This is a genomic window from Pseudoalteromonas rubra, from assembly GCF_005887115.1.
GTDB lineage: Bacteria > Pseudomonadota > Gammaproteobacteria > Enterobacterales > Alteromonadaceae > Pseudoalteromonas > Pseudoalteromonas rubra_F.
The window spans coordinates 230,686-288,356 of sequence record NZ_PNCJ01000017.1; the positions used below are offsets into that span (position 1 = coordinate 230,686).

Annotated in this window: 46 protein-coding genes and 1 tRNA gene (1 of these 47 running past the window's edge); 43 read left to right on the forward strand and 4 right to left on the reverse strand. The window is 41.8% G+C overall.

The features are described 5' to 3' along the window. The first annotated feature begins 17 nt into the window (after positions 1 to 17). Positions 18 to 1,232, forward strand: a complete 1,215-nt coding sequence (gene ftsZ / locus CWB98_RS13205; RefSeq protein WP_138545297.1) for a cell division protein FtsZ — start codon at positions 18 to 20, stop codon at positions 1,230 to 1,232. 95 nt (positions 1,233 to 1,327) lie between these two features. Then, positions 1,328 to 2,251 (forward strand): UDP-3-O-acyl-N-acetylglucosamine deacetylase, encoded by a 924-nt coding sequence (gene lpxC, locus CWB98_RS13210; protein ID WP_138545298.1) that lies wholly within the window; start codon positions 1,328 to 1,330, stop codon positions 2,249 to 2,251. Between the two features lie 35 nt (positions 2,252 to 2,286). Here the strand turns inward: lpxC and CWB98_RS13215 are convergent, their stop codons facing one another. Further along, complete coding sequence (locus tag CWB98_RS13215) at positions 2,287 to 2,772, reverse strand: DUF721 domain-containing protein (protein WP_138545299.1); 486 nt, start codon at positions 2,770 to 2,772, stop codon at positions 2,287 to 2,289. Positions 2,773 to 3,190: 418 nt separating this feature from the next. On the opposite strand from CWB98_RS13215, the gene secA reads away from it, so the two are divergent. The 5 genes from secA to nagP all read left to right on the forward strand — a co-directional run bounded on the left by secA (position 3,191) and on the right by nagP (position 12,814). After that, entirely contained in the window at positions 3,191 to 5,899 is a 2,709-nt protein-coding gene (gene secA, locus CWB98_RS13220) for a preprotein translocase subunit SecA (protein WP_138545300.1), read from the forward strand. Between the two features lie 76 nt (positions 5,900 to 5,975). After that, positions 5,976 to 6,383, forward strand: a complete 408-nt coding sequence (gene mutT / locus CWB98_RS13225; protein ID WP_138545301.1) for an 8-oxo-dGTP diphosphatase MutT — start codon at positions 5,976 to 5,978, stop codon at positions 6,381 to 6,383. 39 nt (positions 6,384 to 6,422) lie between these two features. After that, positions 6,423 to 8,492, forward strand: coding sequence for a M13 family metallopeptidase (locus CWB98_RS13230; protein ID WP_138545302.1), 2,070 nt, complete (start codon positions 6,423 to 6,425; stop codon positions 8,490 to 8,492). A 175-nt stretch (positions 8,493 to 8,667) separates the two neighbouring features. Next, positions 8,668 to 11,253 (forward strand): family 20 glycosylhydrolase, encoded by a 2,586-nt coding sequence (locus tag CWB98_RS13235; RefSeq protein WP_171045648.1) that lies wholly within the window; start codon positions 8,668 to 8,670, stop codon positions 11,251 to 11,253. Positions 11,254 to 11,512: 259 nt separating this feature from the next. Then, a complete protein-coding gene (gene nagP, locus CWB98_RS13240) occupies positions 11,513 to 12,814 on the forward strand; it encodes an N-acetylglucosamine MFS transporter NagP (protein WP_054014801.1) in 1,302 nt (433 codons plus the stop codon). A gap of 445 nt (positions 12,815 to 13,259) precedes the next feature. On the opposite strand, the gene CWB98_RS13245 is transcribed toward nagP, so the two are convergent. Then, positions 13,260 to 13,335 (reverse strand) — tRNA-His (locus CWB98_RS13245). Between the two features lie 186 nt (positions 13,336 to 13,521). Here CWB98_RS13245 and CWB98_RS13250 point away from each other — a divergent pair. The 13 genes from CWB98_RS13250 to CWB98_RS13305 all read left to right on the forward strand — a co-directional run bounded on the left by CWB98_RS13250 (position 13,522) and on the right by CWB98_RS13305 (position 28,554). Next, on the forward strand, positions 13,522 to 14,337 hold the full coding sequence (locus CWB98_RS13250) for a mechanosensitive ion channel family protein (RefSeq protein ID WP_054014800.1): 816 nt from the start codon (positions 13,522 to 13,524) through the stop codon (positions 14,335 to 14,337). Positions 14,338 to 14,358: 21 nt separating this feature from the next. Continuing rightward, positions 14,359 to 15,159 (forward strand): DUF481 domain-containing protein, encoded by an 801-nt coding sequence (locus CWB98_RS13255; protein ID WP_138545303.1) that lies wholly within the window; start codon positions 14,359 to 14,361, stop codon positions 15,157 to 15,159. 115 nt (positions 15,160 to 15,274) lie between these two features. Next, on the forward strand, positions 15,275 to 17,926 hold the full coding sequence (locus CWB98_RS13260; RefSeq protein WP_138545304.1) for an SLBB domain-containing protein: 2,652 nt from the start codon (positions 15,275 to 15,277) through the stop codon (positions 17,924 to 17,926). Beyond that, positions 17,926 to 19,017 carry a UDP-N-acetylglucosamine--undecaprenyl-phosphate N-acetylglucosaminephosphotransferase gene (wecA, locus tag CWB98_RS13265; RefSeq protein WP_138545305.1) on the forward strand — a complete coding sequence of 364 codons (1,092 nt, stop codon included), beginning with the start codon at positions 17,926 to 17,928 and terminating at the stop codon, positions 19,015 to 19,017. The genes CWB98_RS13260 and wecA overlap by 1 nt, the downstream gene beginning before the upstream one ends. An 89-nt stretch (positions 19,018 to 19,106) precedes the next feature. Next, on the forward strand, positions 19,107 to 20,066 hold the full coding sequence (locus CWB98_RS13270) for a Wzz/FepE/Etk N-terminal domain-containing protein (protein ID WP_138545306.1): 960 nt from the start codon (positions 19,107 to 19,109) through the stop codon (positions 20,064 to 20,066). Between the two features lie 31 nt (positions 20,067 to 20,097). Next, positions 20,098 to 21,381 (forward strand): Vi polysaccharide biosynthesis UDP-N-acetylglucosamine C-6 dehydrogenase TviB, encoded by a 1,284-nt coding sequence (gene tviB, locus CWB98_RS13275; protein ID WP_138545307.1) that lies wholly within the window; start codon positions 20,098 to 20,100, stop codon positions 21,379 to 21,381. Positions 21,382 to 21,635: 254 nt separating this feature from the next. Beyond that, a complete protein-coding gene (locus CWB98_RS24600; protein WP_283241205.1) occupies positions 21,636 to 21,767 on the forward strand; it encodes a hypothetical protein in 132 nt (43 codons plus the stop codon). After that, the gene (locus CWB98_RS13280; RefSeq protein WP_138545308.1) at positions 21,767 to 22,930 is read left to right on the forward strand and encodes a glycosyltransferase; all 1,164 of its coding nucleotides are present in this window, start codon (positions 21,767 to 21,769) and stop codon (positions 22,928 to 22,930) included. The genes CWB98_RS24600 and CWB98_RS13280 overlap by 1 nt, the downstream gene beginning before the upstream one ends. Beyond that, positions 22,927 to 24,378: a lipopolysaccharide biosynthesis protein gene (locus CWB98_RS13285; protein ID WP_138545309.1), complete on the forward strand. Its 1,452-nt coding sequence runs from the start codon at positions 22,927 to 22,929 to the stop codon at positions 24,376 to 24,378. Before CWB98_RS13280 ends, CWB98_RS13285 begins: the two co-directional genes overlap by 4 nt. A gap of 7 nt (positions 24,379 to 24,385) precedes the next feature. Then, entirely contained in the window at positions 24,386 to 25,534 is a 1,149-nt protein-coding gene (locus tag CWB98_RS13290) for a glycosyltransferase family 4 protein (RefSeq protein ID WP_138545310.1), read from the forward strand. Between the two features lie 14 nt (positions 25,535 to 25,548). After that, a complete protein-coding gene (locus CWB98_RS13295) occupies positions 25,549 to 26,838 on the forward strand; it encodes an O-antigen ligase family protein (protein ID WP_138545311.1) in 1,290 nt (429 codons plus the stop codon). Further along, a complete protein-coding gene (locus CWB98_RS13300; RefSeq protein ID WP_171045649.1) occupies positions 26,835 to 27,749 on the forward strand; it encodes a glycosyltransferase family 2 protein in 915 nt (304 codons plus the stop codon). The genes CWB98_RS13295 and CWB98_RS13300 overlap by 4 nt, the downstream gene beginning before the upstream one ends. Positions 27,750 to 27,819: 70 nt before the next feature. Beyond that, positions 27,820 to 28,554: a WecB/TagA/CpsF family glycosyltransferase gene (locus tag CWB98_RS13305; RefSeq protein ID WP_138545313.1), complete on the forward strand. Its 735-nt coding sequence runs from the start codon at positions 27,820 to 27,822 to the stop codon at positions 28,552 to 28,554. 322 nt (positions 28,555 to 28,876) lie between these two features. Here the strand turns inward: CWB98_RS13305 and CWB98_RS13310 are convergent, their stop codons facing one another. Both CWB98_RS13310 and CWB98_RS13315 read right to left on the reverse strand, forming a co-directional pair. After that, positions 28,877 to 30,712: an acyltransferase family protein gene (locus CWB98_RS13310; RefSeq protein WP_138545314.1), complete on the reverse strand. Its 1,836-nt coding sequence runs from the start codon at positions 30,710 to 30,712 to the stop codon at positions 28,877 to 28,879. A 528-nt stretch (positions 30,713 to 31,240) separates the two neighbouring features. Continuing rightward, on the reverse strand, positions 31,241 to 32,407 hold the full coding sequence (locus CWB98_RS13315; RefSeq protein ID WP_138545315.1) for a nucleotide sugar dehydrogenase: 1,167 nt from the start codon (positions 32,405 to 32,407) through the stop codon (positions 31,241 to 31,243). 1,400 nt (positions 32,408 to 33,807) lie between these two features. Between CWB98_RS13315 and CWB98_RS13320 the strand changes: the two genes are divergently transcribed. The 23 genes from CWB98_RS13320 to CWB98_RS13430 all read left to right on the forward strand — a co-directional run. Then, the gene (locus CWB98_RS13320; protein ID WP_138545316.1) at positions 33,808 to 34,929 is read left to right on the forward strand and encodes a polysaccharide export protein; all 1,122 of its coding nucleotides are present in this window, start codon (positions 33,808 to 33,810) and stop codon (positions 34,927 to 34,929) included. An 11-nt stretch (positions 34,930 to 34,940) separates the two neighbouring features. Beyond that, positions 34,941 to 35,375, forward strand: a complete 435-nt coding sequence (locus CWB98_RS13325; protein WP_138545317.1) for a low molecular weight protein-tyrosine-phosphatase — start codon at positions 34,941 to 34,943, stop codon at positions 35,373 to 35,375. A 14-nt stretch (positions 35,376 to 35,389) separates the two neighbouring features. After that, positions 35,390 to 37,627 carry a polysaccharide biosynthesis tyrosine autokinase gene (locus CWB98_RS13330; protein WP_138545318.1) on the forward strand — a complete coding sequence of 746 codons (2,238 nt, stop codon included), beginning with the start codon at positions 35,390 to 35,392 and terminating at the stop codon, positions 37,625 to 37,627. Between the two features lie 23 nt (positions 37,628 to 37,650). After that, positions 37,651 to 38,928: a Vi polysaccharide biosynthesis UDP-N-acetylglucosamine C-6 dehydrogenase TviB gene (gene tviB, locus CWB98_RS13335; RefSeq protein ID WP_138545319.1), complete on the forward strand. Its 1,278-nt coding sequence runs from the start codon at positions 37,651 to 37,653 to the stop codon at positions 38,926 to 38,928. Between the two features lie 14 nt (positions 38,929 to 38,942). After that, on the forward strand, positions 38,943 to 39,899 hold the full coding sequence (locus tag CWB98_RS13340) for a Gfo/Idh/MocA family oxidoreductase (protein ID WP_138545320.1): 957 nt from the start codon (positions 38,943 to 38,945) through the stop codon (positions 39,897 to 39,899). A 3-nt stretch (positions 39,900 to 39,902) separates the two neighbouring features. After that, positions 39,903 to 40,478, forward strand: a complete 576-nt coding sequence (locus CWB98_RS13345) for an acyltransferase (protein WP_138545321.1) — start codon at positions 39,903 to 39,905, stop codon at positions 40,476 to 40,478. A 20-nt stretch (positions 40,479 to 40,498) separates the two neighbouring features. Next, entirely contained in the window at positions 40,499 to 41,563 is a 1,065-nt protein-coding gene (locus CWB98_RS13350) for a DegT/DnrJ/EryC1/StrS family aminotransferase (RefSeq protein ID WP_138545322.1), read from the forward strand. Position 41,564: 1 nt separating this feature from the next. Then, entirely contained in the window at positions 41,565 to 42,806 is a 1,242-nt protein-coding gene (locus tag CWB98_RS13355) for an oligosaccharide flippase family protein (protein ID WP_171045651.1), read from the forward strand. Between the two features lie 22 nt (positions 42,807 to 42,828). Next, positions 42,829 to 43,944: an N-acetyl sugar amidotransferase gene (locus CWB98_RS13360; RefSeq protein ID WP_138545324.1), complete on the forward strand. Its 1,116-nt coding sequence runs from the start codon at positions 42,829 to 42,831 to the stop codon at positions 43,942 to 43,944. Between the two features lie 290 nt (positions 43,945 to 44,234). Beyond that, entirely contained in the window at positions 44,235 to 45,311 is a 1,077-nt protein-coding gene (locus tag CWB98_RS13365) for a hypothetical protein (RefSeq protein ID WP_138545325.1), read from the forward strand. After that, positions 45,304 to 46,434: a glycosyltransferase gene (locus CWB98_RS13370; protein ID WP_171045652.1), complete on the forward strand. Its 1,131-nt coding sequence runs from the start codon at positions 45,304 to 45,306 to the stop codon at positions 46,432 to 46,434. Before CWB98_RS13365 ends, CWB98_RS13370 begins: the two co-directional genes overlap by 8 nt. 3 nt (positions 46,435 to 46,437) lie before the next feature. Beyond that, on the forward strand, positions 46,438 to 47,055 hold the full coding sequence (hisH, locus tag CWB98_RS13375; RefSeq protein WP_138545327.1) for an imidazole glycerol phosphate synthase subunit HisH: 618 nt from the start codon (positions 46,438 to 46,440) through the stop codon (positions 47,053 to 47,055). After that, positions 47,049 to 47,822 carry an AglZ/HisF2 family acetamidino modification protein gene (locus tag CWB98_RS13380; RefSeq protein ID WP_138545328.1) on the forward strand — a complete coding sequence of 258 codons (774 nt, stop codon included), beginning with the start codon at positions 47,049 to 47,051 and terminating at the stop codon, positions 47,820 to 47,822. Before hisH ends, CWB98_RS13380 begins: the two co-directional genes overlap by 7 nt. Beyond that, positions 47,815 to 48,954, forward strand: coding sequence for an N-acetyl sugar amidotransferase (locus CWB98_RS13385; RefSeq protein WP_138545329.1), 1,140 nt, complete (start codon positions 47,815 to 47,817; stop codon positions 48,952 to 48,954). The genes CWB98_RS13380 and CWB98_RS13385 overlap by 8 nt, the downstream gene beginning before the upstream one ends. 18 nt (positions 48,955 to 48,972) lie before the next feature. Then, the gene (locus CWB98_RS13390) at positions 48,973 to 50,079 is read left to right on the forward strand and encodes a glycosyltransferase family 4 protein (RefSeq protein ID WP_138545330.1); all 1,107 of its coding nucleotides are present in this window, start codon (positions 48,973 to 48,975) and stop codon (positions 50,077 to 50,079) included. A gap of 13 nt (positions 50,080 to 50,092) precedes the next feature. After that, complete coding sequence (locus CWB98_RS13395) at positions 50,093 to 50,728, forward strand: PIG-L deacetylase family protein (RefSeq protein WP_138545331.1); 636 nt, start codon at positions 50,093 to 50,095, stop codon at positions 50,726 to 50,728. Between the two features lie 8 nt (positions 50,729 to 50,736). Further along, the gene (locus CWB98_RS13400) at positions 50,737 to 51,594 is read left to right on the forward strand and encodes a UDP-3-O-(3-hydroxymyristoyl)glucosamine N-acyltransferase (RefSeq protein WP_138545332.1); all 858 of its coding nucleotides are present in this window, start codon (positions 50,737 to 50,739) and stop codon (positions 51,592 to 51,594) included. Next, complete coding sequence (locus tag CWB98_RS13405) at positions 51,591 to 52,325, forward strand: 3-oxoacyl-ACP reductase (RefSeq protein WP_138545333.1); 735 nt, start codon at positions 51,591 to 51,593, stop codon at positions 52,323 to 52,325. Before CWB98_RS13400 ends, CWB98_RS13405 begins: the two co-directional genes overlap by 4 nt. Positions 52,326 to 52,333: 8 nt before the next feature. Further along, entirely contained in the window at positions 52,334 to 53,551 is a 1,218-nt protein-coding gene (locus CWB98_RS13410) for a glycosyltransferase family 4 protein (protein WP_138545334.1), read from the forward strand. Next, positions 53,548 to 54,447 (forward strand): NAD-dependent epimerase/dehydratase family protein, encoded by a 900-nt coding sequence (locus CWB98_RS13415; RefSeq protein WP_138545335.1) that lies wholly within the window; start codon positions 53,548 to 53,550, stop codon positions 54,445 to 54,447. Before CWB98_RS13410 ends, CWB98_RS13415 begins: the two co-directional genes overlap by 4 nt. Before the next feature lie 15 nt (positions 54,448 to 54,462). After that, positions 54,463 to 55,011, forward strand: coding sequence for a sugar transferase (locus CWB98_RS13420; RefSeq protein ID WP_138545336.1), 549 nt, complete (start codon positions 54,463 to 54,465; stop codon positions 55,009 to 55,011). A 306-nt stretch (positions 55,012 to 55,317) separates the two neighbouring features. Next, positions 55,318 to 57,267, forward strand: a complete 1,950-nt coding sequence (locus CWB98_RS13425) for a polysaccharide biosynthesis protein (protein ID WP_138545337.1) — start codon at positions 55,318 to 55,320, stop codon at positions 57,265 to 57,267. Between the two features lie 237 nt (positions 57,268 to 57,504). Beyond that, positions 57,505 to 57,671, forward strand: partial view of a YjbH domain-containing protein gene (locus CWB98_RS13430; protein WP_138545338.1) — the 5' end (the start) only. It continues 1,969 nt past the right edge of the window; only the first 167 of its 2,136 coding nucleotides appear in the window; it begins with the start codon at positions 57,505 to 57,507; the stop codon falls past the right edge of the window.

The window sequence follows — 57,671 nt, forward strand, 5'->3', positions numbered from 1 at the left end:
CAAGTCGGAGAGTGAAGATGTTTGATATTATGGAACAACACGGCGAAGAAGCCGTTATTAAAGTCATCGGCGTCGGTGGCGGCGGCGGTAACGCTGTAGAACATATGGTAAAGCAGGAAATTGAAGGTGTTCGCTTCATCGTAGCGAACACCGACGCGCAGGCTCTGCGTAAATCCTCTGCCGATGTGACTGTGCAGCTGGGCACTCAGATCACCCAAGGTTTGGGTGCAGGGGCGAACCCTGAAGTGGGTCGTAGTGCTGCAGAAGAAGATGTCGATGCCATCAAAGCGAGCCTTGAAGGGGCCGACATGGTGTTTATCGCTGCCGGTATGGGGGGCGGAACAGGCACAGGTGCAGCGCCGGTTGTTGCGCGTGTCGCTAAAGAGCTAGGTATCCTGACCGTGGCAGTGGTGACGCGTCCTTTCGATCTGGAAGGTAAGAAGCGCATGGCTGCAGCCGATCAGGGTATTGGCGAGTTGTCAGAAATTGTAGATTCACTCATCACAATTCCTAACAACAAGTTACTTAAAGTTTTAGGTAAAGGCACTACATTATTAGATGCCTTCGCTAAAGCAAACGACGTATTGTACGGCGCGGTACAGGGCATTGCTGAATTGATCACACGTTCTGGTTTGATCAATGTGGACTTTGCGGACGTACGTACTGTTATGTCGGCAATGGGCACGGCCATGATGGGCACAGCGGCGGCCAGTGGTCCAGACCGGGCACAGGAAGCAGCAGAAGCGGCAATTTCCAGCCCATTACTTGAAGATGTTGATTTAACCGGTGCCAAAGGTATTTTGGTTAACATTACGGCTGGCATGGACATCACCATCGAAGAATTTGAGATTGTGGGGAACCATGTAAAAGCATTGGCGTCTGAAAATGCAACTGTGGTGGTTGGTGCTGTTATCGACCCTGAGATGAGCGAAGAGCTGCGCGTGACTGTGGTTGCAACTGGGCTTGGTGGTGAACGCAGGCCTCAATTTGGTATTGTGGATAACGGCCTTAAAAAGGCGGTTGGCTCTGACAGCGAAGGTGGCAAAGGGCAGAATATGTTTGTCCCCAGCTTTACTCAAACCAGCGGTGAAAGTAATGAACCTGAGCAGAGCAGCGGCACAACATCAGAGCCTAAACCGACGAGTACATCGTCATCGTCGAACAGCTCAGGCGGTAAAGAAAAAGGGGATTACTTTGATATCCCTGCGTTTTTACGCAAACAATCTGATTAACGTCAGGTTAAAAAACAAACGATTGGCAGCGACTTCTATCTGTGATAGAATTTGCGGTCTCATTAATCATTAACCAGTCAGAAGCGGACGAACCTATGATAAAACAACGAACGATTGCTGAAGTCGTTAAAGCCACAGGTGTAGGATTACACAAAGGTGAAAAGGTCACGATCACTCTCCGACCTGCGAGCGTAAATACGGGGATCGTATTTCGTCGCGTAGATCTCGACCCGGTTGTCGATTTTGAAACAACCCCCGAAGCTGTGGGCGACACGCAATTGTGCACTTGTTTAACCAATAAAGACGGCGTTCGTCTGTCAACAACGGAGCATTTAATTGCGGCCGTTGCGGCACTGGGTATTGATAACTTAATCGTAGAGCTGGATAGTGCAGAAGTACCGATTATGGACGGTAGTGCATTACCTTTCATTTACTTACTGCAAAAAGGTGGCATTGCAGAGCAGAATCAGGCAAAGCGCTTTATTCGCATCAAAGAAAAAGTGCGCGTAGAAGACGGAGACAAATGGGCTGAAATTGAGCCTTATGACGGCTTCCATATCGACTTTGAAATTGCTTTTGACCATCCGGCGATTAATGCCAGCCGCCAGCGTATTGGCTTGGACATTACCGCACAGAGCTTTACCGAAGAGATCAGTCGTGCGCGTACATTCGGCTTCATGAAAGATATCGAGTATATGCATGCAAACAATCTGGCTCTGGGCGGCAGTATGGACAATGCTGTTGTTTTGGACGAGTTCAAGGTTTTGAACCCGAACGGTTTACGCTATAAAGATGAGTTTGTAAAACACAAGATTTTGGATTGTGTGGGCGACATGTTTATGGCTGGACACAACATTCTGGGTAAGATCACGTGCTTTAAATCAGGTCATGGCCTGAACAATAAGCTACTGCGTGAGATCATGGCGTCAGAGTCTGCTTGGGAATGGGCAACGTTTGATGAGCCTGTGACTATGCCAGCACCAGGTATGGACGTAGATACGTCTTTGGTAACTGCCTGAATCAGTTTGTTAGATGAAAAATGACGCCGAGAGCGTCATTTTTTTTGCCTGCCATGTTTTGCAAGGCGTAAGAGTTTTTCTTTTAAACCGGCTGGGGCATGTTCGGCGAGTGCCATTAAATCGCCAGCCGTTTGCTCGCTCATTTGGCGCCCCGAATAGCTTGTATTGGGCGTCTTAATCTGATTTTGCGGTTTGGTAAGGCGTTGTTGTGCCTCGGGGTTGGTACCAATCTTAACCTGACAACAGTCATGGTAGCCTGCGGCGCGAAAACTACTCAGGATCTCCATTTTCAGGTAATTTAAGCGAGTTGCTAATGTCGCCGAAGCTGCCTCAACATACAAAGTCCCATCCTGATAGTTGGCAACACGGCATTTTTTACTAAGAACAGGGCCCAAGGCGTTTTGCAGAGGTTGCTGCAGTTCAGTGATCCCCTGTGCTTTTTGCATGTAGCCACTTAGTTTATCTGACCAGCCACTGGCCAGTTCGCCAAGCGGCTTGGGGTCAAACCGGTTTTTACTCATAATACCCACCCACAACGGCGACCTTACTGGTGTTTTGCTCTTTCATGTATAAGTATAACGCGTGCATACCATGACAGATAGTGGAAACATGTGCACGAAACAGATTATGCTTGAAATGCGCGTCTATTGCCCCAATGTATAGTGTCAGTACGTCAAAAACCTTGCCTGCTTTCTGTATTTGGAAGTCGATATCACCAGCTGCCATTAAGTGGTTCGGGTGTGTTTCCCTGCCTTGTATGATTAAATAGGAACAGATTACTTTTTGATGGTTTGCAGACGCGCATAGTCTGGTATGATAGGGCACAAATTTAACTCGGCACACAGCAAGGTCCGACTTTGTCGCCAACAGGACGAGCGAGCGTGACAACCGCGTTACCCAAATAGGTGCTCGCAAATAGATGAGTGAAATGGTTTAAACATGATAACGAAAATTTTTACCAAGATTTTTGGTAGCCGCAACGACCGAATGATTAAAAATCTGAGAAAAACGGTCGCCCTGATCAACGCCCTAGAAGAACAATATAAGGCGCTATCAGACGAAGAACTGCAAGCTAAAACCGCGGAATTCAGACAAAGATTTGAGCAAGGCACCAGCCTGGACGATATGCTGCCGGAAGCCTTTGCTACAGTGCGTGAAGCATCGACACGGGTGTTTGGCATGCGCCACTTTGACGTGCAAATGATAGGCGGTATTGTGCTGCATCAGGGGCGTATTTCAGAAATGCGTACCGGTGAAGGTAAAACACTGACCGCGACCTTGCCCGCTTACTTAAATGGTTTGACAGGTAAAGGCGTACACGTCATTACTGTGAATGACTATCTGGCAAAGCGGGATGCTGAGAATAACCGTCCACTGTTTGAATTCTTAGGTCTCACCGTCGGCTGCAATGTGCCAGGTATGATGCCTGCGCAAAAGAAAGAAGCTTATGCAGCTGATATCACTTATGGCACCAACAACGAATTCGGCTTTGACTACCTGCGCGACAATATGGCATTCAGCATTGAAGAGCGTGTTCAGCGCCCATTGCATTATGCTGTTGTGGATGAAGTTGACTCGATCCTGATTGATGAAGCTCGTACGCCTCTGATCATTTCGGGCCCAGCGGAAGACAGTTCTGAGCTTTATACTAAGATCAACACTATAGTACCTGAGCTGATTTTACAGGAAAAAGAAGACGAGGAAGGTGTTGAAGGCGATGGCGACTTCACGCTCGACGAAAAGAGCAAGCAGGTTCACTTAACCGAACGTGGTCAGGTAAAAGTTGAAGAATTGCTGGTTAAAAATGGCCTGATTGAAGAAGGCGATTCACTTTACTCTGCGGGTAACATCACCCTGCTGAGTCATGTTTATGCCGCCCTGCGTGCACACAAGCTATATCAAAAAGACGTCGACTACGTTGTTAAAGACAATGAAGTTATCATTGTTGATGAGCACACGGGTCGTACGATGGAAGGGCGTCGCTGGTCAGAAGGTCTACACCAGGCGGTGGAAGCCAAAGAGAATGTTCGTATCCAAAACGAAAACCAGACGCTGGCTTCCATCACCTTCCAGAACTATTTCCGTTTGTACGACAAACTGGCGGGGATGACAGGTACTGCTGATACCGAAGCGTTTGAATTCCAGTCAATCTACGGACTGGATACCGTGGTTATTCCAACCAACAAGCCGATGATCCGTGACGATCGTGCTGATCTGGTTTATCTGACTCAGGACGAAAAGTTTGAAGCCATTCTGGCCGATATCCGCGACTGTCAGAAACGCGGTCAGCCAGTACTGGTCGGTACCATTTCAATCGAAAGCTCTGAGTATCTGTCACACTTCCTGCGCAAAGAAAAAATTGAGCACAACGTACTGAATGCGAAATTCCACGCTCAGGAAGCGGATATCATTGCGGATGCGGGTTTACCGGGTAAAGTGACGATTGCCACTAACATGGCAGGTCGTGGTACCGACATCATGCTGGGCGGTAACTGGCAGAATGATGTGTCTAAGCTGGACAATCCAAGCGATGCGCAAATTGATGACATTAAAGCACAGTGGCAGAAACGTCACGATGATGTACTCGAAGCGGGTGGTCTGCATATTATCGGCACTGAACGTCATGAATCTCGTCGTATCGATAACCAGCTACGTGGCCGTTCTGGTCGTCAGGGCGATGCCGGTTCGAGCCGTTTCTACCTGTCAATGGATGATGCGTTAATGCGTATCTTTGCTGGCGAACGGATGACCAATATGATGCGTAAACTTGGTATGCAACGTGGCGAAGCCATTGAGCATCCTTGGGTTAACCGTGCCATTGAAAATGCGCAGCGTAAAGTAGAAGCACGTAACTTTGATATTCGTAAGCAGCTGCTTGAGTACGATGATGTAGCCAACGATCAGCGTCGCGTGGTCTATGAACAGCGCAACGAACTGCTGGAAGAAGGCGACATTTCAGAAACAATTTCAGCTATCCGTGGCGATGTGATCAATGTAGCCATTGATCAGTACATTCCGCCGCAGAGCCTGGCCGAAATGTGGGATATCCCAGGTCTGGAAGAGCGTCTGAAGAATGACTTTATGGTTGAGTTGCCAATTGCCAAATGGCTTGAGGAAGACAACAAACTATACGAAGAGCGTTTGCGTGAGCGTATCGGCGAAGAGATTGATGCGGCTTACAAGCAAAAAGAAGAGATGGTGGGGGCTCAGGTACTGCGCCAGTTCGAAAAGGCTGTGATGTTGCAAAGTTTGGATCAGCACTGGAAAGATCATCTTGCTGCAATGGACCACTTACGTCAGGGTATTCACCTGCGTGGTTATGCACAGAAAAATCCTAAGCAGGAATACAAGCGCGAATCGTTTGAGTTGTTCTCTGAAATGCTTGAAAACCTCAAAGTGGACGTGGTTGGCGTACTGAGCAAAGTACAGGTACGCGCTGAAGAAGATGTTGAAAAAGTAGAAGAGCAACATCGTCGCAGCGAGCAGGCTCCGCGCCAGTATCAGCATGAAGAGTCTGCGCCGGTTGGTGGAGAAGCGCCCCAAGGTGCTGCGGTAGCGGCGCGCACTGAGCCTAAAGTTGGCCGTAATGAGCCATGTCCATGTAAATCGGGCAAAAAATACAAGCAGTGTTGCGGTAAGCTATCTTAAGTTTGCAGCGACATTATGAAAAAGCGACCTTGTGTCGCTTTTTTTATCTCAGAAAAACAGATTATTTGAGTTAGATATGACAAAAAAAGTGGTTAATGTAGCTGTGGGTGTCATCATTCGGGATGCGCAGTTTTTTGTATGTAAACGGGCCAAAGAGCAACATCAAGGCGGCTTATGGGAGTTTCCCGGTGGTAAAATTGAAGCGCAGGAAACCGTGACTCAGGCACTGGCCAGAGAACTGAAGGAAGAAATCGATATTGATGTCCACGGTTCTGAACATTTACTGACAATTGAACATGACTATGGCGACAAACAGGTTAAACTGGAAGTGCATAAGGTCGAAGATTTTTCGGGACAAGCGATAGGGCTGGAAGGTCAGCCCAGTCAGTGGGTTAACTGGAGTGAGTTAAAGCAACTGGCTTTTCCCGCAGCTAATGTGGCTATTCTGAACGTATTGGCGCAACAATATGATGGGCATCAGTAGCAGCGGCCGTTGAGTAAAATTACGAGTAAGGATGAAAAAATGAAAAAAATAGCAGTCATTGCCGCCGCGGTTGCACTGGCACTGGGTCTGACAGGGTGTAGCGAGCAGGTGAAAACAGACTCGCAAGCCGAAGTGGAACAAGCACAGAGCACCCTGAATTCAGGGATTGCATTGGGCAATATCGATAGTGCTGTAAGGGCGCAGGATGATTTCTATTACCATGTAAACGGTAAATGGTTAGCTCGCACTGAAATACCAGCAGACAAATCAAATTATGGTTCATTCACTGAGCTGTACGACGCATCACAAAAAGCACTGCGTAAAACCCTCGAGCAGGCTGCCAGTAACGATCAGGCCAAGCCCGGCTCAGACGAGGCCAAACTGGGCGATTTCTATCGCAGTTACACCGATGAATTGGCACGCGAAGAGCTAGGTACTACACCATTGCAATCTTACCTGGCGCCTTTCCAGGCATTACAAAGTAAGTCTGAACTCCCTGCCTTATTTGCTCGCGCCTTGTCTCAGGGGGGCACCACCCCATTGAGCTGGTATGCAAATAATGATGCCAAAAACTCCACCATGAATACGCTTTATTTATGGCAATCGGGTTTGGGGCTGCCGGATCGGGATTTTTACCTTCAGGATACGGAAAAGTTCACCCGAATTCGTGCTGAATATCGTCAGTATATAGAGCGCCTGATGCAGGTGATGGGCTATGAACAACCTCGTGCTGAACAGGCGGCTAAGCATATTATGGCACTTGAAACTGCTTTAGCTGAAATTCAGTGGTCACGAGTTGAAAGTCGCGATGCGGATAAAACCTATAACAAGTTTCAGGTTGATACGCTCAATGCACAGCTACCACATTTTGATATGGCGGCGTATCTGAAAGCATTCGGCTTAACTACCAAAGAGCTGGTCGTGACTCAGCCAAGCTATCTGGAAGGGTTGTCAGAGTTGATTGGCAAAACGGATGTAGCCGCCTGGCGCGATTACCTGACCTTTCACTTCGCCAGCGATTATGCGCAGCTGCTGCACAAGACAGCGGTTGACCTGAAGTTCAACTTCTACGGTAAGACGCTGCGTGGTCTGGAAGAGCAGGCTCCTGTATGGAAAAAGGCGGTGAATGCCAGTAATGATGTGCTGGGAGAGCTGCTGGGTAAGATCTATGTTAAAGAGTACTTTCCGCCAGAAGCCAAAGCGCGCATGGGAGAGCTGGTCGATAACTTAATCAAGGGGTTTGAACAGTCAATCGATGAATTGGAGTGGATGAGCGCAGAAACCAAACAAGCAGCGAAGGTTAAACTCAGTAAGTTTACACCTAAGATTGGTTATCCGGATAAATGGCGAGACTATTCAGGGTTAGAGATCAGTGCTGACGACCTTGTTGGCAACTATGTTCGCTATAATGAGTGGGCCTACCAGGACATGGTCGGCAAAGTTGATAAGCCAGTTGACCGCAGCGAATGGTTTATGACGCCGCAGACCGTCAATGCTTACTACAACCCAGTTAATAACGAAATTGTCTTCCCTGCTGCTATTCTCCAGCCGCCCTTCTTTAACCTGGAAGCCGATGATGCCGTCAACTATGGTGCCATTGGTGCGGTCATAGGCCATGAGCTGGGTCATGGGTTCGATGATCAGGGCGCAAAGTACGATGGCGATGGCAACTTACGCAACTGGTGGAGTGAGCAAGATCTGGCCCAGTTTCAGGCGCGCAGCCAAAAACTGGTTGAACAATATAATCAGTATCAGCCTTTTGAAGATGCCAGTGTAAACGGTGAGCTAACATTAGGCGAAAACATTGGTGATCTTGGCGGTTTAAGTGTGGCGCTTAAAGCGTATCAGCTGTCTCTGCAAGGTAAGCCGGCTCCGGTAATTGATGGTTACACCGGTGAGCAACGCTTCTTTATGGGGTGGGCGCAGATCTGGCGTCGACAATACCGTGATGAGGAGCTGCGTAACCGATTGATGACCGACTCGCATTCACCGAGTCACTACCGCGTTATTGGTGTGTTGCCCAATATGCCGGCGTTTTACGATGCATTTGATGTCAAAGAAGGCGACAAAATGTATCTTAAACCGCAAGAGCGGGTCAAAATCTGGTAAGTGTTTACTGCTATCATGGCCGCCAGCTTCTGGCGGCTTTTTTGTATTAACTCTCTGATAAAAAAGATGATAGAGATCTTGTAAGGAAAAATTGATAGCGCTGTCATTTTTTCTTCTATATGATGGTATTTACAACAATTTGAAGTTTGCGCTCAGCGCAGGTTAAGGAGCCGGAATGAAAATACAGAAAAAACTGCTCACCCGGGCCATCGCGGCCACACTTTTAGTCCCGATGATGGCTAAAGCCGCCTGGGATAGTGCTCAACTGCAAACCTTTACTGACAACACCACCTTCACATTTGCGGTCGAAAGCAATCATCACAATGGCAGCAGCAGCTTTCTGGCTTCTATCACCTTACAAAATGACTCAAAGTTAGCGCTACCAGCTGGCGAAGGCGACTGGCAGATCTACTTTCATTCAATCCGAAAAGTGGCTACTGAGCAGGCAAGTGGGTTGAAGTTTGAGCATGTAAATGGCGACTTACACCGTTTAGTGCCGACTAAAGCGTTTGCCGGATTAAAACCAGGAGAAACGCTGACCATTCCCTATGAAGCTGCTGCCTGGATAGCCGCTTATACCGATTTTATGCCGCGCGCATTTATGGTCAGTGGTAATTCAAAACCGGCCGTGTTCGCCAATACAGACAGCGAAAACATGCTGGACTTTGTCGCGCCTATTGTGCGTGATAACCAACTGGATCGTCACAGCGAGCCAAAAGACTTATCACCGCGTGCAACCGCAGCTTGGCGTTATGAACAAAACCAGCAGACTGGCAAACTGTCTCGCGAAGACGCGCTGAAACGCATTATCCCTAAGCCGATGGATGTTGATTTCAATCGAGGTTATGCGGACTTGTCCAGTCAGTGGCAGATCCGTTACGCGGGCAGATTAAAAAGTGAAGTCGCCGTATTTCAGGAAGATTTGACCGATTATGGTCTGACTTTGAAAGCACAGCCGGATCATATCAGTGCCGGCAAAACCAAAACAATCTATCTGCAAGTAGCGGACCTGAGCGATTTGGGCAGCGAAGGCTATCAGCTGGAAGTAGACGACAACAAAATTGTGATCACAGGCCATGACAATGCAGGCGTATTTTACGGTATCCAGAGTTTGCTTGCGTTATTCCCGGCAGATCAACAAGGCCAGATACAGGTGCCTAATGTAGAGATTAAAGATGCCCCGCGTTTTGGCTGGCGTGGCATGCACTATGACAACGGCCGTAACTATCATGGTAAAGAGGCGCTGTTCAAATTGGTCGAACAGATGGGCCGTTACAAGCTGAACAAGTTCCACTGGCACTTTTCTGAAGATGAAGGCTGGCGGCTTGAGATCCCAGGCTTACCAGAGCTGACAGATATTGGTGGTTATCGTTGCTTTGACTTGCAGGAGCGAGAGTGTTTACTAACTCAGCTTGGTACCGGCCCGCATAAGTCGGGTTCGGGCAATGGTTATCTGACCCGAGATGAGTTTGTTGAACTACTCAAGTTTGCCAAGGCGCGTCATGTTCAGATCATTCCAGAGATCGAAGGGCCGGGTCATGCTCGTGCCTCGATCAAGGCAATGGAAGCGCGCTATCACACATTGATGGAAGCGGGCAAACCGGAGCAGGCAAAAGCCTATTTACTCAGCGATCCCCAGGACACCTCAAAGTACATCACAGTACAGAATTATACCGATAACTCGATGAATGTGTGTCAGGATTCGACCTATGCATTCATTGAAAAGGTGACCTATGAGTTACAAGGTATGTATCGTGAAGCCGGTACGCGCCTGACGAATCTGCATTTTGGTGGTGATGAAGTGGGTGCCGGCTCCTGGGTCGATTCGCCCGTGTGTCAGGCATTATTTGCCGATCCTAACAATGGCATTGCCGGTCCGACCGATCTTAAGCCCTATTTTACCCAGCGAGTTGCCACCTTGCTGGCAAAGCGGGGCATTGCGCCGGGTGCCTGGGAAGATGGCCTGATGTACGACAAGGTTAACCCATTTAACCGCGATGCATTTCCCAATGAGGTCTTTACCGCCAATGTCTGGGACAATATCTGGGAATGGGGTGTCGCTGACAGGGCGCATCGCCTGGCCAATGATGGCTACCAGGTAGTGTTGTCCCATGGTACGCACTTGTACTTTGACCACCCTTATGAGCCACACCCGGCTGAACGCGGCTATTATTGGGCAGCCCGCTACACAGACAGTAAGAAAACCTTCAGCTATATGCCGGATGATGTTTATGCCAATGCCGACTTTACCCGCAGTGGTGCACCGATTGAAAACCTAGAAGCCCTGGTCGGTCGTCCGCTACCCGAGCTGGAAAAGCCGGAAAATATTCTCGGTATTCAGGGACAGGTCTGGAGTGAAACGATTCGTACCGAAGACCAGATGCAGGCGATGGTCTTTCCTCGTTTACTCGCCATGGCAGAGCGTGCCTGGCATAAAGCCGGCTGGGAAGGAGAGCGCCTTGATAAGAAGCGCTTCGCTCAGGACTGGCATGGGTTCTCTGGTGCACTGGCATTAAAAGAGCTGACTAAGCTGGACCAAGCCGAGGTTAATGTGAATCTCCCAGTCCCGGGCGGTAAAATCATTGATGGTCAGCTTCATGCAAACAGTGCATTCCCGTACTTAACTATTGAAGTGAGCCTTGATAATGGTAACAACTGGCAAACTTACACAGCTCCGATGAGTATAAGTCAGCCTGGTGGCGTATTATTACGTACCCGTTTAGGCGATAAAAAGTTTAGCCGTACTACAGGGTTAGACTAAATTACCCGATAGTGCCATCTTGGGGAGGGAATACCCTTCCCCAAGGTGAAGATATTTGATTACAAAACTAACTAGAAAAAGGCCAAATTTTAACGTAAAGTTAAATGTCAGCGCTGTCATTTTGGTTTTAAATTGTAGAACCGCCGTTTTTGAGGGGGCGTTCATAAAGGCCGATGGCACAGAATATAATAATCCGGATTACTTTTAATTCGTTTTAATCCGACCTGTATTAATCTTAATTAGCAACAAGAAGAGTTTTATGGAAGCGACAGTGGAAAAAGATGACCTCGAAAAGCAAAGTGTCTGGTTACCCATGACACTTGCTGGCTCAATGTTCTTTATATTGGGTTGTATCACCTGGTTGAATGGCGCAATCACGCCGTTTCTTCAGCAAATGCTGGAACTGAGTCCGCTACAGGCCTCTTTCATTATATCCTCATTTTATATCGCAGTAACGGTTGCTGGTATCCCCTCAGCCATGCTGATAAAACGAGTTGGATACAAAAATGGCATGGCGATAGGGTGTGCTGTCATGGCGCTTTCCGCTTTGATGTATATTCCAGCTGCTAAAATGCAAATGATTGAAATCTTTTTGTTTGCACAATTAATGATAGGAGTAGGGCAGACTGTCCTTCAGACTGCCGTCAATCCGTACGTTGTTAAAATGGGATCTGAGCGCTCCGCCGCGGTGCGTGTTTGTATCATGGGCTTGCTGAACAAGTCTGCTGGTGTAATAGTCCCCATTGTATTTGCTGCCGTGGTTGTGAGTGGGGTGGTGAATGAGGGAGAATCTCTCAGTCAGGCTCAAAAAGATATGATGGCTAATAGCCTGATCGCACCTTACCTGGCTATTGCGGGTCTGATTTTCCTGTTTGCAGCATTTGCTAAGTTTTCTCCATTACCCGATCTGGTTTTTGAAGAGGAAGGGCAAACCAGTAAAGGTGAAGTTAAGGAGGCTTTAAGTCACCCTCATCTTGCATTGGGGGTTATCGGTATTGCACTGTATGTTGCTGTAGAAGTGATTGCAGCTGATACCATTGGCTCTTACGCTTTGCAGTTAGGGATTGCCGATTACTCAGTTATGACCTCTTATACAATGGGTTGTATGCTGATTGGTTATGCGATTGGTATTGCGTTAATTCCACGTTTTATGTCGCAACAAAATGCACTCGTCATGTCTGCAATCGCTGGTATTGTTACCGTTTTTGCTGTAGTTTTAGGGGACAATGAATCGACAGCCTTGGCCAATATTTTACTTGTACCTTTTGGCGGTCCTCAGTTGCCAGATCCACTCTTGTGTATCGCTCTGCTAGGATTTGCTAATGCCATGGTTTGGCCTGCCATTTGGCCTCTGGCGCTTGATGGTTTAGGGCGTTTAACAGGCACAGCATCAGGCTTGTTAATCATGGGTATTGCAGGTGGCGCATTAGGACCTCTGTTGATTGGTGTTGGAAATGTAGCCGGGCTTGGTGCTCAGGGCGCGTATAGTTTAATGCTACCCAGCTATCTGTTTATTCTTTTCTATGCCCTAAAAGGTCACAAGATGAGAAGCTGGAAATAGCGAACAGAATTTCTATCTGTAAAGTAGAAATAATCCCGTGTGTAATGCCACCGTAAGGTGGCATTTTTTATGTCATTTTATCATCAGTAACTCCTGTCAATTGTGCTGTAGGCGCACTTAGAAGCCTGCTTACATTTCTTAACTGTATGTAGAAAGCTCCTCAGTGTAGTGTTTTTAACCGAAGCGATATCTGGTTAGCTGCACAGTGTGAGTTAGTGTCGAAATATGACGTGTATAAAAATGCTTTAGGCTGGAATAAATTGAGCGCAGCAAACAAAAGGGGGTTGGAGGCCGAGAGCGCTTTATTTGCTGAGAACCACAGGCACAGAGAGTAAATGATGCCTTGCAGTGGTAGTTTCTTTCATATGAATATTTGAAAGAACTGTACATTGAATATAAATGAAACGAATAGTGATGTATAATTTGAAAAACTTAGAAGAAGGAGTGGGGCGACTGACGAGGCTTGAACTCGCGACAACCGGAATCACAATCCGGGGCTCTACCAACTGAGCTACAGCCGCCACAATAGATAAGAACACCTTTGCTGGTGTGGCGCGCATAATACATAAAAAAGCGGGCTTTGCAAAGGGTTAAATTTAAAAAATCTCAAAGAAGTTCGTTGAGTATCCCCAAGTTGTACAGCTAATATTCATACTAGCTGGGTAAAATCGCCCCGCTATCTCACTCAAGTGCTTACAGGAGTCACTATGGAAACGATTGTTCATTGGGTCGATGATAACTCATCTCTTATCATACACCACCTTTTTCAGGGGCTGCTTGCCCTGGTCATATTTTTCATTGGTATGAAACTGGCAAAGCTTGCAGCAAACTTGACGGAAAAAGCGTTTAGTAAACGCAAAGTGGATAAGGCGGTCGGGGCGTTTGTTGGCAACATTGCTTACAGTATTGTATTTGCAGCGACGCTGTTGATGGCGCTGTCTCAGGTTGGCATAGAAACAACCTCCTTTGTGGCTATCCTGGGTGCCGCTGGCCTGGCAATCGGCCTGGCTTTACAAGGTTCCTTATCGAACTTTGCTTCAGGGGTCCTGATCATTATTTTGCGTCCCTTTAAGTCTGGTGATTATATCGAGGCAGGAGGAAAAGCGGGTAGTGTGCAGCGTATCGAGATCTTTTCAACCGAATTGAGAACGCCGGATAACAAGGTCATTATTATGCCTAACTCGGCGATTATGTCGGGCGCTATCGTTAACTACTCTCGTGAAAAAACACGTCGCATCGATTTGGTTATCGGAGTGAGCTATGAAGCGGATCTCCGGGAAGCGAAAAATGTGTTAAAATCCGTGCTGGACAAAGAACCACGGATCCTGAAAGAGCCAGCTTATACGGTCGCCGTATTAGAAATGGCAGATTCCAGTGTCAATTTTGTTGTGCGCCCTTGGGTGGCAACATCAGATTACTGGCCGACTTACTTTGACCTTGTTGAGAATATAAAATTAGCATTAGACGATGCTAATATCGAAATTCCATTCCCGCAAATGGATGTTCACCTTCACAAAGACTAATTAATGACAGGTTTATAGGCAATGAAATTACAACTTTTATCTCTGTGCGTATTGGCAGCCATCAGCTCGAATGTTGCTGCGGAAGAAGCTCCTGCAAAGAAGCCAAAACAGCCAAAAACCTGGGATATCACCAGTGAGGTTGGGGCCATTGTTACCAGCGGTAATACTGAGACCACAACGCTTAAGGGCGCGCTTAAGGTCAAACATAACCTTAAAAACTGGCGCAACGAGTATAAGCTGGATGGGATTTACAAAGAAGATGAAATTGAAAACGATGATGGTGAGCGCGTAAGCGAGCGTACCAACGAAAAGTACTCTGTTTCCATGCAAGGGAACTATAAGTTAAATGAAGATCATAGCCACCTATTTATTTATGGTGCTTATGATTCAGATTACTTCGGCGCATATCGCAGCGAAACAGTTGTGTCTATTGGTTATGGTTTACGCCTGCTGAGTCTCGATAACATGTATCTGGATGCTGAAATTGGTCCGGGTATGAAGCGTTTTGAGTATCAGGAAGACAGCACTGAATTAGATAAAAATGGCAACTCCCTGGCGGGCACTACTGAAAACGAGGTAATCGGTGTCGCAAAAGTCGATTTCGAGTGGCAAGTATCTGACAATGCGCGCTTCACACAGGTTGTTGGGGTGGAGTATGGTGATACCAATACTAAAACTACCTCAGAATCCGCTTTGCTGACTAAAATCAACGGCTCCCTACAAATGAAAGTGGCGTACAATATTACCCATAACTCAACAGTAGATGAAGGCAAAGAAAATACTGATACAGAAACATCTTTGACATTGGTTTACAGCTTTTAACACTATTTACCAAAGATATATCAAAAAAAGGGCGGGAAGCCCTTTTTTTATGGGCGTGTTTTTATGTAAAATACGCAATCTTTTTGGCTTATCGTGAAATAGGGTATAAAACCGGATGTCTTTTAAACGTATTTTTGCAGCAACCATGCTGATCTTTAGTGCGGTTTCACTTGCTTTTACGCCCACAGCGCAACAAATAGAACAATTTAAAAAGTTGCCAAAAAGTCAACAGCAAGCATTGGCAAAACAATATGGTTTTGACTTGAGTAGCATAACCGGTAATGCCATGCAGTCTTCTGACAACCCTAAAAAGACTCAGGGGATGCAGAGTGTTTTTCCTCGTGACGAAGATGAGAAAGAGGAAGAAGCTGTTGACCCAATGAAGCCAGAACAAGAAAAACTGAAGCCTTTCGGGTATGAGCTCTTTTCTGGAGAGCCAAGCAGCTTCTCACCTTCGGAAGTCCAGTTTGTTCCTAATGATTATGTCATTGCAAGTGGAGATACGCTCACCATCAATTTGTACGGTAAAGAAGCGGCTACGCATACACTTACCGTAGATCGTGAGGGGCGACTTAACATACCCGAATTTACACCGGTAGATGTTGTTGGCCTGACTTATGGCGAGTTAAAAGTACTGATCGCTGAAAAAATTAAAAATGAAGCCATTGGTCTAAAGGTGTATATCTCAATTGCAGAATTGAGAGGTATACAGGTACTGGTCGTTGGAGAGTCTTATCGCCCTGGCAGTTACTCCCTTTCTCCATTAGCTAACGTGACGCATGCATTGTTTGCCAGCGGCGGCCTTACGGAGATTTCTTCACTTCGTAATATTCAGGTTAAACGTCATGGGAAAACAGTTGCTAATCTGGACCTGTATGATTTGCTTTTGAAAGGGGACAGCAGTTCGGATATTACCCTTCAATCGGGAGATGTTGTGTTTATCCCCTCCGTCGGTCCACAAGTGACAGTAAAAGGCCAGGTGAAAAGGCCTGCTATTTTTGAACTGAAAGAAGGCGAATCTGCTCGTGCTTTAGTACACATGTTTGGTGGCTTTAAAGCCGATGCATTTTTACAGCGTGTTCAGGTAAACAGAGTTGTCAATAACTCGGTAAAGTCAGTCGTATCGGTTGACTTTAGAGACACTAATATCGACTACTCACCTAAGGGGGGGGATGTCATTAAGGTGCAAGCAGTCAGCGACGAAGTCGTTGATTCAGTATCACTTATCGGTGCTGTGGCCAGGCCAGGAAACTATCAATGGTATCAGGGGATCACGCTCGATACGCTTATCTCGGACGTTAAAGCAGATTTATTACCTCAAGCGGATCTTTCCTATTCGATTATTGTCAGGGAGTCTGATCGTTTGGGGCAAATTGAAGTGATGCAATTCACGCTTAAGGAAGCGCTCACTTCTAAGCGTATTGCTTTACAAAAGAATGATCAGGTATATATCTTTAGCCGCTTTGACTCTCAGGAAAAAGAAGATAAGGCGCTACAAAATTTAGCCATGACAGTCGAAGAAAAAGAGCTGCAAAAAAGTGTAAAATTGTGGCATTTATACGAGCGCCGTCAGTTTGAGAATCATGTTTCATTTGATCAGGCAATTGCAAAATCAAAAGAAAATAATGACGCAGAGGTAAAAGAGGGTAAAGAGAGTAACGTTCAGGTGAGGGGAAAGAGCAGCGACTCCGAAGAGCAGCCATCTGTGTTTGGCCGTACAACGTTGTTAGCGCCTATTCTCGCGCAGTTAGAGTATCAATCCTCGGCAGTTAAAATGAATCTGACAATTGAAGTCGTTGGGCAGGTTCGTTTCCCAGGTCGTTACCCTATTGATAAAGGGATGAATGTACACTCAGCCATTCAGGCTGCTGGCGGTCTACTAGAATCAGCACACACTGAATATGCTGAAATTACACGAGTGAAGAATAGTGGTGGTGTTGAGTACTTGAGAGCACCAATGACTTCTATAGAGGAAGCGCAGAGCATTAATCTGCAAAGCCGAGATACAATTAGCGTATTGATGAGACCTAACTGGGAAGATAGTTACAGAGTAAAACTCAAAGGCGAAGTCGTATTTCCTGGAGAGTATATCGTGAAACGGGGTGAATCCTTGTTGAACGTTGTACAACGTGCAGGTGGGCTGACTCAGTTTGCCGATCCTAAGGCGGCCATCTTCACGCGTGAATCTATAAAGGCGCAGGAGCGAGAACAAATAGCTCGCTTATCTGAAGAGTTACGAAAGGATATAGCAGCAAAAAGCTTCCAAAAATCAATAGGCTCAAACTCACTGAGCTACAGTGAAACGAATAAGCTGCTGAATGACTTAGCTAATGTATCTGCAGTTGGTCGCTTGGTCATTGATTTGCAGAGTATCATGAGTCAGGCAGACTCCCTGACTCTGCAAGAAGGTGACGCTCTTTATGTACCTGGCAAGCGAGACTCCGTCTCGATTATTGGTGAGGTAAATTATAGTTCTTCACACTTGTTTAAGCCTGGGGTCTCCATTGAAGAATATATCAATCTGAGTGGTGGTGTGAGAGATCGTGCCGATGAAGAGAAGATCTATGTCATAAAAGCCAATGGTGCAGTCCTTATTCCTGACCGGGGATCATGGTTTGCCGTGAATAACCACGCTGGATTGGAAGCGGGTGATACTATTGTTGTACCTATGGACTCCTCATATATGGATAACTTAACCCTGTGGAGTACAGCAACACAAATTTTCTACCAATTGGGTGTTGGTGTAGCTGCAATTTCAGGAATTTAATGATTTTAGATAGTTTTCAATATATGAATGCGCTTGATTACTTTGAATTGTTTTTCATGGGTGTACTTGCTTCCGGTGCTTTGGTATTGCTGATGCATAGGCTTGCAATACCTCTGGGCCTGATGGATGTCCCATGTGAGCGAAAGGATCATAATGGGCAAGTGCCTCTGGTTGGGGGAATGGCAGTTTACATTGCAACTGCAGTGATTCTGCTGTTTTATCAGCCGCACTCAGTGGATCGCGATCTATACTTGGTCGCTAGCGCTATTATTGTGTTCATTGGGGTACTGGACGATAAATATGACCTTACGGTGAGATCAAGGTTGATTGGCCAGAGCTTAGTTGCACTCATTTTAATTGCAGGCTTGCAGAAGCACTTTTTCTCACTTGGAGACCTGTTCTCGATTGGTACTACAATCGAGCTATATTCTTTCGGTATTCCGTTTACGGTGTTGGCTGTGCTTGCGTTAATTAATGCATTTAACATGATCGATGGCATTGATGGCCTGCTGGGATTTGTGTCTGCGGTATTCTATGGCTTTTTAGGCGTACAGGCGCTACTCAGTGGTAGTATTTACATCTTCATCACTTGCTTAGTTTTGGTCGCTTGCCTGATCCCCTTTTTGGCTGCAAACTTAGGTTTCGCACCCGTTGGAAATAAAAAGATTTTTATGGGAGATGCAGGTTCTATGTTTATGGGGTTGACTGTTGTTTGGTTGACAGTTGAGGCGACACAATCCTCTCAACCCATTGTCAGACCGGTTACAGTACTGTTTTTTGCTGCACTACCTATCATAGATATGATTGCGATTATTATTCGACGTATCAAAAAAGGGAAATCTCCATTGGTTGCAGACAGAGATCATATCCACCACATCTTTATGCGGGGAGGGCTTTCTCCAAGACAGACTCTGCTTGTACTCGTCACGCTTTCTTTTATGAGTGCGTTTTTTGGCCTTATGCTAGAGCGCTTTAATGTACCTGATGTGCTTGTATTGGCCTCATTCATATGTTTGTGTGTGGCGTATAGCATAATGGTTCAACATTCATGGAAGTTTTGTCGGTGGTTAAGAAGCCACTTTACAAAGTAATGTGGTACCCGCCGAAACTTTGAGAAAAATTATTCATTTCTAGCGAGTGGATTGGAACAATACACTCGCCAAACGAGCAGAGACAATTTATGCATTTTGGTTCAGAAGAGACTGGAGATAACTTTTTTCTAGCTACACTAGTCAAATACCTAATATCTAAAAGTGTATACCTAATATCGGCAGGTGCTTTGTGCTTTATACTTGCCATTTTCTATTCACTTCAATTGCCTAATATATACCAATCAGAAGCACTATTGGCACCTACTTCTAATGAATCCGCGAATGGAAATTTGGCCTCTTTGGCAGGTCAGTTTGGCGGGCTTGCGAGTATGGCTGGGATAAATCTCGGTGGTTCAAATCAACTAGATAAAACTAAGTTGGCTATTTCTATTCTAAAGTCTAAGCACTTTACAAATGAGTTCATAGAAAAAAGGGGAATTTTGCCCGAATTGATGGCTGCAAAGGCCTGGGATATGGACAGTAATACCATTATTTATGATGAAGAGTTATACGATACTGAAAACAACAAATGGGTCAGAGTTGTTGAAAAACCTTTGAAACCTCGTCCTTCGCTTCAAGAAGCGTATGAAGTGTTTATAGAGATTGTTGAAATTAAAGAAGATGCAGATGTGGGAGTGTTTACTTTGAGCGTTGAGCATGTCTCTCCTTACACTGCTAAACTTTGGGTTGATTGGCTCATTGAGGATATCAATGAGCTAATAAAAAAGCGTGAAATGGACGAGGCATTGAGGAGTTCAGAGTATCTTCATGCTCAGTTAGAGGAAACGCAAGTCGAGGAGATGAGAGATGCTCTTTACAGGTTGATCGAGGAGCAGGCCAAGACAGTCATGCTTGCTCAAGTGCGTGAAGAGTATGTGTTCCAGACAATCGATCCAGCATTAGTGCCAGAAAAGAAGCTAAAACCTAGCAGAGCACTTATCTGTATATTAGGCGGAATCATTGGGTTTGTATTGATGGCGTTATGTTTTACAGTCAGGTTTTGTATTGGTATTGCACCTAGTCCGCAGCAAGGCGAACGTCTGAGCTAAATTATAATTTTATGTCATAAAGGTCCCAGTGATGAGTAGTTTTAACCAGTCTCCTAAGATTGCAATAATCGGTCTTGGCTATGTTGGCTTACCTTTAGCCGTTGAATTCGCAAAGAAATACGATTGCGTACTTGGCTTTGATATTAATTCGAGTCGCGTTAATGAGTTGCGTGAAGGGCATGATTCGACACTTGAAGTGTCAGATGAAGCGCTTGGTGCTGCTACATCTTTACGTTTTTCTGATGATAAGTCTGAACTCGCGCAGAGTACTGTTTATATCGTAACAGTGCCAACACCAATAGATGAAAGTAATAAGCCTGACTTGACCCCACTTAGAAAAGCATCTGAAATGCTTGGGGCGTTTGTCAAAAAAGGGGACGTGGTTATTTATGAATCAACAGTCTACCCAGGTGCGACTGAAGAAGTCTGTTTACCGTTGATTGAAAAAGTATCAGGTTTAAAGTTTAATACCGACTTTTATGCAGGTTACTCACCCGAGCGGATCAATCCAGGTGACAAAGTAAACACCTTAACTAAAATCACTAAGATAACATCTGGTTCGACACCTGCAGTCGCCGACTTTGTTGACGCGCTCTATGGTTCTATCATAGAAGCAGGTACGCACAAAGCGAGCTCTTTGAAAGTGGCTGAAGCAGCTAAAGTGATTGAAAACACGCAGCGGGACTTAAACATCGCAATCGTTAATGAGTTTGCAAAGATTTTTAACCGCCTAGGTATCGATACTGAAGAAGTTCTCAACGCTGCAGGAACAAAATGGAACTTCCTAAAATTCAAACCAGGTTTGGTAGGTGGTCACTGCATCAGTGTTGATCCTTATTATCTGACACACAAAGCACAAGAAGTCGGCTATCGCCCTGAAGTTATTTTAGCTGGTCGCCGTATCAATGATGGTATGGGTGAATATGTTGCAACTCAATTAGTTAAAAAGCTCGCAAGCAAAAAAGTTCATATTGACGAAGCTAAGGTGCTGATCTTAGGCTTTACGTTTAAAGGTGATTGCCCTGATGTTCGCAATACTAAAATCATAGATATAGTTAAAGAGCTTAAAGACTTTAATATGTCTGTTGATGTTTATGATGGATGGGCGAATCCAGAAGAGGTCAAACATGAATATGGTGTTGACCTTATCAATGAATTGGAAGAGGGCAAATACGATGGCATCGTTCTGGCGGTAGATCATTCCGAATTAAAAGAAATGGGTGAAAAGAAACTACGCTCATTTGGAAAAGAAAACCACGTACTTTACGATGTTAAGCACGTATTGAAACCTTCAGAAGCTGATATTCGCTTGTAAGGGAAGTGTCGGGCGATAACAAGTTCTGCAATAACCGGTGTTGCTTGCCGTACCCTAATGGTATTCGGTGACGGAGTCAGGGGCTGTAATGGGTATCAATAATCGGGCAAGAATTCAGCGTACAGGCGAGCAGTGCCAGTTATATAGCGTTTTTTCAAGCAATTAGTTCTAAGAAGTAACCACGAATGCAATGTATAGATTTAGCTGCTCAATGTACCCCAGTGGCGAAGTGCAAAAAAAAGAGGAGCCCGGCTATGGTTTATTATGGTACCTGCACGTATGAGCAGACTGCATTTGAAGCGCTGGATTACCAGCAGGGCTACTTCTCTGTGGCAGAAAAGTTAGCATCGTCTCTGTTTATCCAGCCAATGCATGGGTATCTGTAATGCATGTCGTTGTTTTACCCTCTTGGTATCCTGAGTTTCCGGGCGATATTAATGGCTGTTTTTTCAGAGAGCAAGCAATAGCTTTAAATAAGGTCGTGCAAAAAGTCGGAGTATTATATCCTCAAATGCTAGGCTTCTCGGCACTAAAAAGTGGTTTAGGAAGACGTGAGATTGAAGTTGTCAATGATTCAGGGTTGCCGACTTATCGATATCACTTTACCAACACCGTGCCATATTTTGAAAAGATAATTCATCGCGGGTGGCTGAAAAAGGGTGAAGCGCTTTTTGTTAAATATATTGAAGAGCATGGCATGCCTGATATTTTACATGCACACTCTTTATTCAAAGCCGGATTTTTGGCTCAGTATTTGAGTAGAAAATATAATATCCCTTTTGTTGTAACTGAGCATATTACTGCTTACGCAAGAGATAATATTAGTGGCAAAAAAATAACCCAAGCCAAGCCTGTGATAGAAAGTGCCAGCGCATGTATCGCGGTTAGTAACGAATTCAGTACCTTGCTGAACAGGACTTTCGTAACCAACAAATGGCAATATATTCCCAATATTGTGAGTAACGACTTTTTGCTTCACCAGATAAACAGCGAGAAAACTAGCAAAGAAAACTTTCACTTTATCAATGTTTGTGCGCTTTTGCCGAAAAAAAGAGTCGATATATTGATAAAGGCTTTCGCGATCGCCTGTAAAACTCTTAATAATATTTCACTCGATATTGGTGGTGATGGCCCAGAAGCAACTCGATTGCAAGAATTGGTCACAGAGCTAGGGCTGAATGATAGGGTTTCCCTGCTTGGCAGTCTTACGAGAGATCAAGTAAAGGAAAAGATGTATGAGGCTGACGTGTTTGTTCTGTCCAGTGAATACGAGACATTTGGCGTTGTGGTTGTAGAAGCTTTGGCACTAGGAAAGCCTGTGATAGCCACAAAATGCGGTGGTCCAGAAACAATTGTTAGCAACGAAGTTGGTACTCTCATTGAAAAGAATTCACCTGAAGCTATGGCTGAAGCTATGATACAGATGTACAGACAGTACGAAAAATTTGATAAATACGAAATCAGAGCCTACTGTGACAGGGAATTCAGCGAGCATTCTGTAGTCGGGCGCTTAGTCGAAACGTACCATACAGCAATATCAAACAAATGAACAAAGCAAAGCTCTTAGGCTATGCAATAGGCCCATTAGGTGCTGCTGCGCTCGGCTTTATATCACTCCCCTTACTTACCTGGTTTTATTCAGTTGAAGATGTTGGGAAAATTTCAATGCTTCTGCTGGCAATGAACTTTGGTATTCTTTTATTTTGTATAGGCTTAGATCAAGCCTACATCAGAGAGTATCATGAAGCAGAGTCCAAGCCAGCTTTACTCAAACTAACAAGTCTACCTCCGCTAATATTGCTCCTTTGCGTCGGATTCGCAATCTCAATGAGCGATGTCACTGTGCTGGCTCGTTCCCTGTACGGCAGTGATAGCGCTCTGCTATCTATGTTGACAGTACTGTGTGTTGGATTCGCAGTGGTTTCTCGTTTTCTTTCTTTGATTTTGCGTATGCAAGAGCGTGCAATTGCTTTTTCAATGAGTCAATTGTTACCTAAAGCAATTTTCTTGATTTGCATACTCATTATTATTGTTGGGGGCTTTGCCCAAGATGACCACAGCCTCATTGGTGCACAGTTTGCGTCTGTGAGCGCCGTTTTTCTCATATTGATATGGTCAACAAAAACCGAGTGGCTTGCAGCTTTTACTGCCAAAAGTAATCAATTCGATTTGTATCCTTTACTCAAGTTCAGCATACCGCTTATGTTAGGTGGATTTGCGACTTGGGGCCTTTTGGTGATGGACAAGGTCTTTTTACGCAGTATGTCATCATTTTCTGAGTTAGGTGTCTATTCAGTGACTGTAAGTGTTGCCGCAGTTGCTAGTATATTTGCCAGTATTTTTAACCTAGTATGGTCACCACTGGTGTATAAATGGACTGCTGAATGTGAGGAAAATACGTCGTTTGATTATGATAAAATAGACGATATTGCGGAACATCTACTGGCAGCGATCTTTTTTGTTGCTACTATCGCGGGAAGCTTTTCCTTTATATTACCTTATTTCTTACCTGACGAGTATAGTGCTATACAAAGTCTGATTGTGGCATGTTTGATTGCACCTTTGTTTTATACTTTGTCGGAAACGACAGCTGTAGGAATTACACTTGCCAGAAAAACTCATCTTTCAATGTGGGCCTCTGTCCTTTCTTTAATGGTAAATGCCGCTGGTAACTATTTTTTGGTCGCGGAGTATGGTGCGCTGGGTGCCGCCATTGCGACGGCAATAGCTTTTTCAGTGTTCTACGTTTTGCGCACAGAGTTTTCAAAACGAGTGTGGCGTAAAATGCCTACAGCTAGGGCCTATACCACTATAATTGGCCTGCTTGTAGTTTCTATCCTACATTGCACTGTGTGGTATCAGAGTGCTGTGGGGAATTTAGTCTGGGCAGGCGCTTTCATCTTAGGACTATTTACTTTTAGAAAGTCAGTTTCTTTATTTTGGGCAGAGCTTAAGAAAGCATTTCAATCCAGACTCTCAAAAGTTCAAGAAGGTTAATAGAGCTATGAATGACATAAATTTAGTAATCATTATTTATAGTAACCTTTCGGTAGGAGGTGGGGGGAGGGAGACCTGGTTGGCAAACTTTACTCACTCTACTGATATATTGAATAGCTTCAAGTCAGTTACCGTCTTGAATGCAGCTTCCTGCTTTGAGCAGGGGACACCGATTGAGTTTCCTGAACAAGTGAACCATAAAAGCGTTGACGTTGCCCCTTTTAACAATGTAAAGCGTATTGCCACATTTGCGTCCTTTTGCTCTGAGTACATAAAAGCGCAAGACAAAGCGCAAGAGAAACAAGTAGTAATATGCCTTGGCTCGTATATTGAGAGCATTGCAGGTTACTTTGCTTGTCGTGGAACACATGCCTACCGAATTACTTGGATCCGTGGGATCTTAGAAAAAGAACTGGCACAAAGGCACTCAGGTTTCATGCTGGAAGTATTCAAAAAGCTAGAGGTATTGCTGCTGAAAAGAAATGAGCTGGTCTTATCCAATGGGCAGGATACCGCAGATTTCTATTTAGCAAAGAAAATACCTTCGAAAGTTATAAACAATGGTATATACCTTGATAAATTCAGCCAGGCTCAATGCGGGGATAAAATCAGGTTAGGTTTTGTAGGGCGGCTAAATTTAGAAAAAGGTATCGATTACTTTATTGCATGTTTGGAAGAGCTCAAAAATCAAACGGATATTGAAGTGTTGGTTGCTGGTGATGGATTTGAAAAGGAGTCATTACTAGAAATAAAGGAAAAATTGAAGGGTTCTGTAAATATTCAGTATTTAGGGGTTGTAGATAACCATCAGGTACCTGAGCTGTTGGCCAAACTAGATGTCAGTTTTCACTTAACAGGTACTAAAATCCTGGGAGGAGGAGGGGTATCTCACTCGCTTATTGAGGCAATGGCATCAGGGAATAGAATTGTTTGTTGGGACAATGAAATATTCAGGCAAGTGCGAGGGTTTAGTCATTTCTTTGCAGCCAGAGAAGAGGATTTGGAAGACCTAAAGTTATGTTTAGAAAAGGCCATTACGCAAGCACGAGAGCAGAAGTCAGCTGCGGCTGAGATGGTTGAGGCCGTGAAAAATTACTCTTTTCAGAGTCACGTTAAGCGATTTTTATCAATTGTGACAGACAACGTAAAACTATAGAGAACATTGTACTTGTGACTGGCCAGAATAAAAAAATTGGTTTACATAAAGTACTGCCTTATTTTGGCAGTAGTAAATTGGTATTTGTAACCTTATTTTGTGTGTTACTTCTGCCCATTTTTGATTCCATGACAGGGGCTCTTTTCAAGCTGCAGATCATGGGGGAAGGAGGGCTGGCGACTCCCTCTCAGCTTGGGCGACTATTAATTTTAGTGCTGTTGTTTTATTTCGTTTTTTCCTCCGGTAAAGTAAGCACAGATACTAAAAAAAAGGTCATTTACTTAAGCGTATTCTTCTTAAGTGTTGAGAGTATTGTGGCAATGTTTCACCTTGGACTTGTCCCATACTTATCAGGAATTGTTTTCTTTAGTAAAATATTATTTTGTATTCTGGCCTACATATACTTAAAAAATTGGGTTGTAAATGAAGTCAATAAATATGACTTATTTTTCAGGCTGGTAATAACTTATGGTTTAGTTGTCGCATTTTTGCTCTCCACCGCTTTCCTGAGTGGCTTTCATATTTCAAACTATGGTAGTAAATTTGCAACTCGTGGGTTATTTGTTTCTGGTAATGGTGTTGGTGTAACGATTGGTATCGCGACGTTGCTGACTTTTTACTACTCTTCCATAACTCGGCGAAAGGTTTTTTACTTTATAGGGGCGTTTCTTATTTTTAGTACCATTATTATAGGTACTAAAACTGCTTTGCTGTTTGCATTAATCAGTAGTGCCTATTTTATTGTTCTTAGTTTTCGGTACTATCCTATATCGACTTTGATACTGTCTGGTATTGTTGCCTATTATATCGTTCCAATATTGATTGAAGCGTTGTCACTTGTCTTTGAAAATATAATAAATAAGTTTAATAAGATAGACGACAAGGCTGTTTTGCTGTCTAGCTCAAGAGATGTTTTTATCAGAAATGCTTTTGAAAAAATAGAGTGGGATGGAGGCTTTAGTCTTAGATTACTCTTGGGAGGCGGCGGTTACTATGCTTATGAAGATCTTCTCTTTCTTTCCGATGTTAAAAGAAAAACCTTGGAAAATGACGTGTTTGAGTTGTTTTTCAGCTATGGTGTAATTTCTGCTTTGGCCTATTTATTTTTAGGTGCTTACACCCTTTATAAAGGTTTATATAAGGGACGCTATTTTATCACTTTTTGCTTCTTTCTAGCGTTTATGCACTCGGCATTAGCCGGGCATGTTCTTTTTAATGGTACATCTTCTATTATGCTTGTTTTCTTAATGCTACTCATTAATGCGAACTATCACCCAGTTAAAATAAGGTCGTTATCAAAGTGAAAATCTCGATTGTTATTCCTCTTTATAACAAAGAAAAATACATAGAGCGTTGCCTGAAATCAATACGGAAGCAGGTATATCAAGATTTTGAAATCATCATTGTTAATGATGGCTCAACAGATGGCAGTGCTGATATTGTTAGAAAGTTAGCTTTGTCAAATCTAACTTTGATTGACCAGAAAAACTCAGGAGTTTCCGCTGCCAGAAATACAGGAATTGCCCATGCTAATGGTGAATGGATCGCATTCATAGATGCTGACGACTACTGGGAGCCCACTTACCTGGAAGAGATGCTTACGTTAACTAAGAAGTTTCCTGGTGCATCTTTGTGCTGTAGTGGTTATGGTTTTGAGGGCCCTGATGGGTTTCGACCGGCGAAGTTATGTGTGCCCGGTGAAGGGGATTACAGAGTTATTGATAATTACTTCTATACAACATGCAGGGGTAACTTACCTGTTACCGCATCTTCAGTCATGATTAGAAAATCCGTTTTAGAGGAAATTGGTGGTTTTCCTTTAGGCTGGAGCATGGGGGAGGATATTTTTGTTTGGATGCGCATAGCGATCGAGTATCAACAAGTCATTTGTATAAAGAACTTAGCTATCTATGACGAAAGTGATGTCGAAAGTGCCACAAAAACTAATAAGGTGCTAGATGTATTGCCTCATGTGAAAGCGCTGGAGGATTGGATTCAGTGCGCTAAAGTCCCACCTGAGATGATGAGAGAGGCAAGAAATTTGGTACATCGAAGTTATATTTTCACCGCTTTGCAAAACATCAAGTTTGGAAGTCGAGCCAATGCGAGAAAGTTGTTATCGAATGTAAATGTTCGAGTTAGTTTACATTATATCGCAGCACTCTTGTTGACTATTGCACCAAAATCGCTTGTGGATAAGTTGCTAAGAAAATAGTCGTCTTAAAAGCAAGACGGTAAGGTATATTTGTAGTATCATCGCGCCCCCTCGAAAGTAGGAGTAGCATATGTGTGAGTATTTTGCTGAGTTAGATTCAAAGCTGTCATCCAAAGAAGAGTGGGAGCGGCGTATAGAGCAACTCTATTGTTCAAAAGAAACAGAGCAAAGACTGGTCGCTACATTTGTAAACCCTTTTTCTTATCCTGTGCTGCTGGAAGAGCCTAGCTTATTTCGACAGTTTGACCTTATTTTCTCAGATGGCTTATTACATACTCGACTTCATAATGCGTTTTGTGACAATAAAATAGACCGAGTTAGTTTTGATCTGTCGTCAATTGCATCTGATACTTTGGCAAGAGCCGAGGCAAACAATTTAAAAGTTGCATTTGTTGGTGGTAAATACGAGCATGCACAGACGCTGCCTGAAAAGCTTCTCGAATTGTTCCCGAAACTAAATATTGCTTACTGCCGCGATGGTTACTTTAATTCTGACATTGAAAAAGAACATTGTTTTGAGCAACTCAACTTGGCTGTGCCTGATATTGTTATTGTTGGAATGGGCACGCCACTACAAGAGAAGTTTCTGGTTCAATGTGTTGAAAAGGTCTCGAATGTCAAAGAGTTTTATACGTGTGGTGGGTTTTTGGAGCAAACAGCAACCAAAGGTGACTATTACCATCCCCTTGTCAAGAAGCTCGGCTTAAGGTGGTTGCAAAGGGCGTATAGGCATAGTCATGTCCGAAAACGCCTACTTCAAGATTACCCAAAGTTTGTTGTTAGCTATATACGAAGACATATTTAAGCCGTTGCCACATGAGAGACTGTGGCATAATAGCCCTTTAGAAAGCTTTGACTAAGTTTGTATGCTAGTTTCACGTTGAAAAATTTCAAGTACTTTTGAGCAACAAGGTATGGACATTTTTTGATGACTGCCCATTGTCTGATGCCGACACTCAACTATCCTAAGGTCCTCACGAGCTTATTGATGCAGAGCCTGTCATTTTTGACTAGAGAAACCTGCTGGGTCAAGTGACCAGGCGCTGCCTGCTATACCATTGTAATAACGATAACAGGCAGCCATTAAAGGGGGGGAGCAGTCTATAGACTATGCATTGATTTAGATCTTAATGCTTACTCTGCTTTACAGAGTTAAACATCTCAACCAAGTACTTGTTACCGTATTCAGAGATGTGGTTGTCATCATAATACAACGGTACTCCTTTGACTGATGTTTTACAGATCTGCTCATTACATAGGTACTTTGATGGGTCTAAAATTTTAAAACCACATCTATCAGCTCTTTTCTGCAAAGTTTTCTCAAAAATAGGCGCTTTTTCCATCGCCTGATTTCTTGCTACTTCATCACCTTCTTCACTTCCGGATAACAAGTTGCGTGCAACATGGTTTGGAACTAGATAGTCAAATTCTGGCGTTGACTTTAATACATATACATTATTTTTCTCCGCTAGATTACAAGCAACCTCAAAAAATGCGGAGTAATCGCTTGAGTTGGAAATTCTTGTCTCATAAAGGGGCCATCTAGAGGTAATGAATATATTTTTTTCTTCATAATTACCGATGTTCTTATTGGAAAATTCAGTGCACTCTGGTTTATATAGTTCTGAATTGCTGACAGAGCCATTGTTTATCAGACAGCCTGCCTTTGCGACCATAACAACACCTTCTTTACCAAATTTGGATGCTTCAATAGCCGTAATCACGCTACTGGCGTGACTATCTCCTAGCAGTACAGACTGAAAGTCTGCTTTATTGCTAGGGTAGATGCAGTTTTGTGAACTAGTGCCAGAAGTGTTAAGGCATATATTTCTGCGAGGATCTTTGTCTAGTAACGCCCTATTCGCTTGTATAACATCGTTGGGTAGGGGGCTTATCTTCTCCGCTTTCGGTGTTAACATCACCATAAATGCCATAAAACAAAAGGCTATAACCATTGAGACTAGTGAGAGGTTGATGAAAAAATGTTTTGTTGTTTTCTTTCTCAGTGGTGTTTCAACAAACTGATAAGTAATTTCTGAAAATATCAATGTCAGAGATAGAGCTACTGGTAAATTTTTATCTGCCAGATGAAATATAGGCCAGTGCCACAAGTATATCGAATACGAACGTTCAGATATATAGTTGATAACTTTCGCATAACTAGGCTTTATTTCCCCGCATCCAATAAACATAGCGACAACCGAGAACGCAATAACAGGTACGGCGTAAACATTTGGCCAGAACTCGGTTGGTTCAATAATAAAACTACAGCATATTAAGATTACACAAAGAGCGAGAAAGCTTTTCCATTTTGGGTTGTTGCTCTTTCCTTTTTCGAAGAAAAATAGCAAACTACCAGCTGTCAGCTCCCATATTCTAAATAGAGTGTTGTAGTATTCCGCTTGCATGAACAAAGAACTGAAAAGGCTCGCCAGGAAAAGTGATACACAAAGGTAAAAGCTTGAGGTTTTTACACTCACCTTGTTGGTGATTTTAGATGCAAAAATTAACAGCAGAGGAAAGGCAACATAGAACTGCCACTCAACTGATAAGGACCAGGTATGTTGCAACAGATTTGTGCTTAGATTAGCTGTATCGAAATATCCTGAGCTCGACGCATATAGCCAGTTCGATACGGGCACCAAACTTGCCAAGCCATATTTACCAAAGTTTCGTAATATTGACGGTAATTCGAAAAAGAATAGATAGGTGGAAGTGACAAAGATCACAAATGCCAACGCTGGCATTAACCTGTTAAATCGAGAGATAAAGAAGTCAATGCTGGAGAACTTCTGCTCCGATAACTTTCCGACAATAATCTTAGTCATCAGGTAGCCTGACAAAACAAAAAATATGTCAACACCAATAAAGCCACCACTAAATAGTTTTATTTCATAGTGAAAAAGAACAACCACAATTATTGCTATACATCTTAGTATGGCAATGTCATATCTATAGTTCACCTATTACTTTCTCCAGATTTGTACGATTTTAAAAATAAATGTTGTAGGTATCTTTTTAAATATTGTTGGTGCTGGTTTTTTAGCATGCTTTATATGGAAGTATGCCCGATTTGAACGAGTAGGTTTTACTACTAAAAAATGAATCTAATGCAGATAATGAATACATCTTCATCACAGACAAAGAAGAGCTTACCCAGCTAGGAGGTGTATTCTATAGAGGCCAACCCAATGAATCAATGATGGCATTTAACCTTGGCTCAGGCGATGTTGAATTTGTTACGGCATGCTCGCGCGCTGCGGGCTGTGGCGAGCTAATCAATCGCATTTCGCAAGGACCGACATCGACGTTAAGGTTTCAACTAAATGCGTTAGGCATAATTAATGGGCTATGTAATTTGGCGCTGATTGTAAGCCATACACATATTGAACAACGATCCATTTTTGCTGGCATAGCAAGGGATCTGTCAATATTGTATGCAAATCTAATGATGTGTAACTCTTATCTCGATGGAATTACGCCAGTTTTCCCTAATCACAACCAAACAAATCTCTCGTGTATACTTTCGCTAAAACATCGGCAAGCTCACTAACCATTCGATTTGTGACTATCACATCTGACATTTGTTTAAATTCCTTGATGTTTTCAATAACGCCGCAGTGAAAGAACTCTCGTTGTTGCAGCACAGGCTCATAAATAACGACCTCCACTCCATTGTGTTTCAGCCTGTCTATTACTCCCTGAATGGCTGAAGATCTAAAGTTATCTGAGCCGACTTTCATGATCAATCGATAGATACCAACAACTTGTGGTTGTCTCTTTAGAATTGACTCGGCAACAAAATCTTTACGGGTATCATTTGCCTCAACAATGGCGCGAATTAAATTATTTGGCACATCTTTATAGTTTGCCAGTAGCTGCTTAGTATCTTTAGGCAAGCAATATCCACCATAACCAAATGATGGGTTGTTATAGTGCAATCCTATTCTGGGATCTAAACCGACACCTTCAATGATCTGCCTTGAATCTAGTCCATGCTTTTCAGCATAAGTGTCCAACTCATTAAAGTAAGCAACTCGCATTGCTAAATAGGTATTTGAAAAAAGCTTGATAGCTTCAGCTTCTGTAGAGTCAGTAAATAAGACATCAATATCTGTTTTGTGTGCGCAATTAGAGAGCAATGCGGCAAATGTACGGGCACGCTCACAATGCCCGCCAACTATGACACGTGAGGGGTATAGGTTGTCATATAGCGCTTTGCCTTCGCGTAAAAACTCCGGTGAGAAAAAGATCCTGTCTGTATTAAAACGGCTTTTTATCCGCTCGGTATAACCAACTGGGACAGTTGATTTTATGACAATGACGGAGCTGCTGTTGTGCGCCAGAATATCACCAATAACTTGTTCAACTGACTCTGTATTGAAATAATTGGTGTTCGGATCATAGTCGGTTGGTGTCGCAATGATTATATAGTCACTTTGGTGATAGGCGAGCGCCTTGTTGGTTGTCGCCATAAAGTGCAATTCTTTATTTACTAAAAAATCAGATATTTCCTTATCTACAATCGGTGAGGAGTGTTGATTAAGCCGCTTCACTCTTTCTGATGATATATCCAGAGCGACAACATCATGATGCTGCGCTAGCAGCATTGCAATCGACAAACCAACATAACCTGTTCCAACAACTGTGATATTCATCGTTTTTTCCAACCTATCTCACCTATAGTTGCAGCCTGTAATCGAGTGGCTATGTAACACCTACAACTATGTACCTTATGTAGTACCAATTTCACTTAATACCTGTTCAATTTGAAGGAACAAACATGACGCTAGCGATGTAAAATTCTCATTTGGAACCTGTACCTGAGGTATGAGTTCGCAACTGTTTGCCTTACTGCATGGATGTAGATGCCTCAGCGATAACTAGAGGCGAGAGCGGTGTTATCGACCCTATTTTTTGCCCCAACATAGAACACTTGATTAAGCAAATTGATGTAACGACACCAAAAAGCAGTTGCTTTTCAATATAAGTGACACTTAAGACTGTTTTATGACTAAAAAAGGTAGAACGTAAAAAACCTTCAAACAGGTCAGGACCGCAATGAAGTTAACAAAACACTATGACTGGTAGGCAGAGACTTATGCATCGTTGGGGAAGAAATAATGTCAGGGCAACGACACATCGCAATTTGTCTGATGCCTTACTTTTTTTGCTTGAGTGTTGGCTGGTTGCAGATTGAAATGGGATAACTAGACTCACGAGGGAAAAGGAGTATAATATGCCCGTTAACTAGGAACCTGACTCAAGGAGTCGTGCATGGAAAGCTGCTACGTACCTTATTGTTATACTCAGTCTTGCATTAGTAGAGAGATGTATATAAATAAGTCGAACGCCCATTCCTGTATGCCCTACTTTTTTCGTTCAGCTATGAGCTGGCAAAATGCTGACGGTTTCAAGCGATTTCAGCGAGTTGCCGACGCATCACTCAGCCCGAAATGAAAACCCGCTTAGATTTCTATAGGTTAGTTGGCTGATGGAGTATTTGCGTATGTGTTACCTCAGGTGTTTGATGTTTAACAAGTGATGGATGCTAAAAATCACAGTGATTTTATTGTGTTTTTTGGGATATTTGGGGGTGGGTGAAAGTGGTTTCTGGTTATTTAGTCTTACTTATCTTTAATCTTTGAGCGTGAGCAAAGGTTAATGTGTATGATTGCCGGGCCAGGAAAAGTGACTGGAGTTATGAGTTTTTCCCTGATAGAAAGCGCTTTTCTACTAATAGCATGCCCAAAAGAGGTATCTCATTGTTACAAATGACTCAAGTCTCGATATAGTCATATTTCGGGCTTATGATAGCTCCAGAACGCAGTGGTACCGGTAGTAAATGGCGCACTGAAAAAGAGGAAGGCTTTTGGCTAATCTGCTGATTATGAGTAGTTCATAGTGAAAGTAAGTACCAGCAAAGTTTAACAAAATTTGATACCTAAGCCCTGATTGATTTGTCACTTGCGATTAACAAACTTGCGTGCTTTAATTGGGGCTGCGAAATATTACATCACTAAAAAATGAAAAAAAAACTATATTTTGGGAAAAAATAATGGCGCTAAGCTGTAAAACTATCATTGCTTCTACTGTATTTCTTGCAATGACTGGCTGCTCGATCATTCCCGGCAGTCATTTCGAAGGAATAACTTCAAGTGAACAAACTGCTAGCTTGCAAAGCGATCTTGAGAAAATCAATATTCATTTGATTGATGCTCAGCTAATCAAGGAATCTAAGTTAAACCAGCCTCAAAAGAAACTAGGACCAAGCGGCGCTGTTGTTGGCGTCGATGTATCAGATTTCGAATATCGACTGGGGGTCGGTGATGTGCTGACAATTGGAGTATGGGATCATCCCGAGTTAACGATCCCTGCAGCGGTCCAGAGAACTGCTGAATTTGACGGTTTTCGTGTTCAGGCCGACGGTACCGTAACTTTTGCATATGCCCCAAGAATTCCGGCTGCTGGAAGGACTGTGACTGAGCTTCGTGAGGACCTTGTCAGTCGGTTAAGTCGTGTTATTGAAGACCCTCAAATAGATGTTAAAGTTGTCGGATTTAAGAGCCAAAAAGTATATATCACAGGTGAAGTTAACAGACCCAACGTCCTACCTATCACAGAGACACCCCTGACACTTGTCGATGCGATAAACCAAGCTGGAGGGTTAACTGATTTAGCTGACTGGAAAACAGTTACGTTCATCAGGGGTGAGAAAACGGAGCGTATTCGCTTAGATGAGTTCTATGGGAAAGGCGATATTTCTCAGAACCGTTTGTTAAAACATGGCGATATAATCCACGTTAGCCGCAATGATAAGCACAATGTTTATGTGCTTGGCGATGTCATAAAAGCAGGAAAGGTTGATATCAACCGATATGGTATTAGTCTTGCCGAAGCGCTCAGTGAAGTCGGTGGGATAGACGAACGTAGTGCGGACGCAAATGGCGTGTTTGTGCTGCGCAAACGCGATTTACAAGAAGACGGCGTGATCGCAGACGTATACCAACTTCATGCAAAGAACATTGCGTCGCTGGTACTGGCGGAGCAGTTCGAGCTTGAGCCACAAGACATCGTTTATGTTACAAGTGCACCTCTTGCTCGCTGGAATAAAGTTATCAGTCTCTTGCTGCCCTCACTTGCTACGGTGGATGCGCTTCAAGATATAGACAATCAATAGTGTGAAAGTTCATGTTTGATAGTGTTTTAATGGTATGTGCAGGCAATATATGTCGTAGCCCCACTGCCGAATATGTTTTAAAAAGTAAACTTGAAGGACGTGCAATACGGGTATCATCTGCTGGTTTGACTGCGTTGGTGGATAAGCCAGCTGACCAGCTGGCGCAAGAACTGGCTGCGCAAAATGGTATTGATATGTCTGCGCACAAAGGGCAGCAAGTTAGCACATCGCTGGTCGCTCAAAACAGTGTCATATTAGTGATGGAGCAGCGCCACTTAGAAGATCTCTGCTCCAGATACCCGCAAGCACGAGGAAAAACATTCTTACTGGGAAAATGGCTAGGAGATAGAGAAATACCTGATCCATACCGTCAAAGTCGAGAAGCTTTCGAGCATGTATACGATTTAATCGATAGCGCGTGTGGCGCTTGGCAGAAGTATTTATAAGGATGAAAGAGTCAATGAACGCTCAATCAAACCTACTGAGTGGTGTGCAACCAAAGCAAGTCACACAGCAAGCGCAAGAAATCGATCTAATGGCATTGCTTGGAACTTTATTAGATCGAAAGTTATTCATAATAAGTGTAACAGCATTGTTTATGATTATAGGTGTCGCTGTAGCTATCTTTAGCACGCCTGTATACCAAGCTACCGCGATGATTCAGGTTGAAGAAAAAGGAGGCGCAGTCCCTGGTTTTGATGAGCTTGGAGGCATGTTTGAAAGCACCTCAGCAGCAGTGACAGAAATCGAGCTGCTAAAATCACGCAGTATTATTGGTGAGGCCGTTGATAGTCTTAAATTAGACATTGTCGCAGAGCCAAAATTATACCCAATTATAGGCGGTCGTGCATTCCGTAAGTTTACCCCTATGCAAGCGGGGGATTTGGCTGAGCCGAGCTTTTCCGCAACGAGCTATGCTTGGGGTGGTGAAGAAATTGATGTTTTCAAATTCGAGGTTCCGAGCAATGCAATTGGCATAGGGTTTACTTTAGTAACGCTTGTAAATGATCAGTTTGAATTGTTGGGCGAGGATGGTGAGCGAATTCTTAAAGGTAAAGTTGGCGAAGAGGTATCGAATGGTAAGTTCAGTCTAACGCTTAAAACTTTAGTTGCCCGGCCTGATACCGAATTTGTTTTGGTTAAGCGTGACCGTTTGAATACGATACTGGATCTGCAGGCTGCTATTGGTGCAAGTGAAAAAGGTAAAGATTCAGGTATCATAAATTTAAATTTGCAAGATACTAGCCCTGAGTATGCAGAAACTGTACTTAATAAAGTAGCTAGTATCTATGTTCGCAGAAATGTTGAGCGAAGTAGTGCGGAAGCGCAGAAGTCTTTAGACTTTTTGGAGTATCAGCTACCACAAGTTAAGAAACAACTCGAGGCGGCTGAGCAACGTTTCAACGACTACCAGGTAAAGCAGCAATCAGTAGACATTACGTTGGAAACTGAGGGGGTACTAAGACAATTAGTGAAGCTGGAAACCCAGTTGCAAGAGCTTGAGCTGAAAAAACTAGAACTAGGACGAAAATTTAAGCAAAGCCACCCAAGCTATCAAGCAGCAGTTGAACAAATTGAAGCGGTAGAAAATCAAAAGCGACGCTTAGCCGCGGAAGTTCAAGTACTACCAGAAACACAACAAGAACTGTTGCGTCTAACTCGGGATGTAGAAGTGAACAACGAAATCTACACCTTATTACTCGCTAAAACTCAAGAACTGGATATTGTGCGTGCTGGAACAGTTGGCAATGTGAGGGTGATTGACCTTGCTGAAGTAAACATTTCTAAACCAGTTAAGCCCAAAAAGGCGCTAATTGTGGTAATGGCAACCATGCTAGGTGGACTGTTGGCAGTGGCCATTGTACTTATTCAAAAATCCCTGCATAAAGGTATTGAAGACCCGAGTGAAATCGAGGCTTTAGGCTTACCTGTTTATGCCAGCGTTCCTTACTCAGAGTATCAAGTTAAACTAACAGGGTTTGCTAAAGCCCGAAAAGGTAAAACTGCCAAAGCGAAATCAATATTAGCAGTTGATAACCCAGCTGACCTTTCCATTGAGGCGCTGCGAAGCCTACGCACAAGCTTGCATTTTGCTATGATGGAAGCAAAAAATAATGTTATAGCCATCTCAGGCCCAAGCCCTGGTGTAGGTAAATCGTTTATTTCAGTTAATTTAGCAACAGTGCTTGCTCAAAGTGATAAGAAGGTACTGATAATCGACGCCGATATGCGTAAAGGCTACTTACAAACTCAGTTCGGTATACAGTGGGATAACGGACTAAGTGATTACCTGTCGGGTAGGATAAACTTAGAACAAGCGACGAAGCACAGTCAGGTTAAAGGCTTGGATGTAATGACTCGTGGTCAGATACCTCCAAATCCATCAGAATTATTAATGCATGAAAACTTCTCAAAACTTGTTGAAGAGGTTAGTGCGAAGTACGACTTAGTCATAATAGATACACCACCTATTTTAGCGGTAACTGATCCTGCTATTGTGAGTGCTCACGCAGGAAGCACGCTTCTTGTCACACGTTTTGGTCAAAACCATGTAAAAGAGCTAGAGCTTACACGCAATCGCTTTGAGCAAAACGGCATAGATGTGAAAGGTGTGGTGTTTAACGGCGTTGTGAAAAGATCAAGTAACGCCTATGGCTACTATGGTTATTACAACTACGAATACAAGTCAGATAAGTGAATTCATTTAGGAAGAATGTAACGATGTTTCCAAACTCAGATACAAAGATAGCGATTATAGGCTTAGGTTATGTGGGATTGCCGCTAGCAGTCGAGCTATCAAAGAAATTTAATGTCATTGGCTTTGATATCAACTCATCCAGAGTTAATGAGCTAAGTAATGGCCATGACTCTACACTGGAAGTATCGGATGAAGATCTTCAGGCTGCATCATCTTTACGCTTTTCAAGCGCAAAATCTGAGATTGCAGATAGCACTGTCTATATAGTAACTGTTCCAACACCTATAGATGATAGTAATGCACCAGATCTGACTCCATTGCAGAAAGCTTCAGAGATGTTGGGCGAGTTTGTTAAAAAGGGTGACGTTGTCATTTATGAATCAACGGTCTATCCAGGTGCAACAGAAGAAGTTTGTTTGCCTATTATTGAAAAAGTGTCGGGCTTGAAGTTCAATGAAGACTTTTTTGCGGGTTACTCACCGGAGCGTATTAATCCAGGCGACAAAGTTAACACTCTCACTAAAATTATGAAGATTACTTCAGGGTCAACACCAGAAGTTGCTGATTTTGTCGATGCAATGTATGGGGCGATCGTTGAGGCAGGTACACATAAAGCGAGTTCAATAAAAGTTGCCGAGGCTGCCAAAGTAATTGAAAACACACAGCGCGATTTAAATATTGCGATAATTAATGAGTTTGCAAAAATTTTCAACCGTTTAGATATTGATACAGAAGAAGTGTTGAATGCAGCTGGTACAAAGTGGAATTTCTTAAAGTTCAAGCCGGGACTAGTAGGAGGCCACTGCATTAGTGTTGATCCGTACTATCTAACACATAAAGCGCAGGAAGTAGGCTATCGCCCAGAAGTTATATTAGCCGGTCGTCGAATTAATGATGGAATGGGTGAATATGTCGCCACTCAACTGGTTAAGAAGTTATCCAGCAAGAAAATTCACATCGATGAAGCAAAAATACTTATTCTCGGATTCACATTTAAGGGCGACTGTCCTGATGTTCGTAACACTAAAATCATCGATATTGTAAATGAGTTAAAAGACTTTAATATGTCTGTAGATGTGTATGACAACTGGGCCGACCCTGCCGAAGTGAAGCACGAGTATGGTATTGATTTAATCTCTGAGCTTAAAGAAGATAAATACGATGGTATCGTATTAGCAGTAGATCATTCAGAGTTAAAAGATATGGGTGAGAAGAAGCTCCGTTCATTCGGTAAAGAGAATCATGTGCTATATGATGTTAAGCACGTATTAAAGCCATCTGAAGCTGACATTAGACTTTAAGGAACTTGAATATCATGAAAAATTTTGCATTAATTGGTGCGGCGGGCTATATCGCACCACGTCACCTTCGAGCTATTAAAGATACTGGTAATAATCTAGTAGCAGCAATGGATATTAACGATTCAGTTGGTATTATGGATAGTCACTTTCCAGAAGCTGAGTTTTTTACTGAGTTTGAAGACTTCACAGCATTTATTGAAGATCAAGAGATGCAAGGTAAGAAGTTGGATTATATTGCTATCTGTAGCCCGAATTATCTGCATGCGCCACATATGAAGTATGCACTTAAAAATGGCATTGATGTTATCTGTGAGAAACCTTTGGTTTTGAATTCAGAAGATATGGATGTGCTGAAAGAATACGAAAGTAAATATGGCGCAAAAGTAAACTCTATTTTGCAGCTGAGATTACATCCATCGATTATTGCTCTAAAGGAGAAAGTAGCTGCAGCGCCTGCAGATAAGGTATTCGATGTAGACCTTACCTATATGACATCTCGTGGCAAGTGGTACATGAAGTCCTGGAAAGGCTTTGATCATAAGTCAGGTGGAGTGGCAACTAACATAGGCGTGCACTTCTATGACATGCTGCATTTTATCTTTGGTGAGCTACAAAGTAATGAAGTGCATTACCGTGATGAAAAAACGGCAAGTGGCTATCTTCAGTATGCGAGAGCGAGGGTAAAGTGGTTCTTGTCAATCGATTCTAATAACCTTCCAGAAAATGCTGTTAAAGGCGAAAAACTGACTTATCGTAGTATCACGATCAATGATGGTAATGCTACCGAGGAGCTGGAGTTTTCAGGAGGCTTTACTGATCTACACACTCTTAGCTATCAAAATGTCTTAGCAGGCAACGGTTTCGGGGTTGATGAAAATCGTGTAGCAATTGAAACAGTCGAGAACATTCGAGTTCAGAGTATTGTTGAAGCGGGTGACAAAGCGCATCCATTGCTGGCAAAGGTGCTTTAGTTTATGAGTCATAGTGTGCATGAAAGCGCCATCGTTGATGAAGGTGCTAAGATTGGTGCAAACACTCGCGTATGGCACTTTGTGCACGTATGTGGGGGAGCTGAAATAGGTGAAGGCTGTTCTTTAGGACAAAATGTTTTTGTTGGAAACAAAGTCACGATAGGTAACAACGTTAAAGTACAAAACAACGTCTCGGTATATGACAATGTGCACCTGGAAGATGATGTATTTTGCGGGCCGAGTATGGTTTTCACCAATGTTTACAATCCACGCTCGTTTATCGAGCGCAAAACAGAGTATCGTGACACTTTAGTAAAGCGTGGTGCGACGTTAGGCGCAAACTGTACCATTGTTTGTGGTGTCACAATCGGTGAATACTCGCTTGTTGGTGCAGGTGCTGTCATTAATAAAGATGTGAAACCGTTTGCATTAATGGTTGGCGTACCGGCAAAACAAATAGGCTGGATCAGCAAATATGGTGAGCAACTAGACTTGCCATTGGAAGGAAGTGGTGTTGCAACTTGTGAGCATACTGGTGAGCGATACCAATTAGAAAATGGTTTTGTTTCAATCAAATAATTCGTAGAAGTAATTATTAAATGCAATTTATAGATTTAGCTGCGCAATATCAGCACTTAAAAGAGAAAATCGATGCTCGCATCCAAGCTGTGTTAGATCATGGTCATTATATAATGGGCCCTGAAGTGCAAGAGCTAGAGCAGAAGTTATCTGAATACGTGGGTGTTAAGTACACGGTTAGCTGCGCTAATGGTACAGACGCATTAACCTTAGCTTTAATGGTTTTAGATGTAAAAGAAGGTGATGCGGTCTTTTGCCCAACATTTACTTTCTTCGCAACGGCTGAAACCATTGCGTTTGAAGGTGCAACGCCCGTTTTTGTTGATTCAGATGAAGATACATTTAATATTTGTCCAGCTGATTTAGAGAAGCGTATTGAGGCGACTCTTGCTGAAGGTAAATTAAAGCCAAAAGCAATTATTGCGGTTGATCTGTTTGGTCTGCCTGCAAACTATCCTGCACTCAGAGAAATCGCAGATAAATATGATTTAAAAATTATCGAAGATGCAGCGCAAGGTTTTGGTGGTGAAATTAATGGCAGACGAGCAGGCTCATTTGGTGATATTGCCACTACCAGTTTTTTCCCAGCAAAACCACTAGGTTGCTACGGAGATGGTGGAGCATTATTTACAAACAATGATGAATATGCCGAGCTACTTAAGTCTTATCGTGTACATGGTAAGGGTAAAGATAAATATGACAACGTACGTATTGGCATGAATTCTCGCCTAGATACCATTCAAGCGGCAGTTTTACTTGAAAAATTAGCAGCATTCCCGCAAGAGTTGATTAATCGCAATGAAGCGGCAGAAAAGTACACGGCGGAATTGAGAGGCATGTACAAAACGCCAGTGGTGCCGGAAGGGTACGTAAGCTCTTGGGCACAGTACACACTTACAGCAGCAGATCGAGATGCCGAAATGGCGAAGTATAAGGCACGAGGTATTCCGACAATGGTTTACTACGGGACCTGTATGCATCAACAAACTGCATTTAAGGCATTAGGTTATCAGGAAGGTGACTTCCCGACTGCTGAAAAGCTAGCTAGGTCAGTATTTAGTCTACCCATGCATGGTTATTTGTAGGATGTCTTTTAAGGGTGGCGTTTTTGCGAAACAAATAGCTAAGTTGGCAAGTGGAACGGCACTTGCCCAACTCATTAATATCATATCTTTACCTCTGTTGACTCGGCTCTATACGCCGAGTCAATTTGGCGTATTTGCTGTCTTTTTAGCAAGTGTCGCTGTGCTCAGTTCTATTTCCACTTTGAAATATGAAAATGCAATTTTGGATGAAGAAGATTCGCAAGATGCTAAAAACTGTACTGTGTTGACTGCAATTTCTGGGGTATTCATAGTTGTTCCTTTATTACTCTATTGCATCTTTTCCTATTATTTTGATTTTAGTTTAATAGGTATAGATTGGTTAACTGCTCTTTTTTTGACATTTGCTATTATCTTCACTAATACATTTACCGCACTGTATTACTGGTGTAATCGTCTACAGCATTATAACTTTATGACAAAGGGCAGGGTGTTTGCAGCAATTGCGGTTGCATTTATTTCTCTTCTAATAGGTTATTTAGAGCTTGGCACAGTTAATGGATTAATTGTTGGTTCACTTGTAGGTATGGCTGTGAATATGGTCTATTTGATTCTAAAGTTAAATATTTCATTTTCAACTGTCCGTCAGATATCTTTCGAAAAGCTATTTGTTTTATTTGTTAAACTAAAGAGGTTTCCTCTCTTTTTGGTGCCAAGTACCTTGCTTGATAGAGTAGCTGCGCAAATTCATATTTTTGTGTTTTCTTCTGTTTTTGGAAGCGCTATTGCTGGAGCTATGGGTGTATATAATCGAGTTGTTGGTTTGCCAATAAGCTTAATAGGTAACGCTGTAGGTGATGTCTATAAGCGACGAATTAGCGAGTTATTGAAAAGTGGAAAAAGTTGCAGAAGAGCCTTTATTAAAACAGGGCTTGCCCTGTTTACTATAGCAGCGCCGGCTTCTTGTGTTTTATTCTTCTTTGCGCCAGAAGTTTTTACATTTGTACTAGGGGAGGAATGGAAACAGGCTGGTGAAATAGCTAGCTTTCTTTCAGTTAACTTTCTTTTAGCATTTGTAGTTAGCCCATTAGCTGGGATTTTATATTTAAGAGAAAACCAAAAAATTGATTTGTTAATTCAAATAGTTTTGGTGGTATTATTAGCAATTGGTATGTCAATCGCAGTTTACGAAAATAGCTTTAAAATTGCGTTGAGTGCTTACGCAATTTCTTTTGGTGTTAAATACTTAGTCCAGCTAATAGTAAGTTTTAAGCTGGCAAAATGAATTAGGGTATGGAGTGATAAAGATGTCGTTAGAAGAGCAGGTATGTACACTATGTGTTATGGACACCAGTGATCCTAACATTACTTTTGACGAAAATGGTGTCAGTAACCATTGGAAAGAAGCCAGTGAAAAACTAAAAAAAGGATGGTTTCCTAATGAGAAAGGCCAAAAGCTTTTAAATGACACTGCAGCCGAAATAAGACAGTCAGGTGCAGGTAAAGAGTATGATTGTATTATAGGAGTAAGCGGAGGTATTGACTCTTCATATCTCCTACATGTTGCTGTAAATTTGATGAAGCTTCGTCCTTTAGTTGTACATGTTGACGCAGGCTGGAACTCTGAAATTGCAGTTCAAAATATTGAGAAAATGGTTAAGAAACTGGGTTTAGACCTATTCACTTATGTTGTGAATTGGGAAGAAATGAAAGATCTTCAATTATCATTTCTTAAGTCATCGGTAGCCAATCAAGATATTCCACAGGATCATTCATTTTTTGCGAAGCTATATGAGTTTGCTGAAAGCAAAAAAATTAAGTATGTCATTACGGGTAGTAATTTGACTAGCGAGTCTATATTACCTAGCAGTTGGGGCTACGATGCTTCAGATAGTATTCATATTAAAGATATTCATAAAAAATTCGGGAAAAAGAAACTAAAAACATACCCAATGATGGGCTTTATTAAGTCTAAGATTTATTGGAACTACATTAATAAAATGAATGTAATCAGTCCATTAAACTGGATTGATTATAACAAGAATGAAGCCATTGATTTCCTAATAAAAGAATATGATTGGAAATTTTATGGTGGTAAGCACCATGAATCAAAGTGGACTAAGTTTTTCCAAGCTTACTACCTTCCAAAAAAGTTTGGTTTTGATAAGCGTAAAGCGCATTTATCAAGCATGATCGTTGCGGGTCAAATCACTCGGGAAGAAGCGTTAGAGGAGTTAAAAAAACCTTTATATAAAGAAGATGAGTTAGCCGACGATATGAATTATATTTCGGAGAAGCTGGGAATTACCTTAGACGAGTTTAAATCGCTAATCGAGTTGCCAAATAAAGATTATACTGAGTACAAAAATCACCAGTCGATGATGGTTTTTTTGAAGTCATTTAAGAAGAAAATACTTGGTTAAAAATTCATAAGGTAGCCTGTACTTTGATAAACCTGAACTTTTTGAATTTAATTTTGTCGTATTTTGGGCTGACATTCTTTGTCCTGTTTATGCTTGAAAATGTGAAGTTTATTGAGTCCCCTGGAGGGTACGGCTACCTCTTTCTGTTTTTAATTAGCTCATCAATAGTCTTCATTACTGGAGGTGGTTTTAAGTATTTTAGAAAGCTTAATTATAGTTTTGCGTACTTATTTGTTTTTATATCCTACTTTGTATATGTGTATTTGCTTAGCTCCTTTGACTTGGATTCTTTGAAACAAGTTACAGTTGGAACAACTGGGGGGATCGTATTTTCATTTATATGCGGTATTTTATGCTCCTTGTTAATCGCCACTATATATCGCTTATCATGGCAAAGTAACTTGCTAAATAATCTTTCCTTGATTTTATACCTTATATTATTAGCTATTATGCTTTTAAGTGCTAGAGAGGCTTTTTCGCTTTATATTTCAGATGTAAGAAAAGATGTTTTTCTAATTGCAAGCCAATTTGGTAATTATCAAAGGCCGGCTGCTTTCATGTTTATGACTTTTATGGTCGCTGTGTCCTTAGCGGCGATGCATTTATCACTCTTTAAAAGTCTAGGCCGAATCGCTGTAATACTATGTACATGTTTATTGGGATGGTTGAGCTATCAATTTATGATGTTATCCCAGTTAATAGGTAGTAACTCAGGTATGGTCACAGTTTTTGGCTTTTTTATCGTATATTTAACTTTGCTATCCATATTAAAACTATTTAAAAGTGATTTAGACGATAGAGAAGAGTTTAAACTCAGTTCTCTGATCTTCAGTCGAGTTGGTCTTAAATACATTATATACCTGCCATTGGTGCTTTTTATTGTTTTTTGGTTGGTGCTTTTCTACGTATCTAAACAAAACATAGACTTGGATAGTCTCCGTATTTTTGGATATGGTTCAAGCTTATCTTCTTTCGAGACCAGGCTCGCGTTACTGGATAACTTTATAGTTCATTTCAGTTATAGTCCCTTATTTGGAAATATGATAGTTGAGAAGTTAACGACGGGAGATGGAACATATGTACATAGCTTGTTCGCTTTATTACCGCATTTAGGTATTATAGGGACGATAATTTTTTTGATTTTTCTTAAGTCTATTTTTAATGCATTTAGAACAGCAAGATTGAGCCCTTCTGAAAGTTATAATATTTATTTAAATAAATATTATGTTGTTTATAGAACTTTAGGCTTGACTGCGGTTTTGGTTTTTTGTACTTTTTCGGCCTTTTTTACCTGGTTACCTTTGTGGTATGCGTTTGGACTATTTGGTATGACCTTGATAGATGGAGAAAGAACAAGGTATGAATAATTTACATATTTCTCTAACTGAAATGAGAAATGAATCAAGAGTTCTTAAGCAAGCTAGTTCTATCTATAATTCTAGCTCATTTGAAAGTGTTTTTATTTCTTCCCTTTGGGGAGAGGGCCTAGAGATGAGTGAGAATTTGAATGGAGTCGAATTGAGAAGATTTGATCTTAAAACTAGGAATTATGGTAATAATTTAATAATACAAATCCTTAAATATCTTGAATTTACTTACACAGTCTATCGAAACTATAGGAAAAATAATATTGACATCATTACTATCCATGCTTTGGCCTTATTGCCTTTAGGTTGTTTATTAAAAGTGCTTTATTCTTCAAAGCTAGTTTATGATGCTCATGAGTTAGAGACTGAAAAAAACGGGCTAGGTGGGCTTAGGAAAAAGCTTGCAAAATGGTTAGAGAGTATCCTTATACCTTTTGTAGATCATACAATAGTTGTAAGTAATTCAATTGCTGACTGGTATAAGTCTAGATATTCGATAGAGAATGTATCGGTTGTTTTTAATTCACCAATCATTAAAGATATCAAGAAAAATAACTTACTGAAATCTAAGCTTGGTATAGATAGCCACATTAAATTGTATATTTATCAAGGTGTCTTGAGCAAAGGAAGAGGTATTGATGAAATATTGGATGTTTTTGGGAAAGAGACCGCTGATGTTGCTGTAGCCTTTATGGGATATGGGATGGAATCGGAAAAGATAAAAGAGGCAGCAAGCGCTTCAGATAAAATTTTTTACGTTCCTGCTGTAGCCCCAGCTGAAGTATTATCCTACACCGCGTCAGCAGATGTAGGTATTTCATTTATTGAGCCAGTTTGCCTTTCCTATGATTACTGTATGCCAAATAAGGTTTTTGAGTATTTGGCTGTAGGCTTACCTGTCATAGTTTCAAATGGAAAGGAAATGTCGAACTTTGTTGAGGAACATGGCGTCGGTTGGCATGCAAGTAATTTTTCTAGTGATGAACTGGCAAAGCTTGTACAGCATTCTTGTAAACAAGATACATCAATATACGAAAAAAGAAGCAAAGAAATCTCTGAAAAATATAAGTGGCAGCATCAAGAGAAACTGCTTCTTGAAGTATATAAAAATGTTACGGAGTAAACGGTGTTTGTAATAATTGATTATGGAACTGGGAATTCAGGCTCTATTCTAAATATGCTTAGAAAAGTTGGTGTTGAAGGTTGTGTTTCCAACGATCCAGAAATAATTAAAAGCTCTAAAGCTTTAATTCTACCGGGTGTCGGTGCTTTTGATAATGCGATAAAGAAATTCGATGATTCTGGACTACGAGGCCTGATAGAAGAAGAAGTTCTGGTTAACAAGAAGCCTTTCTTGGGCGTATGTTTAGGTATGCAGCTTTTATTTGATAGAAGCGATGAAGGTGTCCTAAACGGTTTGGGGTGGATCCCAGGAAGCGTAAAGAGGTTCAACTTCGATGATATCAGCACTAAATTAAAAGTACCTCATATGGGCTGGAGTATTGTTAAGTCACCGAACAACTCAGAACTTTTCTTCGATGGCTTTGAAGAGCATAGGTTTTACTTTGTACATTCTTACCATGTCGTTTGCGATCCTAAGTATGTTATCGGGACAGCTCAATATGGTTATGAGTTTGTTTGTGCAGTTAGAAAAGACAATATTTGGGCAACTCAGTTTCATCCTGAGAAGAGTCATAAATTCGGCATTCAGCTATTTAAACAATTTGTGAATTTAGTATGTTAAATAAAAGGGTAATACCAACTTTACTTCTGGATAATACAGGTCTAGTAAAAGGACGGAATTTCAAAAAGCATAAATACGTTGGCGATCCTGTAAACGCAGTTAAGATCTTTAATGATAAAGAAGTAGATGAGCTTGCAATTTTAGATATTACTGCGACTAATGAGAACCGAAGGCCTAATTTTGATCTAATTAAAAACATAGCTTCTCAAGCATTTATGCCATTTGCTTATGGTGGCGGTTTGAGGGAGTTATCTGATATTGAAATGCTATTCAAAATAGGTGTTGAAAAAGCGATTTTAAATACTGCTGCGGTAAAAGATTTATCATTGGTGACAGCTGCAAGTGAAATTGTTGGGCAACAAAGTATTGTAGTATCAATTGACTACAAAAAAACACTTTTTGGCGGGAAGAAAGTGTTTACTCATTCAGGTAAAAATAATTCTAAATTAGATCCAATAGAATATGCTCTTAGAGTACAGGATGCTGGTGCCGGAGAAATTATCGTAAACTCAATTGATCATGAAGGTACTTTAAAAGGTTACGACTATGACTTAATCCATGAACTCGCTACTAAGTTGGATATACCTGTCATTGCCTCTGGTGGTGCGGGAAGTTTGAATGACTTTAAGCAAGCTGTCGATTTAGGTGCTTCTGCTGTGGCTGCTGGTGATATGTTTACTTTTCATGGAAAGCATAAAGCGGTATTAATTACATACCCAAAATACGCTGAGTTAGAAAATTTATTTAAAGGGCAAAACAATGAGTAAGCAAGATATTACCGTTTGTACTAGATGTGTAATGGACACAACTGACGATGATATAAAATTTGATGAGCATGGTGTTTGTAATTACTGTCGTAACTTTGACAATGTGATATCGAAACGTTGGCACCCAGACAGAGAAGACTTACTCAAAGAGCGTATCGAGCAGATAAAGCGAGAAGGTAAAGGCAAAGAATACGACTGCATTATTGGGCTAAGTGGCGGTATTGACAGCTCGTATTTGGCAGTAAAGCTGAAGGATTATGGTTTAAGGCCCTTAGTTGTTCATGTTGATGCTGGTTGGAACAGTGAGCTAGCTGTGCATAACATTAAGCAAGTTGTAGACTATTGTGGCTTCGATCTACATACACATGTTATGAATTGGAATGACATACGGGCTTTGCAATTAGCGTATTTAAAAGCTGGAGTCGCGAACCAAGACGTAGTGCAAGATCATTCGTTCTTCTCAACCTTATACCATTTTGCCGTTAAGAATAATATAAAAACGGTCATTAGTGGTGGTAATATAGCAACCGAATCAATATTCCCTTCTTCATGGCATCACTCTGCTATGGATGCGAAGAATATACATTCTATATTTAAAAAACACGGTCAAGGTAAACTTAAAGAATATTCTACAATTAGTATGCTTCAGTATTATATTTACTATCCATATATATATAAAATGAAGACATTCAGGCCTCTTAATTTTATGCCTTACGACAAGGATGAAGCGATGAGGTATCTAGTTGAAGAGGTTGGTTACAAAGAATACGGACGTAAGCATGGAGAATCTATTTTTACTAGATTTTTCCAGAATCACTATCTTCCTGCTAAGTTTGGTTATGACAAACGTAAGCCACATTTGGCTAGCCTTATTAATGCTAAGCAATTAAGCCGAGATGAGGCACTTAAAATACTGCAAGAGCCTTTGTATGATGAAGTCGAGCTGAAAGAGGACCTTATATTTGTAGCTCAAAAGCTAGGTATTACAGTAGAAGAGCTGCAAACATATATCTCAGAGAAAGGTCGTAGCTATAAAGAGTACTCTAACTGGGACTCTGGTTATAAAAGACTTAAGGCTATTCAGCAAAAGCTTGAAAAATTACTTGGAAGAGAAATTAAGAACTACGCATAGTTCTACTAAGGATTTAACTTGAAAGTTTGTCACTTAACGTCTGCGCACCCTAGAGATGATACACGAATTTTTGTCAAGATGTGTTTGTCTTGTGTTGAGCAAGGATGGGATACTGCTCTTATTGTTGCTGATAACTTTGGCGATGAAATCAAAGATGGTGTAAATATCTATGATGTCGGTTTTAATTCAAATAGTAGATTAAAAAGATTTACTCAAATCGTTTGGTCTGTTTATAAAAAAGCAATTGATTTGAACGCCGATATTTATCACCTTCATGATCCTGAGCTGCTTTCAATTGCATTATTACTTAAGCTTAAAGGTAAAAAGGTTATTTTTGATGCCCATGAAGATTTACCTAAACAGATTTTAAGTAAACCGTATTTAAAGCCTTATCAGGCAAAGGTAATTTCTTTTTTGGCTAAAAACTTTGAGCGCTTTGTATGTAAAAAGTTGGATGGTGTAGTTGCAGCTACGCCTTTTATTAAGGAAAAATTCCAGGTTTATGGGTGTAACTCTGAAGCCGTTAATAACTTTCCTAAGCTTGAAGAGTTTTCTGAAGTTAAAGTAAAGAAAGAAAGTAAAGTATTTTCCGCTTGCTATATTGGTAATATTTCAAAGGTGAGGGGTATCATCGAAATGTTGGATGCATTGCAGGCGAGTAAAGATATACCTTTGTCTATAGCTGGTAAGTTTAATGATCCTATTTTAGAGCAAAAAGCAAACGCGCATCCTGCTTGGGATAAAGTAGAGGATCATGGCTGGCTTGATAGACACGCGGTTTCCGACCTTATGGCGAACAGTTCCGTTGGACTAGTTACCTTACATCCAATTATTAACTATCAAGATGCACTACCAGTAAAGATGTTTGAGTATATGGCTGCCGGAATTCCTCTGATTGCTACAGATATTCCCTATTGGAAACAAATTATTGAACGCAGTGAGTGCGGTTTAGTCGTTGATCCTTTCAACCCTGAAGAATATGCAGAGAAGTTGAAATATCTTCAGAGCAACCCTGATTTATGTGCGAAAATGGGCGAAAATGGGAAAAAAGCAATAGAAATGGAATACAACTGGACAATTGAAAAGCGCAAACTTGCGTCATTTTACGCACGAATTGTTAATTAACAGGTGGATCTCAATGATTGAAAACTTTAAGAATGTTTTAGTTCTGGCCCCTCATACTGATGATGGCGAGCTTGGCGCTGGAGCGACAATAGCTAAGTTAGTAGAAGTTGGGGCAAAAGTGACATATGTGGCTTTCTCAACAGCTGAAGAGTCTGTACCTGAGGGAATGCCAAAAGATATCCTCAAGACTGAGGTAAAAAAAGCGACCGCAGAGCTAGGTATTGAACCGTCAAACTTGATTATTTTTAACTACCAAGTTCGCAAGCTCAATTACAGCAGACAGCAAATCTTAGAGGACTTGATTACATTACGGAAAAATTCCTCTTATGATCTTGTTTTAACACCTTCTATGCATGATATCCACCAAGATCATTCCACGATAGCTCAGGAAAGCTTAAGGGCTTTTAAAAATACAACTATATTGGGTTATGAGTTAATTTGGAATAATTTAACGTTTGATACAAAATGCTTTGTAAAACTTGAGGAAAAACATATTGAAGCGAAACAGCAGGCGTTGAATCAATATGAGTCTCAGGGGAAGCGCAATTACTTATCAAAAGATTTTACATTCTCTTTGGCAAAAACCAGAGGTGTCCAAGTTGGCGCAGAGTATGCTGAATGCTTTGAAGTTATAAGAATGTATTTATAGGGGGCATCATGCAATACCAAATTATTCGAGATATTTCCGTATCTGAAATGGCCCAAGCTTTAGGCTTGAGTTTTGAAGGCGCCGGCGAACAATTAGTAAAGACTATTGGCAGTTTGGCTAATACGCAGTCGCGAGTATTAAAGTTCGCAAATAAGCCACAAGAAGGTCAACTGAATGGAATTATTATAGGTCTTGATGGTACAGAAGCTGAGTCATTAATTATTTCTGAAAATCCTCGCTTGGATTTTTGCCGCGCTTTACAGTTTTTAATTGACTCCGGAACTTTGGTTAAAAGTGTCATAAGTTCTGAGATAGATAAGTCTGCAGTTATAGCGGACTCTGCCGTAATAGAAGACGGGGTCAGCATTGGAAAAGGGACGATAATCGAACATAACGTGACAATTCACCAAGGTTCTGTAATTGGAGATAATTCGATTATTCGAGCTAACTCTGTAATTGGAGCGCAAGGGTTTGGGTTTGAAAAAAGCGATGATGGATCCTGGGTACGGTTTCCTCATTTAGGAAGAGTAATCATCGGGAATAATGTTGAAATAGGCGCTTTAAATAGCGTCTGTGTTGGCGCCCTCGACAATACAGTTATTCATGATGGTGTTAAAACGGATAACCTGGTACATATCGCGCATAATTGTCAAATTGGTAAAAACTCAATATTAACAGCATGCACTGAGTTAAGTGGTGGTGTTGTCTTGGGTGAAGGTGTATGGATGGGACCAAACTCATCGACGATGCAAAAAGTAAAAATTGATGATTCTGCTGTTGTAGGTTTGGGAAGTGTTGTAACTAAAGATGTAGAATCAGGTAATATAGTGGCTGGTGTACCTGCAAAAGTTATAAGGAGAGGATGATGAAGTCTGTTTTAATCACAGGTGGTACAGGCGGTATAGGAACCGCTTTGGTAAAGGCTTTTGTTAATAAAGGGTATCATGCTCATGTGACTCACACCCATAAAGGAAGTGAATTTTTAGATAACTGGCTAGCAGAAAACCAATTAGGCGAAGATCATGTTTCTTTTTTGCCACTAAACCTTAATAACAGAGAAGAGGTTGCACAGCAACTCGCTGCTTTACTTGAAAGCTCGAAGATTGATGTTTTAATTAACAACGCGGGAATAACAGCTGACTCTACGTTTTTAAAAATGGATGTCGAACAGTGGGATAGTGTAATAGATACTAATTTAAAAGCATTGTTTTCCATCACCCAACCAATAGCACGTTCGATGGTTAAACATGGCTATGGTCGCATTATTAATGTTAGTTCGATAAATGGGCTTAAAGGACAGTTTGGTCAGTGCAATTACGCAGCAGCGAAAGCAGGGATTATTGGTTTTTCTAAATCATTGGCACAAGAACTTGCTACTAAAGGCGTTTCTGTGAATGTAATCGCACCCGGTTATACAATGACTCCTATGGTCGAAAGCATAAGAGAGGATATTCTAGATAAAATCAAAGGGAATATACCAACTAAAGAATTAGTATTATTAGAAGATTTGGCTAAAACTGCATTAATGATTGCAGAGAGTGGTATGTCGCTAACAGGAGAGACAATTTCTGTTAATGGCGGTCAATACATGAATTAAATAGAAAAATGAATATTTGGTATATACACCCGTATGCAGGTAGTCCAAAACATGGGATGTCATTTCGTCCATATTACCTTGCAAAGCATTTTAATAGGCTTGGTCATAAAGCCACTGTTATTTCTTCGCTATATCATCACTTATGTTCCATTCCTGATTCAAGGCCTGGTTTGGCAAGCGTTGAAGGGGTAGATTATTTTCTGCAAAAAACAGTGCCGTATGAAGGCAATGGTCTTAAGCGCTTGCTAAATATGCTTAGTTTCGGTTTGGGCTTATTTAGCTATGCATTTCATAGCTTTAGCAAAAGCAACAAGCCAGATGTTATCATCGCTTCAACGGCGCACCCTTTTCATTTGCTTGCAGCTAAATATTATGCAAAAAAGTATGGTGCTAAATTGATCTTGGAAGTGCGTGATATTTGGCCGCTAAGTCTTCAAGAATTAGTCGGTATCTCTAAATATCATCCTCTGAGCGTGATAATAAATAAGTTTCAAAAATTTGGCTATAAACATTGTGACCATTGTGTGTCGTTATTAGCTAATGCCGAGAAGCTGTTTTTGCACGAAGGGTTAAAAGCAGAAAGCTTTAGTTATATTTCTAATGGTATCGAACTTGCTGAAGAAAATTCTAAAGAAGAGGTATCCGAATCATTAGCTAGTGATTTGAGAAGTGCAACACAGCGTTTTGAAACTGTGATTGGATATACAGGAGCCCTTGGTATACCAAATAATATAATGCCTTTAATAAATGCAGCTAAGTACTTGCAGAGTTACAATATTGGTATTTTATTGGTTGGTGATGGAGTCCAAAAAGAAGAGTTAGAGTCTAGAGCAAGAGAGTTAAATTTAGATAATGTGGTTTTCTTTGGGAAGGTCCCTAAGGTTGATGTGACTCATGTGATTCAGTGCTGCGATGCTTTGTTTATAAATGCTATGCCGAAAGAGTTATATAAATTTGGTATATCCCCAAATAAGATATTTGACTATATGATGCATGACAAGATTGTTTTCAACGGTATTGACGCTCCAGGAAACCCTCTTGAAAAAGCCGGTTGTGAAATACGATTCCCAGCTAACAACCCATCAGAGCTATCTCAAAAAATAATTTCTTTTCACAATAACAAAAATACTTATCAGGTTTCATCGTCAAAGTTTGTAAAAGAACATCACACTTACAAGCAGTTAGCAAAAAAATACACGGCGCTAATGGAAGACTTATTGAAATGAGTAAAGTGATTTTATCAGGCAGTACCGGCTTTATTGGTAAGCATCTAAATAAATATTTAGAAGGTAATGGTTGCTCAACTTATGCTATAAGCAGGGAAGAGCTTTCTGCCTCTGAGGTCCCGTTTGATGGCTTTTTTAGCAGTGAACAGCATGCAGATGCTGATGCTGTAGTTCACTTGGTGGGGGCTGCTCACAGGTCATTTACAGACTCTGAAGCCAATTTCATAAATTTAGAACTTACAAAAAAAGTACTAGATCGCGCGATTGAATTAGGTATACCAAGATTTATCTTCTTAAGTTCGGTAAATATATACAGCGAATCTGATGACATAATATCTCTCGATACGCCCATAGAACTTTCAGCTTTGCCAAATACCATGAAAAGTAAATTATCAGCAGAGGCGTATATAAAAAACGCCGCAATTGAGCATGAGATTGAGGTGGTAATAATTAGAAGTCCGCTAGTTTATGGAGAAGGAGTGCAAGCTAACTTTGCTACTTTGATGAGGTTAGTTGGCAAAGGAATCCCACTGCCATTCGGAGCAATAAACCAAAATAGACGTAGCTTAGTCTCAGTCTATAACTTAATTGATTTACTCAACGTGTGTATTGAGCATCCAAAAGCTAAAAACCAAACATTCTTTGTCAGCGATGATAGAGATTTATCTACTTCTGCGATGGTCGCTATGATGGCAGAGGTACAAGGCAAAACGAACTGGTCTTTTTTTGTGCCTGTCTTTTGCTTGAAGTTGTTGGGTAAGCTTTTAGGTAAGCAGGATGTGATTGAGAGACTGACGGGGTCTTTGCAAGTTGACATAACACACACTAAAAATACATTAGATTGGCAGCCTCCTTACTCGCCTGAGCATGGTTTTAGGCTTGCCGCTAAAAAATAACTTTGGGAATTTTATATGATACGTTTTCTCGATTTTTTGTTTGCTTTTTTAGGTTTGGTTTTTGCCTTTCCTTTTCTTGTCATTTTGTTTCTAGTCGGGTTGTTTGATACTGGTTCCCCTATTTTTACGCAAGAGCGTGTAGGTAGAAATAAAAAACCTTTCATACTTGTCAAGTTCAGAACGATGAAAGTAGATACCGCGTCAGTAGCGAGTCATTTGGCAAGCACCGCTTCAATAACGCCTTTTGGAGGGTTTTTAAGAAAAACTAAACTTGATGAGTTACCACAACTATGGAACGTACTCAAAGGCGAAATGAGTTTAGTTGGCCCACGGCCAGGTTTATTTAATCAGGAGGAGCTTACTCAGGCTCGTGATGCGAAAAACATATTTGACGTTCGACCGGGCATCACTGGGTTGTCTCAAGTCAATGAAATTGACATGTCTACACCAGAGTTACTGGCCAAAACTGACAGGGAGATGATCGATACTATGAGCATGCGTAATTACTTCAAATATATTTTTATGACAGTGTCAGGAAAGGGCTCAGGAGACCGGGTTAAGTGAGCTGCCAGTTTGAGTTAGCAGTAACAAGATTAATGAGTTTTGGAAAGCGGGCAGAGGACCTTTAGAAGCTACTTCTTTGGTCCTCCGAGCTCATTGCTGTATCGAATTAAAAACTCGGAAATTTATCATCTATTCCAAGTGGGTTTTATGGCTATTAATTGCGGTGGCTACTGGGGGCGGAGGCTCTTAAAAGCCGCGTTGTTTAACAATTCTGCAATGACAGTTTTTGAAAATTTGTGTATATTTAAAGACTATGACTAAATCATTAGTCTAAGAGATTGAAAATTTATAGCTCAAGGATTTACAGTGGATAGTTGGTTCCGTACTCTTCTTAATGTATCACGTTCAAAAAAGCGACTGATTACTTTATGTATTGATTCAATTTTTGTTTTTAGTGCTTTTTGGTTGGCGCTGGTCGTTCGGTTGGACAGTTTAGTTCCATTTTTTGAAGTGGGGAATTGGCTGTTACTTTCTCTTGTACTACCGATTAGTATATTTGCTTTTATCAACCTTGGACTATATCGAGCCGTGCTGCGCTACGTCGGTGCACATGCCGTTGGCGCTATTTTGATTGGAGCAATGATCAGTACGGTAGCACTCGTGATGGCTTCCTTCTTCACCCACGTCACTATTCCTCGTACTATGCCTGTCATTTATGCGTGGTTGTTGGTTTTGTCAGTTGGTGGTTCCCGCATCATGGTACGCGCCATGGTTGGTCGTCTGGCTACAGTTAATAAAACACCGGTTGTGATTTATGGAGCAGGTTCTGCGGGTCGGCAACTTGCTCCAGCTATAGGGGCCGGTGACGAATACTACGTATCTGCATTTATTGACGACGACAAAACAAAGCAGGATTCCATACTTCAAGGTATCCCTGTCATTGCTTTCGACGGTTTGTATGCGCTAATTGAGCGAAAAAGGGTAAAAAAAGTATTACTTGCGATGCCTAGCGAGAGTAGAGCACGGAGGAAAGAAATACTGGCTCAGTTAGAGAGTTTACCTGTAGAGGTTATGACTATCCCGGGTATGGCTGATGTTGTAGAAGGGCGAGCAACATTAGACGAGATTAAAGATGTTGAAATTGAGGACCTGCTTGGTCGAGACCCCGTGGCCCCTAAGCAGGCTTTGCTAAATGCAACGATTCTGGGTAAGTCCGTAATGGTTACTGGGGCAGGAGGCTCTATCGGCTCCGAGTTGTGTCGGCAAATTATCAAGCAATCACCATCTAAGTTGGTACTTTTCGAGCTGACTGAGTTTGCGCTGTATTCAATTGAAAAAGAGTTGAGTGAAATCATCAAAACCAAAGGGTTGAACATAGAGCTGATACCAATTATGGGTTCTGTGCAGCACATTAATCGTCTGGAGACATGTATGATAGCCTTTGGTGTGCAAACGGTTTACCACGCCGCAGCATATAAGCATGTCCCACTTGTAGAGCATAATGTGGTCGAAGGGGTGAGAAATAATGTTTTTGGTACCTATTATTCAGCTAAGGCTGCTATCAATGCAAAAGTAGAAACGTTTGTTTTGGTAAGCACGGATAAGGCTGTTCGCCCTACGAATGTTATGGGAACTACTAAACGTATGGCCGAACTTTGTTTACAGGGCCTTGCTCAGAATAAGGAAAGAGGACAGCACAACACGCGTTTCTGTATGGTTCGATTTGGTAATGTATTGGGCTCTTCAGGATCAGTTGTCCCTTTATTTCGAAGACAAATTAAAGAAGGTGGCCCAATCACGCTTACTCATCCAGAGATCACCCGCTTCTTTATGACGATACCTGAAGCGGCACAGCTGGTTATTCAGGCTGGAGCATTGGGCAGAGGAGGGGATGTGTTTGTCCTTGATATGGGGGAATCTGTCAAAATTAAAGACCTTGCTACCAAAATGGTACACTTGTCTGGCCTGGAGGTGAAAAGTGAGGCTAATCCACATGGAGATATTGAGATTAAATGCACAGGATTAAGACCTGGTGAAAAGCTGTATGAAGAGCTCTTAATTGGTGACAATGTTGAGCAGACCTCACATGAAAGGATTATGACAGCCAAAGAGGTAATGCTGCCATTACGTGAGCTAGAAGAGATCTTAAAAACGCTTGATAAGGCGTGCCATGACTTTGATCATCAAGTTATCAGACAACTGTTATTAGAAGCTCCAACAGGGTTTGACCCCACTGATGGCATATGTGACTTAGTTTGGAATGCCAGACAAAAGCTTGACACTGTGCCAGAGAAAAATATCGTTAATCTAAAGTAAAGCAATTTGCCCACTAGGAAGGTTATTTAGTGGGCTTTTTACTAAATAAGTGGACTGCGCAATCTAGGGTAATTGTAACCTGAAAATCTATAAGCCTGAGGTCTCTGTCTTGTAAGAGTGAAAGCTTGTGGAAAGTTATCGATTCTAGTGAACATCTCTTGCATAATCGTAATCACCTTAACGATATAATACAGTGCAAATTTTAATTATATTAATATCTTAACTGGGCAGAGGACTATGTCTAAACTAACTCCTATTTTAGCAAGTGGCTTGTTGACTTGCTCCTTTATTACCGTTGCACAAGTGTCTCCCAAGCAGTATCAGAATTTCGCTGGTTTTACTGGTTTAGTGAATACTCCCTCTGCAGACGTTTTAAACGTAGGTGAGATTGATATTGGCTACAA

Excerpts from the sequence above, each read along its gene's own strand:
- CWB98_RS13345 (WP_138545321.1), top strand. The coding sequence starts at position 39,903 with ATGAGTCATAGTGTGCATGAAAGCGCCATCGTTGATGAAGGTGCTAAG.
- CWB98_RS13350 (WP_138545322.1), top strand. The coding sequence starts at position 40,499 with ATGCAATTTATAGATTTAGCTGCGCAATATCAGCACTTAAAAGAGAAA.
- CWB98_RS24600 (WP_283241205.1), top strand. The coding sequence starts at position 21,636 with ATGGTTTATTATGGTACCTGCACGTATGAGCAGACTGCATTTGAAGCG.
- CWB98_RS13315 (WP_138545315.1), bottom strand. The coding sequence starts at position 32,407 with ATGAATATCACAGTTGTTGGAACAGGTTATGTTGGTTTGTCGATTGCA.
- CWB98_RS13385 (WP_138545329.1), top strand. The coding sequence starts at position 47,815 with ATGAGTAAGCAAGATATTACCGTTTGTACTAGATGTGTAATGGACACA.
- CWB98_RS13340 (WP_138545320.1), top strand. The coding sequence starts at position 38,943 with ATGAAAAATTTTGCATTAATTGGTGCGGCGGGCTATATCGCACCACGT.
- ftsZ (WP_138545297.1), top strand. The coding sequence starts at position 18 with ATGTTTGATATTATGGAACAACACGGCGAAGAAGCCGTTATTAAAGTC.
- CWB98_RS13285 (WP_138545309.1), top strand. The coding sequence starts at position 22,927 with ATGAACAAAGCAAAGCTCTTAGGCTATGCAATAGGCCCATTAGGTGCT.
- CWB98_RS13215 (WP_138545299.1), bottom strand. The coding sequence starts at position 2,772 with ATGAGTAAAAACCGGTTTGACCCCAAGCCGCTTGGCGAACTGGCCAGT.
- nagP (WP_054014801.1), top strand. The coding sequence starts at position 11,513 with ATGGAAGCGACAGTGGAAAAAGATGACCTCGAAAAGCAAAGTGTCTGG.
- tviB (WP_138545307.1), top strand. The coding sequence starts at position 20,098 with ATGAGTAGTTTTAACCAGTCTCCTAAGATTGCAATAATCGGTCTTGGC.
- CWB98_RS13290 (WP_138545310.1), top strand. The coding sequence starts at position 24,386 with ATGAATGACATAAATTTAGTAATCATTATTTATAGTAACCTTTCGGTA.
- CWB98_RS13360 (WP_138545324.1), top strand. The coding sequence starts at position 42,829 with ATGTCGTTAGAAGAGCAGGTATGTACACTATGTGTTATGGACACCAGT.
- secA (WP_138545300.1), top strand. The coding sequence starts at position 3,191 with ATGATAACGAAAATTTTTACCAAGATTTTTGGTAGCCGCAACGACCGA.
- CWB98_RS13320 (WP_138545316.1), top strand. The coding sequence starts at position 33,808 with ATGGCGCTAAGCTGTAAAACTATCATTGCTTCTACTGTATTTCTTGCA.
- wecA (WP_138545305.1), top strand. The coding sequence starts at position 17,926 with ATGATTTTAGATAGTTTTCAATATATGAATGCGCTTGATTACTTTGAA.
- CWB98_RS13280 (WP_138545308.1), top strand. The coding sequence starts at position 21,767 with ATGCATGTCGTTGTTTTACCCTCTTGGTATCCTGAGTTTCCGGGCGAT.
- CWB98_RS13230 (WP_138545302.1), top strand. The coding sequence starts at position 6,423 with ATGAAAAAAATAGCAGTCATTGCCGCCGCGGTTGCACTGGCACTGGGT.
- CWB98_RS13415 (WP_138545335.1), top strand. The coding sequence starts at position 53,548 with ATGAGTAAAGTGATTTTATCAGGCAGTACCGGCTTTATTGGTAAGCAT.
- CWB98_RS13380 (WP_138545328.1), top strand. The coding sequence starts at position 47,049 with ATGTTAAATAAAAGGGTAATACCAACTTTACTTCTGGATAATACAGGT.
- CWB98_RS13255 (WP_138545303.1), top strand. The coding sequence starts at position 14,359 with ATGAAATTACAACTTTTATCTCTGTGCGTATTGGCAGCCATCAGCTCG.
- CWB98_RS13325 (WP_138545317.1), top strand. The coding sequence starts at position 34,941 with ATGTTTGATAGTGTTTTAATGGTATGTGCAGGCAATATATGTCGTAGC.
- tviB (WP_138545319.1), top strand. The coding sequence starts at position 37,651 with ATGTTTCCAAACTCAGATACAAAGATAGCGATTATAGGCTTAGGTTAT.
- CWB98_RS13405 (WP_138545333.1), top strand. The coding sequence starts at position 51,591 with ATGATGAAGTCTGTTTTAATCACAGGTGGTACAGGCGGTATAGGAACC.
- CWB98_RS13395 (WP_138545331.1), top strand. The coding sequence starts at position 50,093 with ATGATTGAAAACTTTAAGAATGTTTTAGTTCTGGCCCCTCATACTGAT.
- CWB98_RS13400 (WP_138545332.1), top strand. The coding sequence starts at position 50,737 with ATGCAATACCAAATTATTCGAGATATTTCCGTATCTGAAATGGCCCAA.
- CWB98_RS13330 (WP_138545318.1), top strand. The coding sequence starts at position 35,390 with ATGAACGCTCAATCAAACCTACTGAGTGGTGTGCAACCAAAGCAAGTC.
- CWB98_RS13370 (WP_171045652.1), top strand. The coding sequence starts at position 45,304 with ATGAATAATTTACATATTTCTCTAACTGAAATGAGAAATGAATCAAGA.
- CWB98_RS13305 (WP_138545313.1), top strand. The coding sequence starts at position 27,820 with ATGTGTGAGTATTTTGCTGAGTTAGATTCAAAGCTGTCATCCAAAGAA.
- CWB98_RS13410 (WP_138545334.1), top strand. The coding sequence starts at position 52,334 with ATGAATATTTGGTATATACACCCGTATGCAGGTAGTCCAAAACATGGG.
- mutT (WP_138545301.1), top strand. The coding sequence starts at position 5,976 with ATGACAAAAAAAGTGGTTAATGTAGCTGTGGGTGTCATCATTCGGGAT.
- CWB98_RS13270 (WP_138545306.1), top strand. The coding sequence starts at position 19,107 with ATGCATTTTGGTTCAGAAGAGACTGGAGATAACTTTTTTCTAGCTACA.
- CWB98_RS13235 (WP_171045648.1), top strand. The coding sequence starts at position 8,668 with ATGAAAATACAGAAAAAACTGCTCACCCGGGCCATCGCGGCCACACTT.
- CWB98_RS13420 (WP_138545336.1), top strand. The coding sequence starts at position 54,463 with ATGATACGTTTTCTCGATTTTTTGTTTGCTTTTTTAGGTTTGGTTTTT.
- CWB98_RS13355 (WP_171045651.1), top strand. The coding sequence starts at position 41,565 with ATGTCTTTTAAGGGTGGCGTTTTTGCGAAACAAATAGCTAAGTTGGCA.
- CWB98_RS13250 (WP_054014800.1), top strand. The coding sequence starts at position 13,522 with ATGGAAACGATTGTTCATTGGGTCGATGATAACTCATCTCTTATCATA.
- lpxC (WP_138545298.1), top strand. The coding sequence starts at position 1,328 with ATGATAAAACAACGAACGATTGCTGAAGTCGTTAAAGCCACAGGTGTA.
- CWB98_RS13260 (WP_138545304.1), top strand. The coding sequence starts at position 15,275 with ATGTCTTTTAAACGTATTTTTGCAGCAACCATGCTGATCTTTAGTGCG.